Below are 47,659 nucleotides of genomic sequence, written 5' to 3' on the forward strand. Positions count from 1 at the left end.
CGGTACGGCGGGCCAGCTCGGCCCGCAGGATGTCGATCCGCCCCTGGAGGAGCCTGCGCAGATAGCTGAGGTCGGCCTCGTCGCGCTGCGAGTCCCGGCGCAGCGCGCGCAGTTCGGGCAGCCGGAGCACGGTGAAGTCGTACGGCCGGGGCGCGGGCAGGGAGCCCTCTCCGCCGGTGCGCTGCACGGGCGGGCGCAGCCCTCCGGTGGCGCCGGAGCCGGTACCGGCGGCGGTGATCCCGGGCCCGGCTCCGGCTCCGCGGTCCGGATCCGTGCCGCCCGTACCCGTGCCGGTGCCCGTATGCGTGCCCTTACCCGTGGCGGGGACGACGACGGGCCCGCTCCCCGTCCCGCCGCCGGTTCCAGTGCCCGTCCCACTGGTCGTGGAGGTCGTGCAGGCCGTCGGTACGGGACCGGGCGGCTGCCCGGCTCCAGGTGTGGTCATCGCGCGTACTTCCCCTCACTCCGCTGGGGAGAACCCTGGCCCTCGCTCCGCTGGGAACCCCCCAATCCCTGGACCGGCGCGCGAACCGACGCACCGCCTTGGGCATCGTGCCACTCCTGCCAGGACGCATGCGGGCACTCTGCACCCGTTCGGCCCCCGATAGGTTGGCCCGTATGCGTGCGGTGGTGCAGAGAGTCGACGGCGCGAGCGTCGTCGTGGTGACGGGGTCCGGGACCGAGACCGTCGGCGGGTTCACGGGCGAGGGCCTGTGTGTGCTGGTGGGAGTGACCCATGAGGACACGAGGGAACAGGCGGAACGGCTCGCCAGGAAGCTCTGGTCGATACGGCTGCTGGAGGGGGAGAGATCCTGCTCGGAAGCGGACGCTCCGCTGCTGGTCATCTCGCAGTTCACCCTCTATGGGGACGCCCGCAAGGGGCGCCGCCCCACCTGGAACGCCGCGGCGCCCGGCCCGGTCGCCGAACCGCTGGTCGACGCGGTGGTGGCGGGTCTGCGGGCGCTGGGCGCGCACGTGGAGACGGGCCGTTTCGGAGCGGACATGCGGGTCTCGCTGACGAACCACGGCCCGTTCACGGTGGTCCTGGACATATGAGTCCAGCACATGTGTTTTCCGCATATGTGATGGCGCCCGATGTGACACCGGCATATGAATGTGCTAGAGAGCCCGAGCCCGGAAACCATGACATATCCGGCCCGCAGCACGGCCGGCCCACCCGCTCCGATACGCCCCGCCCGCCCGGCGCACACCGCCCGGAGGGTGCCGGGCGGTCCGTCCCGGCCGGGCGGTCCGTCCTGGCCGACCGGTCCGTCCCGGCCGGCCCTCCCCGGCTTCCGCCCGCGCGGCTCAGGCCTCCACGACCGCTTCCTGCGCCGCCGCCGTGTCTCCCGCCATCAGCTCCGCGTCCAGCGGCACATTGCGCTTGACCAGGGCCAGCGCGATCGGCCCCAGTTCGTGGTGGCGCGCCGAGGTGGTGATGAAACCGAGCTGGCGCCCCTCGGCACCGTCGGCCGCGAGCCGCACCGGCGTACCGTGCCCGGGCAGATGCACCTCGCTGCCGTCCAGATGCAGGAAGACCAGCCTGCGCGGCGGCTTCCCGAGGTTCTGGACGCGCGCCACGGTCTCCTGGCCGCGGTAGCAGCCCTTCTGGAGATGGACCGCGCTGCCGATCCAGCCCAGCTCGTGCGGGATGGTCCGGTGGTCGGTCTCGAAGCCCAGCCGCGGCCGGTGGCCCTCGATCCGCAGCGCCTCGTACGCGAGGATCCCGGCCGGCGGCCCGTACGACGCGGCGTACGACTCCAGATCGGCCCTGGGCAGGAAGAGATCCCGGCCGTACGACGTCTCCCGTACGACCACGCCCCCGGGCGGCTCCGCGATGGAGCCGCCCGGGAGATGGACGACCGCGATGTCGTCCGTACGGTCGGCGATCTCGACCCGGTAGAAGAACTTCATCGACTCCAGGTACGCGATCAGCGCTTCCCGCGTACCGGGTTCGACATGCGCCCAGACCGTCTCGCCGTCGTCCACGAGATACAGCGCGTGCTCGACATGGCCGTGCGCCGAGAGGATCAGCGCTTCCGTGGCGCGGCCGGCCGGCAGCTCGCTCACATGCTGGGTGAGCAGCAGATGCAGCCAGCTCAGCCGGTCGTCGCCGGTCACGGTCACGACTCCGCGGTGGGAGAGGTCGACCAGACCGGTGCCGTCGGCGAGGGCACGCTGTTCACGGAACAGATCGCCGTAGTGCGCGGCGACACCTTCGTCCTGTCCTTCGGCGGGGACGGCTCCGGGCAGGAACAGCAGAGGGCTCTTCATGTCTATCAGCGTACGACTCGGGCGGACTTGACCGCGGCGCGCCCGCACATCACGGTGATCCGCACATCACGGTGACCCGCGCATCGCGGTGCGCGCACGCATAGCGGTGCGCCCACGGACCGCCGGCGCCGGGTGCCTACGCGTCGTCGTTCGCCGCGTGCGCGGAGCAGGACCGGCAGCGGCCGAAGATCGCGAAGTGCTTCATGTCGGTCGTGAAGTCGTACGTCTCGCTCAGCTTGGCGGTGAACTCCGCCGCGACCTCGACATCCGCCTCGATCACTTCCGTACAGTCCCGGCAGACCATGTGGATGTGGTGGTGGCGGTCGGCCAGGTGGTACGTCGGAGCGCCGTGCCCGAGATGGGTGTGCGAGACCAGACCCAGCTCCTCCAGCAGCTCCAGGGTCCGGTAGACGGTCGAGATGTTCACCCCGGAGGCGGTTTTGCGCACCTCCGAGAGGATGTCGTCCGGCGTCGCGTGTTCGAGGGTGTCGACGGCTTCGAGAACAAGCTGACGCTGGGGCGTCAGCCGGTAGCCGCGCTGCCGCAGGTCGCTCTTCCAGTCGATGCTCACCACGCACCCAGTGTAGGCAGGGGCACGGGCGATCGACGGCTACTTGCCGATCGCGGGCTACTTGAAGAAGGCGATGCCGTCGTCCGGGAGGTCGCCGAGGTCCTTGGCCCAGGCCGCGACCTGGTCCGGACTCACGACCTTCCGCAGATGCGCCGACATGTACGGGCGCAGCGGGATCTCGGGGGTGGACTTCTCGCCCACCCACATGAGGTCGCCCTTGACATAGCCGTAGAGCCGCTTGCCGCCGCTGTAGGGCCCGGAGGCCGCCGTACGGGCCACCGCGTCGGTGACCAGGTCGATCTGCGGCTTCTGGTGGGCGAGCTCGCCGTACCAGACCTCCACGACGCCCTGGTCGCGCACCATCACGGCCTCGACCTTGCGTTCCTTGTCGATCCGCCAGAAGCCGGCCTCGGACTCGATCGGCCTGATCTTCCTGCCCTCGGCGTCGAGCGCCCAGGTGTGCGAGACGTACTCGATGAAGTCCCTGCCGTCGTGGCTGAAGGTGACTTCCTGGCCGAAGTTGGCCTTCTCGTCGCCGGGGAAGTCGAAGACACCGACGCCCTCCCAGTTCCCGAGGAGGAAGACGAGGGGAACAAGGTCCGGGTGCAGGTCGGACGGGATCTCGATCATGAGCAGCTCAGTCGATCTGTAGAGGCGAGGCGGTGGCGGGGACGATGACGCCGGCGCAGGGGCAGGGGCAGGGCGGAGCCGGGCGGGTGCGGATGCGGCAGATGGCTAGCGCTGGCCCTGGTAGAGCTTCTTCACGGTCAGGCCGGCGAAGGCGAGCGTGCCGACACAGACGAGGATCAGCAGGGAAGTGAAGAAGGCCTCAAGCACGGGGTGCTCCTCGGATGCGCGGTGGTGTGCCGTACGGGCAGGGCTGGGCCGGTGGGGCCGGGCCCCAGCCTAATGGGTGCGGGCCCGGCCCTCTCGGTGAGGTGCCGCCCGCTCAGCCGAGGTGTACTGCGCGGATTACAGTTCGGAACATGCATTCCGCGAAGAGACTCGTGATCAAAGTGACCGCCGGCGCCGATGCCCCGGAGCGCTGTTCCCAGGCCTTCACGGTGGCGGCGGTGGCCGTGGCCAGCGGAGTGGAGGTCTCGCTGTGGCTGACGGGCGAGTCGGCCTGGTTCGCGCTGCCGGGCCGGGCGGCCGAGTTCGAACTGCCGCACTCCGCGCCGCTGCCGGATCTGCTGGAGTCGATCCAGGCCGGGGGTCTGGTCACTCTCTGCACCCAGTGCGCGGCCCGCCGTGACATCACGGAGAAGGATGTGATCGAGGGCGTACGGATCGCCGGGGCGCAGGTCTTCGTCAGCGAGATCATGCCGGACGGCGTCCAGGCGCTCGTCTACTGACGTACCGGCGCGAGCGGTTTCGCCGACGGACCGGCGGGCGGCCCGAGGACCGGAGCCCGCCACCCGGCCCGGAAGACCGGAACCGCACCCGGCGCGCGGGCCGTTTCAGGCCGTACGCCTCCGCCGGGCGGGCGCCGGTTCCTCGCCGCGTCCCCTCGCGCCCCGTTCACCTCACCGCCCGCTCGCCGGGCTACTTTCTGCTGTCCCGCTTCTGCGGGGGCTTCTTGCCGTCCAGCTCGTCCCACCACTCATCGGACTGGGGGTCTCCGGTCGGATCGTCCCACCAGTGGTCGTCCTTGCCGCGTGCGTTGCCCACCATGGCCGCGATCGGGGGAATGACCATGGCGACGACGCACAGGGCGACCGCGGCCGGAACCGACCAGAACCGTACGAAAGTCCAGGCGGAGACGAAGAGGATCAGGCATCCGCCCATCAACAGGAAGTACCGACGACGGCGTCGCGTGTACATGCCTCCAGCCTACGACCGAATCCGCCCCGGGGACCCGTCCGCGAAATAGGCACGCAGGACGCGGGGCCGGAGACCGTACCGCCGCTTGAACGACGCGTTGCGCCGCCCCAGCTCGACCCAGCTGCGGCCCGAGGCCCAGGCCTCGCGCATCACATGGGCGTACGCCACATAGAACGGGCTGTAACCGGGTGTGTCCTTCTGCGCATATCCGACCGCCCAGTAGTGGAGCCGGGTGTCGTCGGTGAGGGTGAGCGCGGAGGCGATCATCCGGTCCCCGGCGCGGAGTTCCACGGCCTGGGCGCAGTCGCCGAGTGCCAGGACGAAATCCTGGAAGAGGCCGGGCCGGTAGTAGTCGGAATTGTCGAATTTGGCGGCGGTGCCACGGGCCAGGCGTACGAACTCGTCCAGGTCCGCGTCGCGCGCGTCGCCCGTACGGACGGTGACTCCCGCGCTCTCCGCCTGGCGCAGGTCGTGCCTGAGGTTGTACCGCGCCTTGCTCTTGAGCGCGTTGCCGACGTAGTCGTCGAATCCCGAGTAGTGGTCCAGGACCAGTCCCCATCCCACGTCGATGTCGACGCCCGCGAATCCGGCGTCCGTCAGCAGCGCGTCCAGCGGGCCGGCGGCGTCCGCGTTGACGATGCCGCACAGCCGCGCCTCCCACTGGGACGCCAGGTCCCGCAGCGCGGTGACGGCGTGGCGGGCGGCGGACGCGCCGCCGGGGCCGGGCCGTACCGGCAGCACGGTGTCGTAGCAGTGCCAGACATGGCTGAGCAGCACGGTCCGGCCCACCGCACGGGGATGGTGATCGGCGATGACCCGCATCGGGTCGACATCGCGTTGCAGATAGGCGGGCAGGGCCGCGTGGACCCGCCCCGACCGGTCCTCGACCAGGAGATACGCGGTGCGCAGGACCGGATGCAGCGGATGCTTCTCGAAGGCGCGCAGGAAGGGACGGCGGTAGAAGACGGGGGCGCGGGCGGCCGTCATCAGGTCGTCCCACCGTCCGTCGACGTCATCGATCGTGGTGTGGACACGCACGGTGTGGTCCATGACGCCTTCCCTCAGTCCCTCGGGATCCAGTCGAGGATCACCTTGCCCGCGCTCCCCTCGGCCGCGGTGGCGAAGGCCTTCTCGTACTCCTCGGCCGGGAAGTGGTCGGTGACGGCGAACGACGGGTCCACCCCCTGGTCCAGCAGGTCGGCCATGGTGTGCCAGGTGTCGAAGACCTTGCGTCCGCTGATCCCCTGGATGGTCAGCATGCGCAGGGTGATGTCCGACCAGTCGGTGGGCATGTCCTCGTCGAGCAGGCCGAGGACACCGATCCGGCCGCCATGTGCCGTGGCGCCGATCAGATCACGCAGGGCGGAGGGGCTGCCCGACATCTCGAAGCCGATGTCGAAGCCGTGCTCCAGGCCGAGCGCGGTGGTGTCGACGGGCCCGTGACCGGCCTTGATGACGAGATGCGCGCCGGCGCGCCGGGCGAGGTCCAGCCGGAAGGGGCTGACATCGCTGACCGCGACCAGGCGCGCCCCCCGGTGCAGGGCGACGGCGGCGGCCATGACACCGATCGGCCCCGCTCCGGTGACCAGGACGGTTCGGTCGCGGACGGGAAAGGCGTCAGCGATGTGGACGGCGTTGCCGAAGGCGTCGAACATGGCGGCGACATCGAGGGAGACACCGGGGCGGTGCACCCAGACGCTCTGCGCGGGCAGCACCACGTACTCGGCGAACACTCCGTCGCGCTGCACCCCGAGGCCCTGGGCCGCGAGACACAGGTGCTTCTTGTCCGCCCGGCAGTTGACACAGGTGCCGCAGGTCAAATGTCCTTCCGCGCTGACCAGTTGGCCGGGCAGCAGACCTCCCACACTCGCCCCGGTCCGCACGATCTCACCGACGAACTCGTGGCCGACGACACGAGGTGTCGTCACCGTACGCGCCGCCCAGGGGCTTCCCTCGAATATGTGCAGGTCCGTGCCGCAGATGCCGGTGCGCAGCACCCGGATGAGAACGTCGTGGCGTCCCGGTACGGGGGCGGGGATGTCCACGCGGTCCAGCCCTTCACCGGGCCCCGACTTGACGAGCGCCTTCACCGGGCACCCGCCGATTCACCACTGCCGGCCGTCGGCCGGCCGGCGAGAGCGTCCAGCGGGACGGCGACGCGCTGGTCCTTCTTGTCCATGAGCCACCGGTCGATGTCCAGCAGCCACCAGCGGTGGACTTCGAGCAGGTAGAAGCGCCGAGGCCCCTCGTCCCGGAACACCTCCAGCGGCAGAAGCCATTCGCGGCGGACGGCCTCGTCCGGGAAGTTCCGCTCGTAGTACCACGCGCTGAGTTCGTGGAGTTCTTCCGGCCCCACCGGCCTCGCGGTGGCGGTGAACTGCGCACCGTCCAGGCCCAGTCCGGGGAGCCCGGTCAGATGGATCGAGCCGGAGATCCGCGGGTCGGCCTCGATGTTGCGTGAGTGCCGGGCCTGGCGCATCGAGTACCACAGCAGTCGCAGCGGCTGCCGCAGCGGTACGTAGTTGACGGTGGAGGCCCATACCCCGTCGGGGCCGTGGGTGGCCAGGGTCATGAAGCGTGCGTTCTCGATGAGGAAACGGCTGCGTTCGGCGAGTTCGGGCAGTGGTGTCATGAGCGGGTGTCTTCCTTCCGGGTGCCGAGGAGCGCGGCGTGAGGTGTGCCGGGGCAGGACCGCCAGAAGTCGGGCGGTCCCGCGGCGGCCGTGGGTGAAGCCGGTGGGAGCCAGGAGGAGCATCGGGCGGGGGCCGAAGCGGTGGCCGTCCCGGTGATTGAAAGCGGGATGAACTGCCGTGGGGCCGGGAACATCTCCTACGGTTGCCCATCTGGCATCCCCTGAGCGTGGCCCGCCGTGATCGATGCGTGCACGCGTTGAACGCCTGTGCCGTCACGCCCTCCGGCGGACGCGGACAAGGCTCGCCGGGCTCATCCCGAGGAGAAGGAACCTTGGCCCGCCACCAGCCCAACCGCCTGCTGGCCGCGCTGCTCAACGAGGCCCGCTGGAGCCCGGCCGAACTGGCGCGGGCCGTCAACGAACTGGGCGCGGCCCAGGGCGTGCACCTGCGCTACGACCGCACCTCGATCGCCCACTGGCTGACCGGCTCCCGCCCCCGGCCTCCCATACCCGACCTGGTCGCCTCGGCCTTCAGCCGCCGCAGCGGCCGTCTGGTCACCACCGAGGAGACCGGCCTCGCGGAAACCGAGCAGGACACCGGCGATTTTCTGGGCGACGGGCCGGAGGCGGGCGGTGTCATGGACCGGCTGGCCGCTCTGGCCCGCGCCGACACCGACCCGACCCGCCGCGCCCTGCTGGCCCGCTCCGCCTACGACCTGGCCGCCGCCGCACCGGCCTGGAGCCGCGTACCGCCGGCCGCCGCACGGCCCGGTGCCCCGGGATCACGCACCACGGGATCCCGGGCCACGCCGGAGGATGTCCAGCGGCTGCGATGGATGACCCAGGTCTTCGCGGATCTCATGGAGCGTCACGGCGGTGCTCACGCGCGCTCCGCGCTGACCGCCTACCTCGCCGAGGACACGAGCCGCCTTCTGGCCGCTCCGGCCCGGCCCGCCCTGCGCCGGGACCTGTTCACCAACGCGGCCCAACTCACCCATGTGCTCGCCCGTATGAGCATGGACGCGGGCCATCCCAGCCTGGCCCAGCACTACTTCGGCACGGCTCTCGGCCTCGCCCGCGAGGCCGACGACCGGCGCCTCTTCGCGGTCACCCTGCGCGCCATGAGCCTCCAGGCGCTGTTCCTGGGATTCCACGAGCAGGCACGGCGGCTCGCCGAGGCCGCCGTGGACACCGCGGGCCCGCGTACCGACCGGGCGACCCGGGCCTTCCTCCTGAGCCAGCGCGCGCTCATGCACGCCCACGCGGAGCTCCGTCGCAGCGCCATGAGCGATCTCGCGGCGGCCGAGACGCAGCATGACCGCGCGACCGGCGTGCCGGGGCCCTTCACCAGCTACCCCCGCGCCGGACTCGACTACCAGCGCGGCAGGACCCTTCTCGTCCTGGGGGATCAGACGCAGGCGGCACGGGCGTTGACCGTCTCGGCCGAGGCACGCGGGGACGACCGGCACAGATCCATCGCCCTCAGCCGCGCACGGCTCGCCGCCACACTTCTGGCACTGGGACATCTGGAGGAGTCGTGCACCCACTGGCACACCTTCCTCGACCACTACCCCAGCCTGCGCTCGACCCCGGCGGACCAGGCGCTGCGGCATCTGCGCCGGTCCCTGCGCGGTTTCCGCCACCAGCCGCACGCCGCCGCCGTGCTCCACCGCGCCCGGCGCGTGACTCTCCTGCCGCCGGACTCCTGATCAACCGGCGTGCGGCAAGCGCCTGTTGGCCGTGCCCTTCCGAGCACCGCCGGGTGCCCGGTCAGCACCGCGCCCCGCCGGACGACTCCGGCGGGGCGGCGGAAGAGCGATGTGCGAATACGGGCTCAGACCGCGATCGCGACCTCCGAGAGGCCTCCGGTCCGCGCGACGACCGTACGGTCCGCCGTGGCGCCCGGGACCAGCGCGCGCACGGTCCAGGTGCCCTCGGCGGCGTAGAAGCGGAACTGTCCGGTCGCCGAGGTCGGGACCTCCGCGGTGAACTCGCCGGTCGAGTCCAGCAGGCGGACATAACCGGTGACGGGCTCGCCGTCACGGGTCACGGAACCCTGGATGGTGGTCTCGCCGGGCTTGATCGTCGAAGCGTCGGGGCCGCCGGCCTGTGCTCCACACATACTGTTCAGTCCTCCAGGTCGGGGCGTGATTACTTGTTGGCGCCGAGCTCGATCGGCACGCCGACGAGCGAGCCGTACTCGGTCCACGAGCCGTCGTAGTTCTTGACGTTCTCGACACCGAGCAGCTCGTGCAGCACGAACCAGGTCAGCGCGGAGCGCTCACCGATGCGGCAGTACGCGATGGTGTCCTTCGCCAGGTCCACCTGCTCGTCGGCGTACAGCTCCTTGAGCTCGTCGTCCGACTTGAAGGTGCCGTCGTCGTTGGCGTTCTTGGACCACGGGATGTTACGGGCGGACGGGATGTGGCCCGGACGCTGCGACTGCTCCTGCGGCAGGTGCGCCGGCGCGAGCAGCTTGCCGCTGAACTCGTCGGGCGACCGCACGTCGACCAGGTTCTGCGTGCCGATCGCGGCGACCGCGTCGTCACGGAAGGCGCGGATCGCGGTGTTCTGCGGCTTCGCCTCGTACGAGGTCTCCGCGCGCTCCGGAACGGCCTCGACCAGGTCGCGGGAGTCCAGCTCCCACTTCTTGCGGCCACCGTCGAGGAGCTTGACGGAGTCGTGGCCGTACAGCTTGAAGTACCAGTACGCGTAGGAGGCGAACCAGTTGTTGTTGCCGCCGTAGAGCACGACCGTGTCGTCGTTGGCGATGCCCTTGGCCGACAGGAGCCGCTCGAAGCCCTCCTGGTCGACGAAGTCACGGCGGACCGGGTCCTGGAGGTCCTTCTTCCAGTCGATCCTGACGGCGTTCTTGATGTGGTTCTTGTCGTAGGCCGAGGTGTCCTCGTCGACCTCGACGATGACCACCTTCGGGTCGTCGATGTGGGCCTCGACCCAGTCGGCGTCTACCAGGACGTCGCTGCGGCTCATGCTGTTCTCCTCCGGGGCAGTGTGCGGCGGGGTCATGCGTGATGCGGGTGGCTTCCGGGCATGGCACGCATGGGACGGAAGCCGGCGTACGGCGCGAGGCCGGCCCTGAGATACTCGAAGGGCCACGGAAACGGGACGCGGAGGTCCCGCTCAGACAGCGCGACAGAGCATGGCGGCGACGCGGCACAGGTCAACTGCCCGCCGCTTCGTGAAGTCCGCCTGCTGCCTCATACCTCCGATCGTAGGGAGGTTCCGGCAGACATGTCACCGGTGGCTCACATCGTGAGACACGATCATCCACGAAGTGAGACAGATGTGCGGGTCGCGCACCTCCCGCCGTCCCGCCCGGCGCTGCGGCCCTTCGGCCATCTGAGGGGCGGACACCGCCGTCTCACCATCCGGCCTCCGGCCCCGCCACCCGGCCGGGCAGGGCCGGAGGACTCAATGCCTTCAGCCCGCGAGCGAGAGGTCCGTGCCCGTGCCGGAGAACCGGAGGCCGCTCTCGGAGGCGGTGACCTGGTCCAGCTTGATGGTGGACGGCAGTCCGTCGATCTTGAGGTCGTAGTCGACCACGTCCCGCACCTGCTCGTCCAGGCCCGGCACCGGCAGCTCGGGCAGGGTCTCGGCGCGCAGCCGGACCGTGTCGCCGCCCTCCAGCGAGACCGTGCTGTACGCCGTGACCGTACGGCCGTCCAGCAGGGCCCGTACCGAGGACGGCATGTCGATGCCCGCGCCGTCCAGCACGTCCGCCAGCCGTCCCGAGAGCTTGACCTGGCCCTTGGCGGCCCGGTCGGCGCCCGCGTAACCGACCGTCGCGCCCTTCGGCGCGGACTTGGCGAGATCCGCGTACGAGATCCGCGCCGAGCCGCTGGCCCGCGAGGCGGTCGCGGAGGAGAAGCTGCTGTCGATCCTGACATCGCTGAGCACGGCGCTGACCTCGGTCACCTGGACCTGGTGGCCGTCGGCGGTGGCGTTGACACCGTCGAGACTGATGTCGACCTCGTCCAGCGAGGAGCCCACGACCTGCGTGAGGAACGGGAAACCCTTGATGGTGACCTGCGGCTGGGAGCTGAGCCCCTGGCTCGACCTGATCTTGTCGGCGACCTGGCCCTCGGCGAAGTACACCGCGGCACGGTCGGCGGCGACGAACAGTCCGCCGAAGACCACGACAAGGATCAGCAGTATTCGCAGTGCGCGCATTCTTCGGTGTCCCCCACCCTGTTAGGTGCGTGGTGCCCAGGTGTCTTGTCCGCGCCGGTCGGGCGCCGACCATTGACCGTCAGACCGTCATGATCCAGACTGCCATGATCATCTTTGATCGATTTCGATCGTTCTGGCTTGCCTGACGACCGTGTGAGCCTAACGGTTCCCGGACACCGGCCCCGATGCGCGGGCGCCGGGCGGTCAGCCCAGCACACGGCCCAGCAGATAGACGGCCGGTGCGGCGGCCGTCAGCGGCAGGGCGACCCCGGCCGTCATATGGACGAAACGGGACGGATAGTCGTAGCTCGCGGCCCGCAGCCCGACCAGTGCGCAGATCCCCGCCCCGAGTCCCAGCAGCGCGCCCGCGCCGCCCAGGTCCGTCATTCCGCCGACCACGACTCCGGCGCCCGTCGCGACCAGCAGGGCCACCACCACGGAGGCCGTCCCGGGCAGCGGCAGCGCGCGCGCCACGGTGGCGACGGCGACCGCCACCGCGCCCACGACCACGGCGTCCGGCAGAGCCGCGAGATGCCCGGTGGCGATGATGGTGAGCGCGGCCGAGGCGACGGTGGCCATCAGGCCCTCCATCCGCTCGTCGGCGCCCGCGCGGCTGCGCAGTTGCAGCACGACGGTGAGCAGCACCCACACACCGAGCGTGCCGACGATCGCGGCCACCGCGTACTCGTCGTCCACGGCGAGCAGCGCGACATCGGCGGTGAGGCCGCCGAGGAAGGCGAGCGCGATGCCCTGTCTGGCCGGCCACATGCCGTTCAGCCGGAACCAGCCCGCCGCGGTGACCGCCTGGAGCAGCACCAGCGGGACGAGCAGCGCGTACGGTCCGATCGCCGCACCTCCGGCCAGCAGCAGGCCCAGTACGGCGGTCAGCCCGGCCGGCTGCATGCCGGGCGGGATGATCGGCGACCGGCCCTCGGCGCGGGCACGCTGGGCGTCGGTGATCCGGGCGTTGCCCATGGTGGTGGGCGCGCTGTAGCCGTCGACGGCGGCCGACGCGGCGGGCGCGGAAGGGGCGGCGGACGCGGGGGCCGGACCGGTCGGCGCGGGTCCCTGGGGCGCGTTCCGGAAGGCGTGCACACCCGGACCGGGCGCGGGACCGCGCGCCGGGCCCGACATCGGTACCTCCGGCGGCAGCGGATAGGCGCCCGGCGCGCCCGGCACACCCTGCACCGGCAGATAGGCGGTCTCGTCGGCGCCGGCGGCCCGGGGCGGCTGCTGATACGGCTGCTGGTGCTGCCCCTGCGGATACGGTCCGGGCTGCTGCGGCTGCTGGTCCTGCTGCCCGTACTGGGACTGCTGCCACTGGAGGCGGGGCTGGTACTGGGTGTCCCAGGTCTGGCCCTCCCAGGTCTGCGCGGCGCCCGGGTCCTGGCCGGGCTCCTGGTACACGGGCTGCTGCTGCGGCTGATGGGACTGCTGCGGCTGCTGCGGGTTGCCGTACTGGTCGTACGGGACATGGCCCTGGCCGCCGTTCCCCTGGCCGTCCTGACCGTGCGCGCCGCCCTCGCCGTACGCGCCGTTCCCCTCGTACCGACCGTACGGATACTGCTGATCGTTGCTCATGTTCTGCGGTTCACCCTCCTGCGAACGGCGGGAGCACCTCGACCGTGCCGCCCTCGGCAAGCCGTACGGTCTCATGGCCCCGATTCCCCACGGGGTCACCGTCGACGAGGAACGAACACCTCTGGAGTACACGCGTCAGCTCACCGGGGTGCCTCGACCGCACGGCGTCGAGCGCCTCGGCCAGGTTCTCGGCCGTATACGATTCCTCGGCGACTCCGGCCGCGGCCTTGGCCGCGGCCCAGTAGCGGATCGTGCCCGCTGCCATAGGCGGCACCCCTTTCGTCGGCCTCCATGATGGCCGACGCCCGAGGCGGTTCCGAGTCCGGGCCTCCGCACGCGTATGCAATCCGGAGCGTCCGGCGAGCCGTCCGGCGGGCCGGACAACCCTTCAACGCAGCCGCCGCATCGGTGCCGTCCCCCGGTGGCACCAGCGCGCGGGAGCGCTCACGGAGGCAACCGCGGCGGTCCGCGCATCCGTGCGCCCCCTGTGCGACGCGGCATACCCCAGCACCCCCGGAACCGCCCATCGACAGCACCACCGTCACCACACGTTCACGGCCGGGAGAGCGTGTCCATGCCATCGCCGCCGCCGGACCGAGCACCTCCCGGCCGCCGGCCGCGGACCGTCCGCCGGAGCCGCCGTGCCCACGGAACGAGAAGGCCACGACCGCCGCACGCTGGGCGAAGACCCGTGCGGCACGCCGTACGGCCGGTCGTCGCGCCGACCCGGTGAAGCCGTGCGCCGGCATGATCGCGGTCCCGCCGGCGCCCCCGGATTCCCCGGCGAAACCCGCCGTACACGGCTCGTACACCGCCTCGACGGGGACCCCGTACACAGTCCTCAGCACCGTGCGCCGGGCCCCGGGTCCAGTAGGCAAATCAGATGATCTGTTGGATTGACCGGATGACGCGGTGCACATGTGGGTTATTCTGCTGCGAAGAGGATCCGGGCAACGTAGCCCCCGGGTCCTTTTGTGTTTCCGGTCCGTTGTTACAGACAGATGACACAGCGGTACCGGGCCGTACCAAGCGGTAGTACTGAGCAGTGCGGTGCGAGCACCGCGCTACGGCACTACCGAGCAGTGCCGCATACGTCCTCGCAGGGACCGAGGAGGAACTGACGTAATGGGCAAGCAAACCCCGTACGACCACAGTCCGACCGAGCCGGCCGGACCGGCAGGGCCGACGACCGCACCGGCCGCCGCTCCGGCCACCGGACCCACCTGGGCGGGTGAGCGGCGATGAGTTCTCTGCTGCTGCTGACCAACGCCCTCCAGCCCTCGACGGAGGTGCTGCCGGCACTCGGACTCCTGCTTCACAACGTGCGGGTCGCTCCGGCCGAGGGGCCCGCTCTTGTCGACACCCCCGGTGCCGACGTCATCCTGATCGACGGCCGGCGCGACCTTCCGCAGGTCAGGTCGCTCTGCCAGCTTCTGCGCTCCACCGGGCCCGGCTGCCCGCTGATCCTCGTCGTGACCGAGGGCGGGCTCGCCGCCGTCACGGCGGACTGGGGCATCGACGACGTACTGCTCGACACGGCGGGTCCGGCCGAGGTCGAAGCACGTCTGCGGCTGGCGATGGGCCGCCAGCAGATCTCGTCGGACGACTCCCCGATGGAGATCCGCAACGGCGACCTGTCGGTGGACGAGGCCACCTACAGCGCGAAACTCAAGGGCCGGGTCCTCGACCTGACCTTCAAGGAGTTCGAGCTGCTCAAGTACCTCGCGCAGCACCCCGGCCGCGTCTTCACCCGGGCCCAGCTCCTCCAGGAAGTCTGGGGCTACGACTACTTCGGCGGTACGCGCACGGTCGACGTACATGTACGGCGACTGCGCGCCAAGCTCGGCCCCGAGCACGAGTCCCTGATCGGGACCGTACGGAACGTGGGCTACCGCTTCGTCACGCCGGAGAAGGTCGAGCGGGCCGCCGAGGAGGCCAAGGCGAGGGCGACAGCTCCCGAATCCTCCCGGGACGAGCCGCGCGACACCTCTCGTGGCGGCCTCCGTCACGACCCCCGCCACGATCGTCGCGCCGAGCCGCGGCACGAGAAGGCGGAGGAGCGCGGGCGTACGGTTTCGGCCACCGAGCCGGTCCCGGTGCAGGAACCTGCCGTACGGCCTGCCAAGCGGTAGGTCACCCCGCGTAGACTGCCGCGCGTGGCCAAGGTGACGCGGGACGATGTGGCACGACTGGCGGGTACGTCGACGGCGGTCGTCAGCTACGTCATCAACAACGGACCCCGGCCGGTCGCCCCGGCCACGCGCGAGCGGGTGGTCGCCGCGATCAAGGAGCTGGGCTACCGCCCCGACCGGGTCGCCCAGGCCATGGCGTCGCGGCGGACCGACTTGATAGGGATGGTCGTGCCGGACGCCCGGCAGCCCTTCTTCGCGGAGATGGCGCACGCGGTGGAACAGGCCGCGGCCGAGCGCGGGAAGATGGTGCTGGTCGGCAATTCCGACTACCGCGACGAACGTGAGGTCCACTATCTGCGGGCCTTCCTCGGGATGCGGGTGTCCGGACTGATCCTGGTCAGCCAGGGCCCGAGCGAGCGCGCCGCCGCCGAGATCGAGGCGTGGGACGCCCGCGTGGTGCTGCTGCACGAGCGGCCCGAGGGCATCGACGACGTGGCGGTGGTCACGGACGACATCGGCGGCGCCCAGCTCGCCACCCGCCATCTGCTGGAGCACGGCTACGACTACGTGGCGTGTCTCGGCGGTGTCGAGTCCACACCGGTCGTCGGCGACCCGGTGACCGACCACGTCGAGGGCTGGCGGCGGGCGATGCTGGAGTCCGGCCGGCCGGTGGAGGGACGCCTCTTCAAGGCTCCGTACAACCGTTACGACGCCTATGTGGTGGCGCTGGAGCTGCTGTCCGGCCCCGACAGACCTCCGGCGATCTTCTGCGCCACGGACGACCAGGCGATCGGTGTGCTGCGGGCCGCGCGCGAGCTGCGGCTCGACGTCCCGGGCGAGCTGGCGGTGGCGGGCTTCGACGACGTGAAGGAGGCCGCGCTCACCGATCCGCCGCTAACGACGGTCTCCTCGGACCGGCCGGCGATGGCACGGGCGGCGGTGGATCTGGTGCTGGACGACGGGCTGCGGGTGGCCGGGTCGCGGCGCGAACGGGTGAAGCAGTTCCCGTCGGCGCTGATCGTGCGGCGTTCCTGCGGCTGCGCGTAGGAACCGCCACCGCGGCTACGGGCAGGTGCCCGGCGGACCCCCCGCGCTTTTTTATATGGGGCATACACGGTTTTGTTGGGCTTCTCAGGACGTCCTCAGCCGGTTCTCATCCGGCGCGCCGACAGTCGTTTCCATGACCGACTACTACCGCAGCAGCGGCGACGCAGACAGCACGCAGCAGCAGCCCTCCGTAGGGTCCTCCGCGGGGTTCCCGGGCCAGGCGTATCCGCCGCCGCCCGCGTACGGTCCCTCCGTACCGCCCGCCCATCACAGGGGCCGGGCCAAGGCGCCGGTGGCACTCCTCGCGGCCGTGGCGATCGCCGCCGCGATCATCGGCGGCGGCACGGCGACCCTGGTCGGGCGGTACTCCGGCGACGGTACGAGCGCCGGTGACACGATCGTGAACGGGACCACCGTCTCGCAGAGCAGCAAGGGCACGGTCGCCGGTGTCGCCCAGGCCGTGTCCCCCACGATCGTCGAGATCACCGCGAGCTCGAACTCCGGAGAGTCCACCGGTTCCGGCGTGATCATCACATCCGACGGCGAGATCATCACCAACAACCATGTCATCGCCGGTGCCGCGACCGTGAAGGTGCGGCTCAGCACCGGCACGACGTACAACGCCCAGGTCGTGGGCACCGACGCCGACAAGGACCTCGCGCTCGTCAAGCTGGACGGCGCGAGCGGCCTCAAGACGGCCACCCTCGGCAACTCCGACCGGGTGGGGGTGGGCGACGAGGTCGTGGCGATCGGCTCGCCCGAGGGCCTGACCGGCACGGTCACCAGCGGCATCATCTCGGCGCTCGACCGCGATGTCACCGTGGCCAAGGACCAGGACCCGACCCAGGAGCAGGGCGGCGGCGGGAACTGGCCGTTCGAGTTCGGCGGCCGGCAGTTCAACGGCGACACCGGGACCTCGAAGACCACTTACAAGGCGCTCCAGACCGACGCCTCGCTCAACCCGGGCAACTCCGGTGGCGCGCTGATCGACATGAACGGCGAGATCATCGGCATCAACTCGGCCATGTACGCGCCGAGTTCGTCCTCGGTCGACGGCGGCTCCGGCGCCGGGAGCGTGGGCCTGGGCTTCGCCATCCCGATCAACACCGTCAAGTCGGACCTCGCCGCGCTGCGCGGCGGGGGCACGAACTGACCGGTTCCACCGGAGGAGGAGTCATCATGGCCACCACGGCTGAGAGCGACGTCACCCGGCCCCCGGCCGTCGGACCGGCCGCTCTGGCCCTTCCGCTCGCCCTCGTCCATGATCTTGTCCGGGCCTCCGCACGGCGTGCGGAGGCGGCCGGGCAGGCGGACACCACTCGCGGTACGGCGCACGGCCCGGCCCGCGGCGAACGCGGTGACCGCAACCGGAAGAGGCGGGCCGCGCGGAGGCGCGGCGCGGCCGTGCGACGCTGATAGGACGGCGAAGCCGCCTGGACCGACCTGACCGGACCGACCGACCCGACTGGACCGGCACGACCGACCCGACCGACCGGACCGACGAGACCCACGAGGTAGAAGCGATATGAGTCCCGCCGAAGGCGATCTCCAGAGAATCCTGATCGTCGACGACGAACCCGCCGTACGCGAGGCCCTCCAGCGGAGCCTCGCGTTCGACGGGTACGGGACCGCGGTCGCCGTCGACGGTGTCGACGCCCTCGCCAAGGCCGCCGCGTACGCGCCGGACCTGATCGTCCTCGACATCCAGATGCCCCGTATGGACGGGCTGACCGCCGCCCGCCGGCTCCGGGCCGGCGGCTCGAAGGTGCCGATCCTGATGCTGACCGCCCGCGACACGGTCGGCGACCGCGTCACGGGACTTGACGCGGGCGCCGACGACTATCTGGTCAAGCCGTTCGAGCTCGACGAGCTGTTCGCCCGTATCCGCGCCCTGCTGCGCCGCAGCTCGTACGCGACGACGGCCGGCGAGCCGCCGGGCAACGACGTGCTCGCCTTCGCCGATCTGCGGATGGACCTGACCACGCGCGAAGTCACCCGCGGCAGCCGCCGGGTGGAGCTGACGCGCACCGAATTCACGCTGATGGAGATGTTCCTGGCGCATCCGCGGCAGGTGCTCACCCGCGAGCAGATCCTCAAGGCCGTCTGGGGCTTCGACTTCGAGCCGAGTTCCAACTCGCTCGACGTGTACGTGATGTATCTGCGCCGCAAGACGGAGAGCGGCGGTGAGCCGAGGCTGGTGCACACGGTGCGTGGCGTGGGATACGCGCTGCGTGCGGACAGTACGAGCGGTACCGGCGGTGCGAGCGGCACGGGCGGTTCAGGCAGCGGTTCGAGCGGCGGCACGGGCGGTACGGGCGGTACGGGCGGTGCGGGGGCCACCGCGGCGCCCGGCGGTCCGCGGGGCGGCGGAGGCGGTGGCGCGCAGTGAGGACCGCGGTCCGCCGGTTCCAGTCGCTGCCGCTGCGCTCCCGGCTCGCGCTGCTGGTCGCCACGGCCGTCGCCGTCGCCGTCGCCGCGGTGGCCGTGACCTGCTGGCTGCTCACCCGCACGCAGTTGCCGAGCGAGCTGGACACCTCGCTGGAGAACACCTCCGCGCCGCCCAGCACCGTGCAGGACGCGCTGAACAACTGCAACAGCGGCGTCCCGCCCGAGACCACGGGCACGTCCGGCTTCGCCTACATCCAGGTGGTCCTGGCCGACGGCACACGGTGCGTGGCCCCTGACTCGCAGGCGGTGAAGGTGCGGCCCGAGGATCTCGCGGTCGCCGACGGCACCGAGCACACCTCCCTGCACGACAGCACCACCGACAGCGGCACCGAGGTCCGCGTCTTCACGCAGCGCCTGCGCTCCGGCTCCGCGATCGGCGCTCCGATCGCCGTCTCCGTGGCGCGGCCCCTCACCGAGATCAACTCCGCGCTGAACCGGCTCGCCCTGCTGCTGACCGCCGTCGCCGGCATCGGTGTCCTCGGCGCGGGCGCGGCCGGCCTCTGGGTCGCCAGGACGGGTCTGCGGCCGGTCGACGGGCTGACCCGCGCGGTGGAGCATGTGGCCCGTACGGAGGACCTGACCGTCCGTATCCCGGTCGAGGGCGAGGACGAGATCGCCCGGCTCTCCCGCTCCTTCAACTCGATGACCGCCGCGCTCGCGTCCTCCCGCGACCGGCAGTCCCAGCTCATCGCCGACGCCGGGCACGAACTGCGCACGCCGCTGACCTCGCTCCGTACGAATGTCGAACTGCTCGCGCGCAGCGAGGAAACCGGCCGAGCGATCCCGCCCGACGACCGCAAGGCGCTGATGGCCTCCGTCAAGGCACAGATGACCGAACTGGCCTCCCTCATCGGCGATCTCCAGGAACTCTCCCGCCCGGACGCGACCGATCCCGGCCCTCTCCAGGTCGTCGCGCTCCACGACATCGTGGAGAGCGCGCTGGAACGGGCCAGGCTGCGCGGCCCGGAGCTGACCATCACCGCGGATCTGCGCTCCTGGTACGTACGGGCCGAACCGGCCGCGCTCGAACGCGCGCTGGTGAACGTCCTCGACAACGCGGTGAAGTTCAGCCCGCCGGGCGGCTCGGTGGAGGTCGCCCTGAGCGAACGCGGCGAACTGACCGTACGCGACCACGGACCGGGCATCCCGGCCGACGAACTCCCCCATGTCTTCGAACGCTTCTGGCGCTCGCCCTCCGCCCGCGCCCTCCCCGGCTCCGGCCTCGGCCTGTCGATCGTCGCCCGTACGATCCACCAGACGGGCGGCGAGGTGGCCCTCCGTCACGCGGCGGGGGGCGGCACGGTGGCCGCCGTCCGTATCCCGGGCGCGCCCACGCCGCCGCCGGAGACCCTGTGAGGCCCTGCTCCGGCGGCCGACGGTCACGGTCGGCCCTGGTCCGGGTCCGGCTTCAGCGGCACAGTGCGGTGATGATGTCCTCGAAATCGGGGAACTCCCGCGCGGCGGCGTCGATCACCGCGGACGCCGACCGGCGAGAACCTGGTGCGAACCGCTCGGCGATGGCCGTCAGCTCCCCATCGGTACGCGGCCTCTGCCCCGGTGACTCGACCGCCTCGCGGGGGCCGAGGCCGTCGGCCAGCAGCCACAGGAAACCGGCCAGATCGGTCGCGACCACACCGGTCTCGCCCTCGGACCCGAGAAAGACCACCGGCTGGTCGGCCAACGGGCGATCCGGACGCGTCAGCCAGATCGCCGCGTAGCCACCCGTACCGTCCTGACCGAACACCCGGAAATCGTCGCCGTCCACCTCACCGTTCCCGGTCCAGGCCCGCAGCCACTCGGTGGTCTCCTCGGCCGACAGGAACTCGGGGAAGGGCTCGAAGTCGGCCGCGTCCTCGGCGTAGTGGAACGGAACGTCGGCCACGGCGGCGAGAGCCGGAAGCAGCTCTCGGTCATCGGTAAATATCACGGAGACAGGCTAATACCGGGCCACGGGCACGAGGCGCCACCCGGCGGCGGTCCAGGCAGTGTGAGGGCGGTTCCCCCACCCGGCACAACCCTTGCACCCGGTCCGTGGTCCAACATCACGACAGCGGGGAACGGGCCCCCGCGGTGCCTCCCGCGACTCCATGCCCGGCCTGACCATGCCGAGATCCCAGGAGCCACGACATGCGCAGTAAGCGTGCCACCACCGGAACCGCCAGGACCACCGCGACCGCCACCGGAAGCACCCGACGCCGCACGAGCCGGATGTCCGCCACGGCCGCCGCGACCGTGCTGCTGACGATCGGCGCCACGATCACCGCGACGGCCTCTCCCCCGGCCGCCGCCCCCAACGCCCTGGCGGCGGCCCACGACGACTTCAACCGCGACGGCTATCCCGACCTCGTCGTCTCCGCTCCCGGCGGCACCGTCAGCGCCCAGAAGGGCGCCGGCTACGTCGCCGTGCTGTACGGGTCCGCGAGCGGCCTCTCCACCTCCCGCCGGGCGACGTTCAGCCTGAGCACCCCCGGCATACCGGGGCTCGCCCAGACCGGCGACGGCTTCGGACGGACCACCGCCTCCGGCGACCTGGACGGCGACGGCTACGCCGATCTCGTCATCGGCATGCCCGGCAGAGACATCGGCACCACCGCCGACGCGGGGGCCGCGGTCGTGCTGTGGGGCTCCGCCAACGGGCTGCGGACCACCGGCCCTCTGTGGCTCCAGGACGACACCCCGACGGCGGGCACCCGCTTCGGGATGGGACTGGCCACCGGCCGGTTCAAGGGCACCGACGTCGAGCTCGCCCTCCTGTCCAGGAGAGCTCTGTCGACCTACGGCTTCGAGGCCACGGCCGACGGCGGGCACACCGCGCAGGGCACCCCCATGGACTGGAAGTGGCGGGAGGAGTTCACCCCCACCGGCCTCACCTCGGGCGACTACGGCAACAGCGGCGCCGACGACGTGGTCCTGCTCGGCACGGTCACCGTCGATGAGGGGATCCATCCCGTCTATACCTTCGGCGGGGCCAGTTACCTTCCCGGTGGCCCCGACGGGCTGACGTACGGCCGTGGACTCAGCGGCGGCCCGGTCGGCGCCTCCGGCGACATCAACAACGACGGCTGGACCGACCTCGTCTTCGGCTCCCCCACCGACACCGACGACCTCAACGAGTCGCTGCTCGACGGCGGCACCATCGATGTCTTCCTCGGCGGATTCAGCGGCCCGAGTGGTCCGGCCGCCACCCAGCACTGGACCCAGACCACCATCGGCGCCTCCGGCGACGACAAGACCGGTGACCGCTTCGGCAGTTCCGTCACCGTGGGGGATGTCAACGGCGACGGCTACGCCGACGCCGCGTTCGGCGCCCCGGCCAACGACATCAACAGCCTCACCGATCCGGGCACCGTGTGGGTGATGCGTGGCACCGCCCAGGGGCTCGCCCCGAGGAATCTGCTGAGCTTCAGCCAGAGCACGCCGTCCGTCCCCGGTGACAACGAGAACCACGACTGGTTCGGCGGGGCCGTCCGGCTCATCGACGCCGACCAGGACGGCAAGGCCGAGCTGGTCGCGTCCGCCCCGGGCAAGAACACCGACGACGGCGCCGCCTGGGTCTTCCCCGGCACGGGCAACGGCCCCACCGGCAAGGGATCATGGTCCTTCGACGGCGCCACGCTCAGCGCCCCCTCCCCCGACGCCCGCTTCGGGGAGACCCTCGCGCCGTAGCGGCGGCTCCATGTCACAGGGGGCCGGGCTGCCCCGTCCCAGAGGGGGGAGCCACGGACGACCTCGGAGGAGCACACCATGGACGCGCGACCGGGCAGGGCCGAGGAGTTCGAGGAGCTGCGGCCACTGCTGTTCTCGATCGCCTACCGGATTCTGGGCAGTGTGGGTGAGGCCGAGGACGCGGTGCAGGAGACCTGGCTGCGCTTTGACGGTTCGTCGACCCGGCCCGCGTCGACCAAAGCCTTTCTGTCGGCCGTGGTGACACGGATCTCGATCGATGTGCTGCGGTCGGCGCGGGTGCGGCGGGAGGAGTACGTGGGCCCGTGGTTCCCCGAGCCGCTGCTCAGCGATCCGTACCAGGATCCGGCGCGGGCGGTGGAGCTGGCCGACTCGGTGTCGATGGCGGCGCTGTTGCTGCTGGAGCGGCTCAGCCCGCTGGAGCGGGCGGTGTTCGTGCTGCGGGAGGTGTTCGCCTTCGGGTTCGACGAGATCGCCACCGCGGTGGGCAGGTCGGAGGCGGCGTGCCGGCAGCTGCTGGTGCGGGCCCGGCGGCACATGGAGGCCGGACGGCCGCGGTTCGCGGCGGACCGTCAGGAGCGGCAGGAGCTGGCGACGCGGTTCCTCGACGCGCTGAAGGACGGCGATGTGGAGGCGCTGCGGAATCTGCTCGCCACCGATGTGCGGCTGGTCGGGGACGGCGGCGGCAAGGCCCCGCAGCTGGCCAGAGCCGTCACGGGCGCGGAGAACGTGGCCAGGGTGCTGGGCGCGTTCTTCCCCCGGCTGACCCGGGTCGACGTGACGTTCGAGCCGCACGAGGTCAACGGCCAGCCCGGCGTGGTCTTCCGCGACCGGGACGGCAGGGTCCTGTACATCCTGGCCCTCGATGTGCTCGGCGGGCGGATCCAGACCATCCGTTCCGTGATCAATCCCGACAAGCTCGGCCACCTCGGGCCGGTCGCCGACGCCTGGGCCGTCCACCACGAGATCAGGCAGGCCCGCCCGCGCCCGAACCGGCGTTGAGGAGTCCGCGCGCGGGGGCCGACAGAGGTCCCCGCAGCGGACCACGTCGGCCCCGGCCGACCCGTACCCGCCCCGGCACCAGCACCAACAATTCATTTGCCCCACTGTCACCGGCGTGGCATACGCTGCACACAGGAGTGGCCGCGCCCCGCACCCCGTTCTCATCACCTCATCAGCCTTCATCAGCCTTCATCAGCAACGGTGTTCGGAAGCCGCGCGGCCCGGCTCAGCACCCGGCCCATCCACCGGGTCTCTTTGTGGGGGGTACGAATCACCGTGCGTACGCGCACCCTGTCGACCGCGCTCGCGGTCCTCATCAGCTCGTCGGCGCTCGCCGTCGGCACCGCGGGCTCGGCCACCGCCGACTCCGCCGCGGCCCTGCCCATCAGCTCGTACGGCGATCTCGCCGTGGACGGTGTCCACAAGCGGGTCTACATCAGCGACCCGAGCGGCAACAAGGTCGTCGTCACCGACTACGCGGGCAAGCTCGTGACGACCGTCACCGGTCTCCCCGGCGTACGGGATCTGGCGATCGCGCCCGACTCCGCCACCGTCTACGCGGCCGTCCCGGGCGACAGCAGCGTCGTGGCCATCGCCACCTCCACCGTGACCGAGGCGGCCCGGTACGCGACCGGCGAGAACACCGGTCCGAAGACGCTCGCCGTGGCCGGCGGCCGGGTGTGGTTCGTGTACGGGGGGCAGGATCCCACGCACCGCCTGGGCTCGTTCGACCCTGCCGCGAGCACCCCCGAGGTCGCTCTCGACCAGCTTCCCAACGGGTGGTGGCAGGAGGCCCCCGAGCTGGAGTCCGCCGGGAACACCCTGGTGCTCGGCACCCACAGCACCTGGTCGAGCCTGGCCGTGTACGACGTGTCCACCGGCGCTCCCGTCCTCCTCAAGGAGGGCATGCCGGCCGAGGCCACGGAGTACATGGACGACTTCGCGCTGAGCGCCGACGGCAAGAAGATCGTCGCGGCGTCGGGCGAGTCCCCGTACGCGGGCACCGCGATCAACACCGAGGACCTCACCCGTACCGGCGCCTACCTCACCGAGGCCGGCAGCCCCACCTCCGCCGCGATCGCTCCGGACGGCACGGTCGCGCTGTCCACGTTCGCCTGGTACGACAAGGACGTCTTCGTCTTCAAGCCGGGTACGACGAAGCCGTACCGCACCTACACCTACGCGCAGACCGCGACCGGCGGCGACACCATCGCCAACCAGGGACTGGCCTGGGCGCCGGACAGCAGCCGGCTGTTCGCCGTCGCCGAGGGTTCCGGCAAGCACTATCTGCGCGTGCTGGAGAACGCCGCCCGCTACCCGTCGGCGGTGAGCGTCGCCGCGCCCTCGAAGGCCACGCGCGCCAAGAAGATCACCGTCACCGGCAAGCTGGCCTCCGCCAAGGCGTTCCCGGCGGGCACGAAGGTCACCGTCGTCCGCACCGACATCGCCTCGCCCAAGGGCCGCTCGCTCGGTACGAAGACGGTCAGCTCCGCCGGCACGTTCTCCTTCACCGACGCCCCGCCCGCGGGCGGCAGTGTCACCTACAGCGCGCAGTACGCGGGCGACGCCACGCACGCGCCCGCGACGGGCAAGGACACGGTCGCCGTCTCGCGCACGGCCACCGCCCTCTCCCTCAACCACAACGGCGCCGTCTACGCCTACGGCGCCGATGTCTCCTTCACCGCCCACCTCGGCAAGACCTTCTCGAACCGCGTCGTCGAGATCTGGGCCGACCCGGCCGGCGGCGACAAGCCCAAGAAGCTGCTGAAGAGGGGCAAGGTCAACTCCAGGGGCGACCTGTCCGCCACCGTGGACATGACCCGGGACACCTCGGTCACCGCCGTCTACACGGGCGACACGCGCTCGGGTCCCAAGACGGTGAAGTCGAGCGCCTTCGCCAACGTCAAGGTCTCCACGGCCGTCTCCAAGCACTACAAGACGGGCAAGATCGGCTCCACGTCGTACTACTGGTTCCACAAGAACACCGACCCGCTCCTGACGACGTCGATGACGTACTACAAGGGCCGTGCGCAGCGCTTCCAGCTCCAGGTCTACTACCAGGGCACCTGGTACGACTCGGGCTCCGAGTACTTCGCCCTGGCCACCAACGGGAAGTCGGCGGTGCAGCTCGGAGCGCCCGGCGAGGCCGGGATCCGCGCCCGTATGCGCTCCTCGTACATCAACGGGTCCTCGGGCGACACCGTGAACTCGACCACGCACGGCGCGTGGAAGTACATGTACTTCACGAAGTAACCGCCGCAGAGGAAGTAACCGCCGCAGAGCGAGTGTCACGGCGTGGGCGTCACGAACGCCGGTGAGGCCGGGTCCCCGTCGCGGGGCCCGGCCTCACCGGCGTCTTCGCCTCACGCGGTCACCGGTCGTACGCGTCGGCCGCGCACCGCCAGAAGTCCCGCATCAGATCGGGCGGCGTCGGGCCGGACATCTCCAGCTGGCTGAGCAGGACGGTGACCGTGCCGGTGGACGGGACGACATGGGCCGTCGTTCCCGTACCGCCGACCCAGCCGTAGCGTCCCGGTACGTTCCAGGGGTCGACCGGCGCAATGTCGACCGAGCCTCCGAAGCCCCAGCCCTGGCCCTCCAGGAACAGCCTGCCCGCGTCGCGCTGGGCCGGGGTGAGATGGTCGGTGGTCATCAGCCTGACGGACTCGGGCGTGAGGATCCGGCGTCCGCCGGCGGTCCCGTCCGCGAGCAGCATCCGGCCGAAGGCGAGCCAGTCGTCGGCGGTGGAGACCAGACCGCCGGCGCCCGACGGGAAGGCCGGCGGGCTGCTCCACCGTCCGTCGGGCGCGTCGACCAGTTCGAGACCGCCCGCGAAGCCGGTGGAGCCGTCGGGGTCGGTGGAGTCGTCGGCGCGTCGGCGGTAGCAGCTCGCGAACCGGCCGAGGTCGGCGCGCGGTACGTGGAATCCCGTGTCGGCCATACCGAGAGGTTCGAAGATCCGCTCGGCCAGGAACTCGGGCAGCGGACGGCCCGAGACCCGTGCGATCAGCACGCCCTGGATGTCGGAAGTGGTGTTGTACAGCCAGGCGTCGCCCGGCTGGCTCAGCAGCGGGATACGGGCCAGCGTCGCCATCCACGCGTCCGGCGGCGCGATCCGATCAGGCTGCGGCGGCCCTTGCCTCAGCTCACTGAACAGCGGCGCGACCGCCGGGAGCGAGAAGTCGGCGGGGAAGCCGTGTCCGGCACGGGCGGTGAGCAGATCGGCGACGGTGATCGGCCTGGTGGCCGGGACCACGTCGTCGACGGGAGACTCCGGCGTCCGGACGACGTACGGCGACGCCAGCTCCGGCAGCCAGGGCGCGACCGGATCGTCCAGCGCCATCCGGCCGTCCTCGACCAGCGTCATGACCGCGGCGGCGGTGACGGGCTTGGTGATCGAGGCGATACGGAAGATCGTGTCCCTGGTGACCGGGGCGGTGCCCTCGATGTCGAGGGAGCCCGCCGTCCTGACCTCGACCCGGTCGCCGCGGGCCACCAGGGCCACCGCTCCGGGCACCGGCCCCTCGCTGATGTGCTTGTCCAGAACGTCGCGCAGTTCACTCATCGGTCCACCTTCTCGGTCCACGGTCTCGGTCCGCCGTCCCACCTGTGCGGTCGGAAGGGAGACCTCGGCCGTGGCCGGAATTCATCGGTCACCGGGTCGGTCACCAAATCGGTCACCAAGAGGGTCACCGAAACGGGTACCGAGAAGCTCGCAGGACCTAGTGCGCGATGCTGTCGATCAGTTCGCGCGCGCCCTGCCGCAGCAGCGAGACGGCCACGGACGTGCCGAGCGTCGCGGGATCGAGCGGGCCCGCCCACTCGTGGGCGTTGAGCACGGTCTTGCCGTCGGGCGTGAAGACACACGCGCGCAGGGCGAGGTCACCGTTGCGCTGGGCCCGGGCGTATCCGGCGATCGGTGAGTTGCAGTGGCCCTGGAGGACATGGAGGAACATGCGTTCCGCCGTCGTCTCACGGTAGGTGTCCGGATCCCCGAGGCCGCTGACGGCGTCTATCAGGACGGTGTCGTCCTCGCGGCACTGGATGGCGAGAACGCCCGCGCCGATCGGCGGGCACATCGTCTCGGGCGAGAGGATCTCGGTGATCACGTCCTCGCGGCCGATGCGTTCGAGGCCCGAGACGGCCAGGAGGATGGCGTCCGCCTCGCCCGCGGCGAGCTTCTCCAGCCGGCGGTTGGCGTTGCCCCGGAACGGGACGCACTCCAGATGCGGGTGGGAGGCGGCGAGCTGGGCGACGCGGCGCACCGAGGAGGTGCCGATCCGGGTGCCGGCCGGGAGTTCGCCGAGAGTGAGGCCGCCCGGGTGGACGAGGGCGTCGCGGATGTCGTCGCGCTTGAGGAAGGCGGCGAAGGTCGTGCCCGCGGGCAGCGGGCGGTCCGCGGGAATGTCCTTGACGCAGTGCACGGCGAGGTCCGCCTCACCGGAGAGCAGGGCGGCGTCGACCTCCTTGGTGAAGGCGCCCTTGCCCTCGACCTGGCTCAGGTCTCCCATCCACTTGTCGCCGGTGGTCCTGACCGGCAGGACCTCGGTCACGACACCCGGGTGGAGCACGGCCAGCTCGGCGCGGACGCGGGCCACCTGGGCGAGGGCCATGGGCGAGTCGCGGGAGACGATACGGATCAGCTCAGGGACCGACATGGCACCCACGATAGACCGTCGCGTCCGCACCCGGGCAGCCCGCCCGTCCCTCCCGCCCGACGGCGGCGGGGACGGGCGGACCGTACGCACGCGGCTCCCGGCGGCCGGCCGGGGTGTCCGATGCCGGTCAGCCGTTGTGCCGGATCAGGGATTCCACCAGGCCGGAGCGGGTCGCGGGGAAGTCCAGCGGTACGATCCCGAGCCCGCGCCAGCCGCTCGCCTCCGCGCCGTCGAGGAACGTGTGTACCTGTGGATTGAGCCGGTCGGAGTTCCACCGGGGCGGCAACAGGGCCGCCGTGCTCACGTAGTTGACGAACAGTTTGCCGGGCTGCTGGACGGCCTTGCGGAAGTGGGCCTCGATCTTGGGGTACTTGGCGAAGGGCTCGGCCTGGTAGTCGTCCTGGATGTCGAACAGGCCGCCGTCGCCGTACCGCACACCGGGCAGCCCGCCGTTGTCCGCGAGCAGCACGACCCGTCCGCGCGCCTCGCCGAGCGTGGGCAGACCGCCGTCGAGCCGGAAGAGGGAGCGCCAGCCCTTGCCGTCGAGATAGGTGTCGAAGATCCGCCGGAACTCGGCGTCGCTCTCCTCGGAGTACTCCTGCTTGAGCCGCATCAGCACGGTCTCGGAGGGGTGGGCGCGCAGGAAGTCCCGGCAGGCGCCGAGCACGTCGTCGAAGTTCAGGTTCTGGTAGAACGCGGCGTGGTGGATGCTGAACGCGTTGTCGAAGGCGCGGCAGCGTACGTCCAGGAAGCGGATGCCGCTGTTCAGCTGCGCGGCGACGGTGGTGTTCTGGCACGCCACCCACAATCCGCCGACCTGCGCGCCGGAGTTGTGCGTACCGGGAATCGTCAGCCGCTGCACGGGCGTGGCGTCACCGAGACCGCCCATCCAGTCCTGCGGGGCGAGCGCCCGCCGCGAGGCGGCGACGGCCGGGGCCGCGCCGACGAGGGCGGTGGCGGAAACAGCGAGCGCACCGGCCAGAAAGCCGCGGCGCGTACCGGTATGGGTGCTCATACGAGGGTGCCTCCGTCTGCTGTGGGGGGTCAGCCCTCGGATTATGTCCGGTACACGTCACACCCGGAACAGGCTCGAATGAACGGCGGCGGAATGAACGGAGCGCAGCACAAAGGGCGGTGAGCCGAAGCCCACCGCCCTCCGTACATCTGTACCGGAACCCGCGGCGCCACCGCCGAGCCGGGAACCGGCGGGAACTGCCGGGAACCAGCTGGAACTAGCGGATGACCGTGATCCGGTCCGCCGCCGGCGGGGTCAGCGGGGACTGGGCCGACGAGTTCGCCGCGAGGTACGCGTTCAGCAGGTCCAGGTCCGAGGGGCCGACCAGCTTGTTCTTGCCCTGGCCGAGCGCCGCGAAGCCGTCGCCGCCGCCGCCGAGGAACTCGTTCATCGCGACACGGTAGGTCTTCGCCGGGTCGATCGCCTCACCGTTCAGCTTCACCGTGTCCACGAGGATGCGGTCCGCGCCCGTCTTCCTCTTGTCCAGGGTGTAGGTGAGGCCCTTCGACACCTGAAGGTACTTCGGAGACGTCAGGTTCAGACCGCTCACCTGCTGCTGGAGAGCGGTGATGACCTGAGCGCCCGTCAGATCGAACACGTTCATCATGTTGGTGAACGGCTGGACCGTGAAGGCCTCGCCGTAGGTCACGACACCGTCGCCCTCGGCCGCCGACGCCTTGTAGACCAGGTCGGCCCTGATGCCGCCCGGGTTCATGAAGGCGAGCTGCGCGCCGCCCTTGTCGGCCGGTGCCGTACCCGCGAGCTGGGCGTCAGCGATCAGGTCACCGAGCGGGGACTCTTCGGTCGTCGCACCGCGGCCGTTGATGTCCGCGGAGATGTAGCCCTGGGGGGTGTTGGAGATCGGCGCGGCCAGCTTGTTCCAGCGCCCGATCAGGTCCGTCATGTCCTGGGCCTTGGGCTGGTCACGGCTGACGACGTGGTTCGCCGACTTCACACTCGCCCGCACGATGTCGTTGGTACGACGGTCGTAGGTGAGCGTGGTGTCCGTGTACAGCCTGCCGAACGACGCGGCCGACGTGACCAGACGCGGGTTGCCGGCCGGGTCCGGGATGGTGCAGGCGTAGGCGTTGTGCGTGTGGCCGGTGACCAGCGCGTCGACCTGCGGCGAGATGCCCTTCGCGATGTCGACGATCGGGCCCGAGATGCCGCCGCCGGGCGCCGGGCTGTCACAGTCGTAGTTGTACGAGGAGGAGGCCGGCGAGCCGCCCTCGTGGATCAGCGCGACGATCGAGTTGACGCCCTGCTCCTCCAGCTCCTTGGCGTACTTGTTGACCGTCTCGATCTCGTCGTGGAACTTGAGTCCCTTGACGCCCTCGGCGGTCACGATGTTCGGCGTGCCCTCCAGGGTGACACCGATGAAGCCGATCTTGATGCCGTGGCTCTTCCAGATCTCGTACGGAGCGAGGATCGGCTTGCCGGTCTTCTCCGACGTCACATTGGCCGCGAGGTACGGGAAGTCGGCGCCCTTGAACTTCTTCCCCTTCTCGTAGCAGCCGTCGACCGGGTGACAGCCGCCCTTCTGGAGACGGGCCAGCTCGACGGCGCCTTCGTCGAACTCGTGGTTGCCGACGCCGGTCACATCGAGGTCGAGCCCGTTGAGCGCCTCGATGGTCGGCTCGTCGTGGAAGAGGCCGGACAGCAGCGGGCTGGCGCCCACCATGTCACCGGCCGCCGCGGTGATGGAGAACTTGTTGCCCTCGCGCGCCTTGCGCAGCGAGGTCGCCAGGTACTCGACACCACCGGCGGGGACCGTCTTGACCGAGCCGTCGGCCTGCTTCTCGTTGACGTTCGCGGACGAGCCCGTGGGAGGCTCCAGGTTTCCGTGCAGGTCGTTGAAGGAAAGGAGCTGGACCTTGACCAAGTCGTCCTTGTGGTGGCCCTTGTTCCCGTCGTCGTCCTGACTCGCCACGGCCGGCATCGCCGCGACGAGCGCTCCGACAGTGGCCAGTCCTGCGGCGGCGGCGAGCAGCCGCCGGGTCGCGCGCTTGTTCTGCGGTCTCGCTGACATCGGTCCCCTTGTGGATCGAACGTATGCCTGAAGAATCTTGAGGGTATTCAGGTTCTTGAGGTGTTGAGAGTCATGAAAAGTCCGGAGTCTTATGAAGACGACGGCAGCCTAGGGTCAACGCGCGTAGCACGACAGGGGGTCCCGGGTTACAAGACGGTTGACTTTGCGGGTGGGGAAGCTGTCGGGGGACGGGCGGATCTGCGATACGGGCCCGCCGTCGCCGTACCCTCGATCCATGACTGACGCAGCAGCCCGCGAGCCCGGCCGGCAGATCCAGACCCTTGACGCGCTGACCACGGAACAGGCCGAGGACGTGTCCGACCTGCTGGCCGACGCGGTCGCCTCGGACGGGGTACAGGCCGTCTCCGAACAGGGCAGGCTCCAGTTGCGCGGCGGACACCGCGAGGGCGTACGGCACTTCCTGCTCGACGTCGAGGGCGAACTCGTCGGTTACGCGCAGCTGGAGGACACCGATCCCGTCGAGGCGCCGGCCGCGGAACTGGTCGTACGGCCCGGCTGCCGCGGCCAGGGCCACGGCCGGGCGCTGGGCACCGCGCTGCTGGGCGCGTCCGGCAAGCGGCTGCGGGTGTGGGCGCACGGCGGCAAGTCGGCGGCCCGGCATCTCGCCCAGGTGCTCGGGCTGACGCTCTTCCGCGAACTGCGCCAGTTGCGGCGCCCGTTGGGCCAACCGGGCGTCACCGAGGCGGCGCTGCCCGCCGGCGTCACCATCCGTACGTTCGTGCCCGGACAGGACGACGCCGGCTGGCTCGCGCTCAACGCCGCGGCTTTCGCGCACCACCCGGAACAGGGCTCGCTGACGCAGCGTGACCTGGACGACCGCATGGCCGAGCCGTGGTTCGACCCGAAGGGCTTCTTCCTGGCGGAGCGCGGCGGGGAGCTGATCGGGTTCCACTGGACCAAGGTGCACGCCGAGGAGCAGATCGGCGAGGTGTACGTCCTCGGCATCCGCCCCGACGCGCAGGGCGGCGGTCTCGGCAAGGCGCTCACCGTCATCGGGCTGCGCCATCTCGCGGCGCAGGGTCTGCCGACCGCGATGCTGTACGTGGACGCGGACAACGCGGCGGCGGTGACGGTGTACGAGCGGCTCGGCTTCCGTACGCACGAGGTGGACCTGATGTACCGCACGGAGTCCTGACCGAGGGTCCCGGAGCGTGGGACGGCGGCCTCGGGGGCCGGCGACGGCGCCAGGGTGCCGGGCGACGGTCCCGGGGCGCCCGGGCGGCGGCCTCAGGGCGACGGGCGGCAGTCCTGGGACGCCGGGGCCCTCGGCCTCGAAGCGCGGGGCGGCAGGCCCGGAGCGCCGGGCGACGACCTCGGAGCGCCGACCGACGGCCCCGGAACGCCAGGCGACGGTCACGGAGCACCGGACGACGACCCCGGAGCACCGGACCGCGGTCCCGGACCCCCAGGCGACGGCCCCGAGCGCCGGCCGACGGTGCCGTAGCGCCGGGGCTACGAACCCGGAACGCCGGTCGACGCCCCTGAAGCACCGGACCGCGGCTTCGGAACACCGGGCCACGGCCCCGAGCGCCGACCGACAGTCCCGGGGCGCCCGGGCGGTGGCCTCGGGACACCGGGCGGCGGCCTCGGAGCGCCCGGCGAGGACCCCGGCCGGTACCCCGGCCGGCCCCGGCCGCCCGCCCCGTTTCAGCCGGCCCGGCAGGCCGGCAGGCCCGGCCGGCAGCCCCGGGCCCGCGCGGGTCAACCGGCAGGCCCGAATCATCACCCCGCGCGCACGACCCGTGACAGCATGTGCTCCGGCGCACCCTCGCCGCCGTCGCGCCGGAGCGCCCCCGATCCGCTCCAGAACACCCCCGGGGAGCCCTGTCCCGCTTTCCTTCACGTCATGTCACCGTTACCGGCCATTCAGACGGTCTTGCGACTCTCTCCCAATGCAGCCCGCTCTGCCCCCCTCATCGAACGGCAGGATCCGCCTCGCCCCTGCCCTCTCCGACGCGCCGGTCGTCCCCTCTGCGCGGAAGAATGGGGACATGAGCCAGCAGCCCGCCGAGGTACCGGTACAGCAGACCCAGCCCTCCGTCGGTTTCATCACCGCCCACCGCCCTCACACGGTCGCCACGGCCTCCTCCGGCCTCGAACCCGATCTGGACTCCGATCTCGACGTGTACGAGGAGGACGGCGACCAGGAGGGCGACGAGCTGCCCCAGGGGCGCTTCCTCGACCGTGAGCGCAGTTGGCTGGCCTTCAACGAGCGCGTCCTGGAGCTCGCCGAGGACCCCGCGACCCCGCTGCTCGAACGGGCCAATTTCCTCGCCATCTTCGCGTCCAACCTGGACGAGTTCTTCATGGTCAGGGTGGCCGGTCTCAAGCGGCGCATCGCGACCGGTGTCGCCACCCGTTCCGCGTCCGGCCTCCAGCCCCGCGAGGTCCTCGATCTGATCTGGACCCGCTCCCGCGAGCTCATGGCCCGGCACGCCGCCTGCTACCAGCAGGACATCGCGCCCGCCCTGGCCGACGAGGGCATCCACATCATCCGCTGGCCCGAGCTGACCGACAAGGAACAGGCGCGTCTGTTCACACTTTTCCGACAGCAGATCTTCCCGGTCCTCACACCGCTGGCCGTCGACCCGGCGCATCCCTTCCCGTACATCTCCGGGCTCTCGCTCAATCTGGCCGTGGTCGTACGCAATCCCGTCAGCGGCCACCGGCACTTCGCGCGCGTCAAGGTGCCGCCGCTGCTCTCCCGCTTCCTGGAGGCCTCGCCGCAGCGGTACGTCCCGCTGGAGGATGTGATCGCCGCCCATCTGGAGGAGCTGTTCCCCGGGATGGAGGTGTTGGCGCACCACATGTTCCGGGTGACCCGTAACGAGGACCTGGAGGTGGAGGAGGACGACGCCGAGAACCTCCTCAAGGCGCTGGAGAAGGAACTGATGCGGCGCCGCTTCGGCCCGCCCGTCCGGCTGGAGGTCGAGGAGTCGATCGACCCGTACATCCTCGATCTGCTGGTCCGCGAGCTGAAGGTGTCCGACGCCGAGGTCTATCCGCTGCCGGGACCGCTGGATCTGACGGCGCTCTTCGGGATCTCGCGGCTGGACCGGCCCGAGCTGAAGTACCCCAAGTTCATAGCGGGCACGCACCGCGATCTCGCCGAGGTGGAGTCGGCCTCCGCGCCGGACATCTTCGCCGCGCTGCGCGAACGCGACGTGCTCCTGCACCACCCGTACGACTCGTTCTCGACCTCCGTCCAGGCCTTCCTGGAGCAGGCCGCGGCCGATCCCGACGTGCTGGCCATCAAGCAGACGCTCTACCGCACCTCCGGCGACTCGCCGATCGTGGACGCGCTGATAGACGCGGCGGAGTCGGGCAAGCAGGTCCTCGTCCTGGTCGAGATCAAGGCGCGCTTCGACGAGCAGGCGAACATCAAGTGGGCGCGGAAGCTGGAGGAGTCCGGCTGCCATGTGGTGTACGGCCTGGTCGGGCTGAAGACGCACTGCAAGCTCTCGCTGGTGGTACGGCAGGAGGGTGACACTCTGCGCCGCTACAGCCATGTCGGCACGGGCAACTACCACCCGAAGACGGCGCGGCTGTACGAGGACCTCGGGCTGCTCACCGCGGACCCGCAGGTCGGCGCCGACCTGTCCGACCTGTTCAACCGGCTGTCGGGCTACTCGCGCCGGGAGACCTACCGCCGGCTGCTGGTCGCTCCGAAGTCGCTGCGTGACGGACTGATCGCCCGGATCAACAAGGAAGTCGCGCACCACCGGGCGGGACGGCCCGCCTATGTCCGCTTCAAGGTCAATTCGATGGTCGACGAAGCGATCATCGACGCCTGCTACCGGGCCTCGCAGGCGGGCGTGCCGGTCGACGTCTGGGTCCGGGGCATCTGTGCCCTGCGTCCCGGGGTCGCCGGGCTCTCCGAGAACATCCGGGTGCGCTCGATCCTGGGCCGCTTCCTGGAGCACTCCCGGGTCTTCGCCTTCGGCAACGGCGGGGAGCCGGAGGTCTGGCTCGGCAGCGCGGACATGATGCACCGCAATCTCGACCGGCGTATCGAAGCACTGGTCCGGGTCACCGATCCGGCCCACCGCGCGGCACTCACCCGGCTGCTGGAGACCGGGATGTCCGACGACACCTCCTCCTGGCACCTCGGCGCGGACGGCAACTGGACCCGGCATGCCACGGACCAGGACGGCCGGCCGCTGCGGAACGTACAGGAAATGCTCATAGACGCCCGGAGGCGCCGGCGTGCAGCACCATGAAGTGGACATCGACCCCTTTGTCGCGGGCGACACCGACCGCCTGACGGCGGGCGAGGTCCTGTCCGGATATCTGCACGCCCGCGCGGGAGACTTCCTGCGCGGGCTGCGGATGTACGGCGAGAGCGGCTCGGACACGGCGGCGGCCGAGGCCGCGGCCCGTACGCTGCGCGGCGCGGCGCGCAGGATCGGCGGCGGACTGCACACGTACCGGCCGCTGCTCGATCCCGCCTGGGCCGACCAGCTCCGTACGGAACTGGGCTGGCTCTCCGGCACCCTCGCCCAGGAACACGCGTGTACGAGCAGGCTGCACCGGCTGCTCGGCGCGCTGGCCCGGCTCTCGGGCGCGACGGCGGCGTCGGCCGCGCCCGTCTCGCGTTCGGAGGACCGGCCCGAGGGCGCGCCGCCCGGCACGCTCACGGTCGGGGCGTCCCGCGCGGGGGCGCTGCTGGACCGTCAGCTCACCCTCGCCAGGACGCGAGCCCATTCGGCGGCGCTCCAGGCGCTCGGCTCGTCGCGCTTCCACGCGGTGGCGGACGCGGTGGCCGTACTGGCCTCGGAGGTACCGCTCGGGCCGCTGGCCGCGGCGCCCGCCGTGGAGGTGATGGCCGAGCCCGGTGAGCTCACGGCCCGGCAGCTGCTGGACGCGGTGGCCGCGCTGCCGCTGGCGCGCGCGGCGCATCCGTACAACGCGGAGGCCCTGGTCCACGGTCTCGCCACCGCCTCGGAGGGCGAGGCGCAGGACGCGCCCTGGCACCAGGTACGGCAGTTGCTGCGGCTGCACCGTTACGGGCAGGAGGTCTGGTGCGCGGGCGGCGCCCCCGACCCGATGCTGCTGGGCGCGGGCCAGGCGCTGGACCGGCACCGGGACGCGGCCGAGGCGGCGGCAGCCGCCGCGAACGCGGCCCGTACCCCGCGGATCGCTCCGGCGACGGCGTACGCCCTGGGCGTCCTGCACGCGGACCAGCGCCTTGAGGTGGAGGCGGCGCGTTTCGCCTTCCAGCAGGTGTGGCAGCAGATGCCGATGGCGGCGAGCGCGCCGTGACCGGCCACGGGCACGAGTACGGCCGGGACCGCGACGGCGCGGGCGGGCCCGACGGCGCGGGCGGGCCCGAGGACGAGATCGGGCCCGACGGCGCGTACACGTACGAGCGCGGGGGCATCGCGGGCGACGGCGAGGACGGCGGCCCCACGGCGGGCGCCGGGCACGACGGTCCGGACGACACCGTGCTCGCGGCCGGCTGTGTCCTCTGGCGCCGCCCGCGCGAGGGAGCCGGCGGACCCGAGATCTGTCTCGTGCACCGGCCGAAGTACGACGACTGGTCGCACCCGAAGGGCAAGCTCAAGCGCGCGGAGGACACCCTGGCCGGCGCCCTGCGCGAGGTGTACGAGGAGACCGGGCACCACTGCGCGCCCGGCGCCCGGCTCGGCACGGTCCGCTATCTCGCCCAGGGCCGTCCCAAGCTGGTCAGTTACTGGGCGGCGGAGGCGACGGACGGCGCCTTCACGCCGAACACCGAGGTCGACCGCATAGTCTGGCTCGCTCCCGCGGCGGCCCGGGAGCGGCTCACCCAGCCCCGCGACCGCGTCCTGGTGGACGCCTTGCTGGACGCGCTGCACGCGACCTGATCCCGTTTCACGGCCGACGGACCGGTGGGTGATTTCGAGCATGATCAGCCGTCAGCAGCAGCAGAAAACGCCCCCAAGATGAACCGGACCCTTCAAAAGAAAGGTCGGCACCGGGCTGTATGCCATGGTTCACTTTCCGTTCACCCTTCCCCGTCGGCGGCTTCATCTGATCTGCCTAATTTCGGGCTTACACGGTGACGGTCACAGCGCCCCACCAACCACCCCGACACACGCCGCCGTCAACTCGTATGCGACAGGCGGCTCTTGGAAGGAACACCCGAAGTGAAGCTTCAGCGCAAGAACGGGCTGCGTGCTACCGCGCTCGGTGCCCTCGCCGTCTCCGGCGCCCTGGTTCTCACGGCGTGTGGATCGGACGACAACAGCAACCCCAGCGACCCTTCGTCGAAGCCCGCCGCCTCGGCGAACGCTGTGTGTGAGGGCGCTAAGGGCCAGCTTCTCGCGTCCGGTTCCAGCGCGCAGAAGAACGCCATGGACCTCTGGATCAAGAACTACATGGCCGCCTGTCCCGGTGTGGAGGTCAACTACAACAGCTCCTCCTCCGGTGAGGGCATCATCGCCTTCAACCAGGGCACCGTCGGCTTCGCCGGCTCCGACTCGGCGCTCAAGCCCGAAGAGGTCGCCGACTCGAAGAAGATCTGCTCGGGCGGCCAGGGCATCAACCTGCCCATGGTCGGCGGACCGATCGCCATCGGTTACCACCTGGAGGGTGTGGACAGCCTCGTCCTCGACGCCCCCACCCTCGCCAAGATCTTCGACAGCAAGATCAAGAGCTGGGACGACGCGGCCATCGCCAAGCTGAACCCCGACGCCAAGCTCCCGAAGAAGCCCATCCAGGCCTTCCACCGCTCCGAGGACTCCGGCACCACGCAGAACCTCGGCAAGTACCTGAGCGCCACCGCCGCGTCCGACTGGAAGTACGAGGCCGAGAAGAAGTGGCCCGCCCCCGGCGGCCAGTCGGCGTCCGGCTCCTCCGGTGTCGCCACCCAGGTGAAGCAGGTCGACGGCGCGATCGGTTACTTCGAGCTCTCCTACGCCACCTCGCAGCAGATCTCCACGGTCAAGATCGACACGGGTGCCAGCGCCCCCGTGGAGGCCTCGTCCGACAACGCCTCCAAGGCCATCGCCGCCGCCACGGTCAAGGGCACCGGCAAGGACCTGGCCCTGGAGCTGGACTACGCCACCAAGGCCGAGGGTGCCTACCCGATCGTCCTGGTGACCTACGAGATCGCCTGTGACACGGGCAACAAGGCCGAGACGCTTCCCACCGTCAAGTCTTTCCTGACCTACACCGCCAGCGACGAGGGCCAGAAGGTGCTCTCCGAGGCCGGCTACGCCCCGATCCCCGCCGAGATCAACGCCAAGGTCCGCGAGACGGTCGCCGCCCTCTCGTAGTACCCGGCACAGCAGGTGACGGCAGCCGGCCCGGCGCAGCGCAACGCTCCGGGCCGGCGGCCGTCCACCCATCCGGTGCACCGCCGCCAGGGGAGCCATCCCTCCCCCACACAGACCGGAAAGATCATGGCTTCCACCACACCCACAGACACCCCACCGGCTCCGCCGCTCAGCCCCAGGTCGGGCACCTCCACAGGGCGCGCGGGCGACAAGATCTTCTCGGGCCTCTCCAAGGGCTCGGGCATTCTGCTGCTCGTCATCATGGCGTCGATCGCGGGGTTCCTGACCTACCGCGCCGCCATCGCCATCTCCAAGGACGAGGGCAACTTCCTCACCACGTTCGACTGGAACGCGTCCGCCGACCCGCCGGTCTTCGGAATCGCGGTCCTCCTCGTCGGTACGGTCATCAGCTCGATCGTCGCGATGGTCATCGCCGTCCCGATCGCCGTCGGCATCGCGCTGTTCATCTCGCACTACGCGCCGCGCCGGCTGGCCGCGCCCATCGCGTACATCGTGGATCTGCTCGCCGCCGTGCCGAGCATCATCTACGGCATCTGGGGCGCCATCGTCCTCGTGCCGTACCTCGCGGGTCTCAACCTCTGGCTCGACCAGTACTTCGCGTGGACGTACATCTTCGACCAGACCCAGCCCGGTGTCGCCCGCAACATGCTCACCGTCGGCATCCTGCTGGCGATCATGATCCTGCCGATCGTGACCAGCGTCAGCCGGGAGGTCTTCCTCCAGGTCCCGCGGATGAACGAGGAGGCGGCACTCGCCCTCGGCGCCACCCGCTGGGAGGTCATCCGGCTCTCCGTCCTGCCGTTCGGGCGCTCCGGTGTCATCTCCGCCTCGATGCTGGGCCTCGGCCGCGCGCTCGGCGAGACGATGGCCGTCGCCACGGTCCTGTCCCCCAGCTATCTGATGTCGCTCCATCTGCTCGACCCGGGCGGCGGTACGTTCGCCCAGAACATCGCGGCGAAGTTCGGCGAGGCCAACGGGGTCGGGCGTGACGCCCTGATCGCCTCCGGTCTCGTGCTCTTCGTCCTGACTCTGCTGGTGAACGGTGCGGCCCGGCTGATCATCGCGCGCCGCAAGGAGTACTCGGGGGCCAACGCATGAGCCACGCAGCCATACAGGACACACCGACCCCGCTGCCGCCCTCGGCGGGCGGGAAGAGCCTCAGCAGCCGTGGCCTCCCCCGCTGGGCACCGGCCGGATTCGCCGTCGTCGGCATCCTCGTCGGTGTGGGCATCGGTGCCGCGGCCGGTCTCGACAGCAAGGTCCAGTGGGGCCTGATCGCCGTCGTCGCCTTCCTCGTCACCTCGTACGTCACCACGACGGTGGTCGAGAACCAGCGCCAGGCCAGGGACCGTCTCGCCACCAGCATCGTCTGGGTGTGCTTCATCCTCGCCGTCATCCCGCTGTTCTCGCTGCTCTGGACCACCATCAGCCGCGGCGTGAAGTCGCTCGACCCGTACTTCCTGACCCACTCGATGTCCGGTGTGCTCAGCTCCCAGGCCGGCGGCGGCGTCTACCACGCGCTGGTCGGCACGCTGGAGCAGGTCGCCATCGCCACCGTGATCGCGACGCCGATCGGTCTGCTGACCGCCGTCTACCTGGTGGAGTACGGCAAGGGCGCGCTGGCCAGGGCCGTGACGTTCTTCGTGGACGTCATGACGGGCATCCCGTCCATCGTGGCCGGTCTCTTCATCCTCTCGATCATGCTGATGGCCGACATCCAGCAGTCCGGCCTCATGGGCTCGCTCGCCCTGACGATCCTGATGATCCCCGTGGTGGTCCGCTCCACCGAGGAGATGCTCAAGCTCGTACCGAACGAGCTGCGCGAGGCCGCGCTCGCCCTCGGCGTACCGAAGTGGCGCGTGATCCTCAAGGTGGTGCTGCCGACCGCGATCGGCGGTATCACCACCGGTGTGATGCTCGCCGTCGCGCGTATCTCCGGTGAGACCGCGCCGATCATCCTGCTCGTCTTCGGCAGCCAGCTCATCAACACGAACCCGTTCGACGGTCCGCAGTCGTCGCTGCCCTTCTACATCTTCGAGCAGTACAAGGTGGGTGAGGTCGCTGCGATCGACCGCGCCTGGGCCGCGGCCCTGGTGCTGATCGCCTTCGTCATGATCCTCAACCTGGTGGCGCGCGGTATCGCCCGCTGGAAGGCCCCGAAGACCGGCCGCTGAGGCCCGACATCCGGCTCCGCCGCGCGGGGCCACGAAAGAAGCAGTGATTGACATGGCCAAGCGAATCGACGTCAGCGGACTCTCCGCCTACTACGGCTCCCACCGGGCGATCGACGACATCTCGATGACCGTCGAGCCCCGCTCCGTGACGGCCTTCATCGGCCCGTCCGGCTGCGGCAAGTCCACCTTCCTGCGCACGCTGAACCGGATGCACGAGGTCACTCCCGGTGGCCGCGTCGAGGGCAAGGTGCTCCTGGACGACGAGAACCTGTACGGCCCGAACGTCGACCCGGTCGCCGTGCGCCGTACGGTCGGCATGGTCTTCCAGCGCCCCAACCCGTTCCCGACGATGTCGATCTTCGACAATGTCGCGGCCGGTCTGCGGCTGAACGGCACGGTGCGCAAGAGCGAGCTGGCCGACGTCGTGGAGCGCTCCCTCAAGGGCGCCAACCTCTGGAACGAGGTCAAGGACCGGCTGAACAAGCCCGGCTCCGGTCTCTCCGGCGGTCAGCAGCAGCGTCTGTGCATCGCCCGCGCGATCGCGGTCGAGCCGGACGTCCTGCTGATGGACGAGCCGTGCTCGGCGCTCGACCCGATATCGACGCTGGCCATCGAGGATCTGATCGGTGAGCTGAAGGAGCGCTTCACGATCGTCATCGTGACGCACAACATGCAGCAGGCGGCGCGCGTCTCGGACCGTACGGCGTTCTTCAACCTGGCCGCCGTCGGCCAGCCCGGCAAGCTCATCGAGATCGACGAGACCGAGCGCATCTTCTCCAACCCGTCCGTGCAGGCCACCGAGGACTACATCTCCGGCCGCTTCGGCTAGGGCAAGAGCCGTCCTGCGGTGCTGCATGGCGGTGCCACCGCACGGCGAAGGGCCCGCCTCCTCTCCCAGGGGGGCGGGCCCACTTCTTTGTGTCTTGAGGCTCTTCGTGCCTCTGCGGCTCGTCGCGTCCTTACGGCTCTTCGTGTCTTCACGGCTCTTCGCGTCTTCACGGCCCGGCTCAGCCGAACGTCAGCTGCACAATCCAGAAGCTCAGCGCGGCCACCAGTGCGGCGGCCGGCATGGTGACGAACCAGCCGAGAACGATGTTCTTCGCGACGCCCCAGCGCACCGCGTTCACCCGCTTCGTCGCGCCGGCGCCCATGATCGCCGAGGTGATGACATGCGTCGTCGAGATCGGCGCCTGAAACAGGAACGCCGAGCCGAACATGATCGACGCGCCGGTCGTCTCCGCCGCGAACCCCTGCGGCGGGTCCAGCTCGATGATCTTCCGGCCCAGCGTTCGCATGATGCGCCAGCCACCCGCGTACGTACCCAGCGAGAGCATCAGCGCGCACGCGATCTTCACCCAGATCGGGATCGAGTCCCCCGAGTCCTCCACATCGGCGATGACCAGGGCCATCACCACTATGCCCATCGTCTTCTGCGCGTCCTGCAAACCGTGCCCGAGCGCCATCCCGGCCGCGGACACGGTCTGGGCTATCCGGAAGCCACGCTTGGCCTTGTGCGGGTTGGAGCTGCGGAAGATCCACAGGATGCCGACCATCACCAGATAACCGACGAGCAGGCCGACGACCGGCGACACGAACATCGGGACGACGACCTTCTCCAGCACTCCGGACCAGATCACATCGCTGCCGCCGGCCAGCGCCGCGCCGACGATGCCGCCGAAGAGCGCGTGGGAGGACGAGGACGGAAGCCCGTAGTACCAGGTGATCAGATTCCAGACGATCGCACCGACCAGCGCGGCGAAGAGGATGCCCATCCCCTTCGATCCATGCGGTGTCTCGATCAGCCCCTCGCTGACGGTCTTGGCGACTCCCTGGCCGAGGAACGCGCCCGCGAGATTCATCACCGCGGCCATCGCCAGAGCGGCGCGCGGGGTCAGGGCCCGGGTGGACACCGAGGTCGCGATGGCGTTCGCGGAGTCGTGGAAACCGTTGGTGTAGGTGAAGCCGAGCGCGACACCAATGGTCACGATCAGTGCGAAGGTGTCCACGTGGTTCAGGACTCCTTGACCGCGATGGTCTCCACCGTGTTCGCGACGTGCTCGAACGCGTCGGCGGCCTCTTCCAGCACATCGACGACCTGCTTGAGCTTGAGCACCTCCATCGCGTCGTACTTGCCGTTGAAGAGATGGGCCAGCAGTTTGCGGTGGATCTGGTCGGCCTGGTTCTCCAGCCGGTTGACCTCGATCCAGTACTCGGTGAGGTTGTTCATCGTCCGCAGGTGCGGCATGGCCTCCGCGGTCAGTTCGGCGGCCCTGGCCAGTACCTCGATCTGCTGCTCCACGCCCTTGGGCAGCTCCTCGATGTTGTAGAGGACGACCAGGTCGACGGCCTCCTCCATGAAGTCCATGATGTCGTCGAGCGAGGACGCGAGGTTGTAGATGTCCTCGCGGTCGAAGGGCGTGATGAAGGAGGAGTTGAGCTGATGGAAGATCGCGTGAGTCGCGTCGTCGCCCGCGTGCTCCGCCGCCCGCATCCGCTCCGCGATCTCGGCCCGGGCGGAGGAATCCGCCCCGAGGAGTTCCATCAGGAGTTTCGAGCCCGTGACGATGTTGTCCGCGGACGCGGCGAACATGTCATAGAAGCTCGTCTCCCTGGGGGTCAGACGAAAGCGCACCTGGGGTCCTCGGGTTACATGGAATTCGGTCAGGGTGATGCTAGGCGCATCATCCGGCCACTGCTAAGCGGCCGGTCCCAAGTGTCGCCCATCAGACAAGGTGATAAGCACAGGGCCCTGCCCCAAGGCCCACAGACAGGTACCATATACCCACGAGGGGTATATCCACCTTTTCGGACAGACTGCGGCGGACCGCCGGCAGCGCACCGACAAACCGCTGTAACACGGCGGACACACAGGAGGACGCGATGACGACCACCGAGGCGGCCGGCGCGGCGACGAGCGACGCGCCCTCCGCCATCACCGACCACGACCGCGGTGTGCACGGATATCACCAGCAGAAGGACGAGCACCTCAAGCGGCTGCGCAGGATCGAAGGGCAGATCCGGGGCCTTCAGCGGCTGGTCGACGAGGACGTCTACTGCATCGACATACTGACCCAGGTCTCCGCCTCGACCAAGGCGCTCCAGTCCTTCGCGCTCCAGCTCCTGGAGGAGCATCTGCGCCACTGCGTCGCCGATGCCGCCGTCAAGGGCGGGGAGGAAATCGACGCGAAGGTGGAGGAAGCAACCAAGGCGATCGCGCGGCTGCTGCGCACCTGAGGCCCACTCACCCCATCCGCCGTGCTGCCCGGCGGCCGTCCCCCGCACTGTCCGGCGCCCCCGCCTGTGCCCGACATCACTTTCGCGCGTGACATCACCTTCGCACCCGACGTCGCATTCGCGCGTGACATCACCCTTGCGCCCGACATCGCCTTTGTGCCCGATGTCACAGGTGGTGCGGAGACGGCGAGGAGGACGGGGAGGGCGAGGAGGACGGGCGGTGTCACGGACGTACCGGCCGGGGCGCGGCGGGACCGCGCCCCGTCGCGGGCCTCACTCCCAGGGAGAACTCCAGAACAGCGCCCGCTCGGACTCCTCCAGGAGGGCCCGCTCGGCCGCCACGTTCAGCACCTCGTCGATACGGTCCGGGCTGAGCCGGTCCTCGTCCGCGGCGGACGCCGCGATCATCAACTCACCGCACAACTCGATCTCGGCGAGGGCCACGCGGTCCTGGACGGTCGGCGTACGTAACAGAGCCACGTGCTATCACCTCTTCCTGCCGGTGTCGACTTCCTAGCGTAGGGAGGGTGATACAGCCCGCGCATGGCACGTCCGGACCATTTCCGGCTTGGTCCTCCATGGTTACGGCCGGATCCGATCTTGCCGATCCATGATCGGGCCACCCGGCCCGCCTTCCACCGGGAGCCGAAGGGCGGCAGTGGGAAATCCACGCCGAACCGGCGGCGGACCGCGGCGGATCCGCCGCAGATCCGGGAGAAATCCGTACGGGCCCGCGCTCAGGCTTTGATCTCCCCGGCGAAGATGTCGCCGGACGGAGGCAGCGCGACCGAGACCGTGACCCCGAACGCGTACAGCAGTGTGGTCGACGCGACATCGACCGTATGCCCCTGATTGACATAGCTGAACTGATGCCGGACCTTGCGCAGCCGTCCGTCCTCGTCCAGATACGCGTCGAACGGCACCGCGTCCTCGCCGAACCCCTTGGCCGCGGCGGCCAGCGCGCCGCGCGCGTACGGCGCCGCCGACCGCGCGGCCCCGCCGATGTAGGTGGTGCCCCGGTAGTGCCAGACCCGGGTGCCCGCGAGATCCTTCTCACCGACAAAGGCCACATTACGGGCGGCGCGCAGCAGTTCGGCCGCGGTCAGCGGATCGGTCGCACCGCCGGTGACCAGATTCCCGTCCTCCAGCGTGGTCGAATCCACCCTGACCCACTTGTCGGCGGGCACACCGGCCCCGCGGTTCTTCATGTAGAGGGCGGCGGGCGAGAGCAGTTCGGTGATGGGCCGGTGCCGGTTCACACCCGCGGGGTCCTTCGGCAGCACGACCCTGAGCCGCCCCATCCGGCGCGCAAAGTCGTATCCACCCTCGCCCCGGATGGTCACGCGCGTCCCGCCGGCCGCCATCTCCATGGACGTACGGGCCTTCGAACTGCCCGCCGCGAGCAGGACGTCCGCCGCCCTGAGCACCGCCCCCGGATCCTGGGCCGGCCGGTCGTCGGCCATGGCCCCGCCGCCTCCCGAGCAGCCGGCGGTCGTGGCGACGACGCCTGCCACGGCCACGACGGCGAACGCCACGTTCCTGCGTCTGTGCTGCTGCACCACCATCGCCTGCCAACCCCCAACGCCTGGCCGTCGCTTGTCCTAAGCCCACCCGCTCCGGATAACGACGCCCCGCGTTCCCCGTCACGCCGGGCCGTGCGCCCGGCCCTGTGCCCGGCCCCGCTCCGGGCCCTGGGCCCGCCTCTGCACCCGGCCGCCTGCCCGGCTCTGCACCCGGCCGTGCCGGGCACTGTGCCGGACCCCGCCACAAGGCACCAGCGCCTCGGTACGGTGGAGTTCGTGCCCGAGCAAGACACCTCAGGTCCCGCCACCGCCACTTCGACCCCCACCACTTCGGCCCCCGCTCCATCCCCCACCGCACCCTCCGGTTCCTTATTTCAGCCCATATCGCCGCACATCACCTCGACCGTGGAACGCGGTTCGTTCTGTCTGGCCCGCTGCTCGTGCGGCTGGTCCGGCCCCGCCCGCAGATCCCGTGACCGCGCCCGCACCGACGCGGCCTCCCACACGCCGCAGAGCTGAAGCGGAACCTTACGATCCGGAATCTCCCATTCCGGAACCGTCGGTCCCTGAGGCACACTTCCCTCCTCAGGAGGTCGTCACATGGAACGGCGCACAGTGCTCACCGCGGCGGCGGTCGCCCTCACGGCGGCTGCCGCGTCCGCGTGTTCCGGCGGCGGCCACGACCGGCCCGGCGGCACGGGCACCGGCGGTGACAAGGGCGGACCGCCCGGCACCACGGGCCCCGCCCGCGGCGCTACGGCGAAGCCCCCGGCCGGCGCCCCTGACTGGGCCGCGCTGGCGGAAGGGCTCGACGGAGATCTCGTACGGCCCGACGACTCGGCGTACCCGACGGCCCGCCAGCTCTACAACACCCGGTTCGACTCCCTGAAGCCCGCGGCCGTCGCGTACGCCGCCGGCGAGGACGACATCCAGGAGTGCCTCGCCTTCGCCAGGGCCCATGGCACTCCCGTCTCGATCCGCGGCGGCGGACACTCCTACGCGGGCTGGTCCAGCGGCAACGGCCGTCTCGTCATCGACACGTCGAAGCTCGACTCGCTCGACCACGCGGCCACGGACGGGATCGTCGGCGCGGGCGCACGGCTCGGCGACGTCTACCGCACCCTCGCCGAACAGGGCCTCACCATCCCCGCGGGCTCCTGTCCCACCGTCGGGGTCTCCGGGCTCACTCTCGGCGGCGGACACGGCGTGGCCGCCCGCGCCTACGGTCTGACCTGCGACAGCCTCACCTCCGCCACCCTCATCACCGCCGACGGCCGACGGCTGACCGCCGACGCCGAACAGAACAAGGACCTCTTCTGGGCGCTGCGCGGCGCGGGCAACGGCAACTTCGGCGTCGTCACCGAGCTGCGCTTCCGCACGCATCCCGCGCCCGCGAGCGTCTCCGCCTTTCTGAGCTGGCCCTGGTCGAAGGCCGAGACACTGCTCGCCGCGTGGCAGCGCTGGGGCCCCGACCAGCCCGACGAGATCTGGTCCTCGCTCCATCTCTCGGCGGGCCCCGGCGGCGCCGCGCCCACCATCTCCCTGTCGGCCTTCTCCCTCGGCGACGAGGACGACCTGAAGAACGCCCTCGACCGGCTCGCCGACGGCCCGGGAGGCCCCGGCCCGGCAAGCTCCGTATCCCTGCGTCAGCGCGGGTACGGAGACGCGATGCTGGTGTACGGGGGCTGCTCCGGGCTCGACGAGGAGCAGTGCCATCTGCCCGGCACGACACCCGGCCGCAGTGCGCGAGGCGCGCTCCAGCGCGAGACGTACGCCGCCGCCTCGGACTTCTACGACCGCTCCCTCTCGCCCGCCGGGCTGCGCGCCCTCGTCTCGGCCGCCGAGGCATTCACCCGGCTGCCGCCGGACAGGAGCGGGGACGGGAGCGGCAGCGGGGGCAGCGGCGGCTCCCTCGCGCTCACCGCGCTCGGCGGCGCGGTCAACCGGGTGGATCCGCTCGCCACGGCCTTCGTCCACCGGCGCTCGCGGTTCCTGGCCCAGTACATAGCCGCCTGGCAGCCCGGAACCTCCGGATCCGCACAGCGCGCATGGCTGAAAACCACCCATGAGTCGCTGCGCCGGTACGCGTCGGGAGCGGCGTACCAGAACTACACGGACCCGACGCTGACGGACTGGCGTTCGGCCTACTACGGTCCCGCCGCGGACCGGCTGGCACGGCTGAAGACGCGGTACGACCCGGACCGGCTCTTCGACTTCCCGCAGGCGCTCTGACCGGCCTGCCGCGCGGCGTTCCGGCCGCCCGGCACGGACCACTGCCGCCGTCCGGTACCGGCCGGCCGCTGTCGCCCGTACGGCCCACCGAGGTGGCCGTACGGGCG

The 47,659-nt window shown here is 70.7% G+C and carries 43 protein-coding genes and 2 pseudogenes; 22 read left to right on the plus strand and 23 right to left on the minus strand.

The genetic code is table 11. The annotated features are described in order from the left end of the window. A partial coding sequence (locus BFF77_RS36710) for an RsiG family protein (RefSeq protein WP_483855207.1) occupies positions 1-445 on the minus strand: 445 nt, incomplete at its 3' end. Positions 446-618: 173 nt separating this feature from the next. Here BFF77_RS36710 and dtd point away from each other — a divergent pair. Next, a complete protein-coding gene (dtd, locus tag BFF77_RS09210; RefSeq protein WP_066946161.1) occupies positions 619-1,056 on the plus strand; it encodes a D-aminoacyl-tRNA deacylase in 438 nt (145 codons plus the stop codon). 252 nt (positions 1,057-1,308) lie between these two features. Here dtd and ygfZ read toward each other — a convergent pair whose 3' ends face one another. From ygfZ to BFF77_RS09225, 3 genes are all read right to left on the minus strand, one after another. After that, positions 1,309-2,274 carry a CAF17-like 4Fe-4S cluster assembly/insertion protein YgfZ gene (ygfZ, locus tag BFF77_RS09215; RefSeq protein WP_066946164.1) on the minus strand — a complete coding sequence of 322 codons (966 nt, stop codon included), beginning with the start codon at positions 2,272-2,274 and terminating at the stop codon, positions 1,309-1,311. A gap of 136 nt (positions 2,275-2,410) precedes the next feature. Continuing rightward, positions 2,411-2,848 (minus strand): Fur family transcriptional regulator, encoded by a 438-nt coding sequence (locus tag BFF77_RS09220; RefSeq protein ID WP_066946167.1) that lies wholly within the window; start codon positions 2,846-2,848, stop codon positions 2,411-2,413. Between the two features lie 54 nt (positions 2,849-2,902). Continuing rightward, complete coding sequence (locus tag BFF77_RS09225) at positions 2,903-3,475, minus strand: heme-binding beta-barrel domain-containing protein (RefSeq protein WP_066946170.1); 573 nt, start codon at positions 3,473-3,475, stop codon at positions 2,903-2,905. 356 nt (positions 3,476-3,831) lie between these two features. Between BFF77_RS09225 and BFF77_RS09230 the strand changes: the two genes are divergently transcribed. Continuing rightward, positions 3,832-4,200, plus strand: a complete 369-nt coding sequence (locus tag BFF77_RS09230) for a DsrE family protein (RefSeq protein WP_066946173.1) — start codon at positions 3,832-3,834, stop codon at positions 4,198-4,200. A 190-nt stretch (positions 4,201-4,390) separates the two neighbouring features. On the opposite strand, the gene BFF77_RS09235 is transcribed toward BFF77_RS09230, so the two are convergent. From BFF77_RS09235 to BFF77_RS09250, 4 genes are read right to left on the minus strand one after another with little or no spacing between them, the layout of a single operon-like run. After that, the gene (locus BFF77_RS09235; RefSeq protein ID WP_066946176.1) at positions 4,391-4,669 is read right to left on the minus strand and encodes a DUF3099 domain-containing protein; all 279 of its coding nucleotides are present in this window, start codon (positions 4,667-4,669) and stop codon (positions 4,391-4,393) included. Between the two features lie 9 nt (positions 4,670-4,678). Next, positions 4,679-5,719 (minus strand): GNAT family N-acetyltransferase, encoded by a 1,041-nt coding sequence (locus BFF77_RS09240; protein WP_066946179.1) that lies wholly within the window; start codon positions 5,717-5,719, stop codon positions 4,679-4,681. Between the two features lie 11 nt (positions 5,720-5,730). Further along, complete coding sequence (gene tdh, locus BFF77_RS09245) at positions 5,731-6,759, minus strand: L-threonine 3-dehydrogenase (protein WP_066946182.1); 1,029 nt, start codon at positions 6,757-6,759, stop codon at positions 5,731-5,733. Beyond that, positions 6,756-7,301 carry a pyridoxamine 5'-phosphate oxidase family protein gene (locus tag BFF77_RS09250; RefSeq protein ID WP_066946185.1) on the minus strand — a complete coding sequence of 182 codons (546 nt, stop codon included), beginning with the start codon at positions 7,299-7,301 and terminating at the stop codon, positions 6,756-6,758. The genes tdh and BFF77_RS09250 overlap by 4 nt, the downstream gene beginning before the upstream one ends. A gap of 332 nt (positions 7,302-7,633) precedes the next feature. On the opposite strand from BFF77_RS09250, the gene BFF77_RS09255 reads away from it, so the two are divergent. Next, positions 7,634-9,010, plus strand: a complete 1,377-nt coding sequence (locus tag BFF77_RS09255; RefSeq protein WP_066946188.1) for an NsdA family TPR-like regulatory protein — start codon at positions 7,634-7,636, stop codon at positions 9,008-9,010. A 125-nt stretch (positions 9,011-9,135) separates the two neighbouring features. Here BFF77_RS09255 and BFF77_RS09260 read toward each other — a convergent pair whose 3' ends face one another. From BFF77_RS09260 to BFF77_RS36715, 6 genes and pseudogenes are all read right to left on the minus strand, one after another. Then, positions 9,136-9,423 carry a DUF1416 domain-containing protein gene (locus tag BFF77_RS09260; RefSeq protein WP_066946191.1) on the minus strand — a complete coding sequence of 96 codons (288 nt, stop codon included), beginning with the start codon at positions 9,421-9,423 and terminating at the stop codon, positions 9,136-9,138. A 29-nt stretch (positions 9,424-9,452) separates the two neighbouring features. Then, complete coding sequence (locus tag BFF77_RS09265; RefSeq protein WP_066946194.1) at positions 9,453-10,292, minus strand: sulfurtransferase; 840 nt, start codon at positions 10,290-10,292, stop codon at positions 9,453-9,455. Positions 10,293-10,742: 450 nt separating this feature from the next. Next, positions 10,743-11,492, minus strand: a complete 750-nt coding sequence (locus BFF77_RS09270; protein WP_066946197.1) for an LmeA family phospholipid-binding protein — start codon at positions 11,490-11,492, stop codon at positions 10,743-10,745. A 204-nt stretch (positions 11,493-11,696) separates the two neighbouring features. Then, positions 11,697-13,073 (minus strand): hypothetical protein, encoded by a 1,377-nt coding sequence (locus BFF77_RS09275; protein WP_066946200.1) that lies wholly within the window; start codon positions 13,071-13,073, stop codon positions 11,697-11,699. A 10-nt stretch (positions 13,074-13,083) separates the two neighbouring features. Then, positions 13,084-13,338, minus strand: coding sequence for a MoaD/ThiS family protein (locus tag BFF77_RS09280; RefSeq protein ID WP_066946203.1), 255 nt, complete (start codon positions 13,336-13,338; stop codon positions 13,084-13,086). Between the two features lie 126 nt (positions 13,339-13,464). Then, positions 13,465-13,993: pseudogene (locus tag BFF77_RS36715) on the minus strand (alpha/beta hydrolase); the annotation flags it as partial. 321 nt (positions 13,994-14,314) lie between these two features. Here BFF77_RS36715 and BFF77_RS09285 point away from each other — a divergent pair. The 6 genes and pseudogenes from BFF77_RS09285 (at position 14,315) to BFF77_RS09310 (ending at position 20,056) form a co-directional block, all read left to right on the plus strand. Continuing rightward, entirely contained in the window at positions 14,315-15,205 is an 891-nt protein-coding gene (locus BFF77_RS09285; RefSeq protein ID WP_245703328.1) for a response regulator transcription factor, read from the plus strand. 24 nt (positions 15,206-15,229) lie between these two features. Further along, positions 15,230-16,252 (plus strand): LacI family DNA-binding transcriptional regulator, encoded by a 1,023-nt coding sequence (locus BFF77_RS09290; protein ID WP_066946206.1) that lies wholly within the window; start codon positions 15,230-15,232, stop codon positions 16,250-16,252. A gap of 133 nt (positions 16,253-16,385) precedes the next feature. Then, positions 16,386-17,405 carry a S1C family serine protease gene (locus tag BFF77_RS09295; RefSeq protein ID WP_066946209.1) on the plus strand — a complete coding sequence of 340 codons (1,020 nt, stop codon included), beginning with the start codon at positions 16,386-16,388 and terminating at the stop codon, positions 17,403-17,405. Between the two features lie 26 nt (positions 17,406-17,431). Continuing rightward, complete coding sequence (locus tag BFF77_RS35530) at positions 17,432-17,668, plus strand: hypothetical protein (RefSeq protein WP_066946212.1); 237 nt, start codon at positions 17,432-17,434, stop codon at positions 17,666-17,668. 109 nt (positions 17,669-17,777) lie between these two features. After that, positions 17,778-18,503, plus strand: a pseudogene (locus BFF77_RS09305) (response regulator transcription factor); the annotation flags it as partial. A gap of 134 nt (positions 18,504-18,637) precedes the next feature. Then, positions 18,638-20,056, plus strand: coding sequence for a sensor histidine kinase (locus BFF77_RS09310; protein WP_066946214.1), 1,419 nt, complete (start codon positions 18,638-18,640; stop codon positions 20,054-20,056). A 52-nt stretch (positions 20,057-20,108) separates the two neighbouring features. Here BFF77_RS09310 and BFF77_RS09315 read toward each other — a convergent pair whose 3' ends face one another. Next, complete coding sequence (locus tag BFF77_RS09315) at positions 20,109-20,627, minus strand: hypothetical protein (protein WP_066946216.1); 519 nt, start codon at positions 20,625-20,627, stop codon at positions 20,109-20,111. Between the two features lie 200 nt (positions 20,628-20,827). On the opposite strand from BFF77_RS09315, the gene BFF77_RS09320 reads away from it, so the two are divergent. From BFF77_RS09320 to BFF77_RS09330, 3 genes are all read left to right on the plus strand, one after another. Next, positions 20,828-22,366: an FG-GAP-like repeat-containing protein gene (locus BFF77_RS09320; protein WP_079124968.1), complete on the plus strand. Its 1,539-nt coding sequence runs from the start codon at positions 20,828-20,830 to the stop codon at positions 22,364-22,366. 78 nt (positions 22,367-22,444) lie between these two features. Further along, on the plus strand, positions 22,445-23,386 hold the full coding sequence (locus BFF77_RS09325) for an RNA polymerase sigma-70 factor (protein ID WP_066946219.1): 942 nt from the start codon (positions 22,445-22,447) through the stop codon (positions 23,384-23,386). 276 nt (positions 23,387-23,662) lie between these two features. After that, positions 23,663-25,639 (plus strand): WD40 repeat domain-containing protein, encoded by a 1,977-nt coding sequence (locus tag BFF77_RS09330; protein ID WP_066946222.1) that lies wholly within the window; start codon positions 23,663-23,665, stop codon positions 25,637-25,639. A 118-nt stretch (positions 25,640-25,757) separates the two neighbouring features. Here the strand turns inward: BFF77_RS09330 and BFF77_RS09335 are convergent, their stop codons facing one another. The 4 genes from BFF77_RS09335 to BFF77_RS09350 form a co-directional block, all read right to left on the minus strand. Further along, complete coding sequence (locus BFF77_RS09335; RefSeq protein WP_066946225.1) at positions 25,758-26,951, minus strand: serine hydrolase domain-containing protein; 1,194 nt, start codon at positions 26,949-26,951, stop codon at positions 25,758-25,760. Between the two features lie 157 nt (positions 26,952-27,108). Then, complete coding sequence (gene hemC / locus BFF77_RS09340; RefSeq protein WP_066946228.1) at positions 27,109-28,044, minus strand: hydroxymethylbilane synthase; 936 nt, start codon at positions 28,042-28,044, stop codon at positions 27,109-27,111. Between the two features lie 127 nt (positions 28,045-28,171). Continuing rightward, the gene (locus tag BFF77_RS09345) at positions 28,172-29,059 is read right to left on the minus strand and encodes a phosphatidylinositol-specific phospholipase C (protein ID WP_066946231.1); all 888 of its coding nucleotides are present in this window, start codon (positions 29,057-29,059) and stop codon (positions 28,172-28,174) included. Positions 29,060-29,276: 217 nt separating this feature from the next. Then, positions 29,277-31,088, minus strand: coding sequence for a bifunctional metallophosphatase/5'-nucleotidase (locus BFF77_RS09350; protein ID WP_066946234.1), 1,812 nt, complete (start codon positions 31,086-31,088; stop codon positions 29,277-29,279). 235 nt (positions 31,089-31,323) lie between these two features. Here BFF77_RS09350 and mshD point away from each other — a divergent pair, with 235 nt between their 5' ends. The 8 genes from mshD (at position 31,324) to pstB (ending at position 41,392) form a co-directional block, all read left to right on the plus strand. Further along, on the plus strand, positions 31,324-32,244 hold the full coding sequence (mshD, locus tag BFF77_RS09355) for a mycothiol synthase (protein WP_066946237.1): 921 nt from the start codon (positions 31,324-31,326) through the stop codon (positions 32,242-32,244). 856 nt (positions 32,245-33,100) lie between these two features. After that, a complete protein-coding gene (locus tag BFF77_RS09360; RefSeq protein WP_066946238.1) occupies positions 33,101-35,329 on the plus strand; it encodes an RNA degradosome polyphosphate kinase in 2,229 nt (742 codons plus the stop codon). Next, a complete protein-coding gene (locus BFF77_RS09365) occupies positions 35,316-36,371 on the plus strand; it encodes a CHAD domain-containing protein (RefSeq protein WP_425424360.1) in 1,056 nt (351 codons plus the stop codon). The genes BFF77_RS09360 and BFF77_RS09365 overlap by 14 nt, the downstream gene beginning before the upstream one ends. Positions 36,372-36,487: 116 nt before the next feature. Then, positions 36,488-36,955 (plus strand): NUDIX hydrolase, encoded by a 468-nt coding sequence (locus tag BFF77_RS09370; protein WP_079124971.1) that lies wholly within the window; start codon positions 36,488-36,490, stop codon positions 36,953-36,955. A gap of 282 nt (positions 36,956-37,237) precedes the next feature. Then, the gene (gene pstS, locus BFF77_RS09375; RefSeq protein ID WP_066946244.1) at positions 37,238-38,368 is read left to right on the plus strand and encodes a phosphate ABC transporter substrate-binding protein PstS; all 1,131 of its coding nucleotides are present in this window, start codon (positions 37,238-37,240) and stop codon (positions 38,366-38,368) included. 126 nt (positions 38,369-38,494) lie between these two features. Next, positions 38,495-39,487: a phosphate ABC transporter permease subunit PstC gene (pstC, locus tag BFF77_RS09380; RefSeq protein WP_066946247.1), complete on the plus strand. Its 993-nt coding sequence runs from the start codon at positions 38,495-38,497 to the stop codon at positions 39,485-39,487. After that, entirely contained in the window at positions 39,484-40,563 is a 1,080-nt protein-coding gene (pstA, locus tag BFF77_RS09385; RefSeq protein ID WP_066946254.1) for a phosphate ABC transporter permease PstA, read from the plus strand. Before pstC ends, pstA begins: the two co-directional genes overlap by 4 nt. A gap of 52 nt (positions 40,564-40,615) precedes the next feature. Continuing rightward, positions 40,616-41,392: a phosphate ABC transporter ATP-binding protein PstB gene (gene pstB / locus BFF77_RS09390; RefSeq protein WP_066946257.1), complete on the plus strand. Its 777-nt coding sequence runs from the start codon at positions 40,616-40,618 to the stop codon at positions 41,390-41,392. 178 nt (positions 41,393-41,570) lie between these two features. Here the strand turns inward: pstB and BFF77_RS09395 are convergent, their stop codons facing one another. Both BFF77_RS09395 and BFF77_RS09400 read right to left on the minus strand, forming a co-directional pair. After that, positions 41,571-42,569, minus strand: coding sequence for an inorganic phosphate transporter (locus BFF77_RS09395; protein WP_066946260.1), 999 nt, complete (start codon positions 42,567-42,569; stop codon positions 41,571-41,573). A 5-nt stretch (positions 42,570-42,574) separates the two neighbouring features. After that, positions 42,575-43,195 (minus strand): DUF47 domain-containing protein, encoded by a 621-nt coding sequence (locus BFF77_RS09400; RefSeq protein WP_066946263.1) that lies wholly within the window; start codon positions 43,193-43,195, stop codon positions 42,575-42,577. 248 nt (positions 43,196-43,443) lie between these two features. Here BFF77_RS09400 and BFF77_RS09405 point away from each other — a divergent pair, with 248 nt between their 5' ends. After that, the gene (locus BFF77_RS09405; RefSeq protein ID WP_066946266.1) at positions 43,444-43,797 is read left to right on the plus strand and encodes a metal-sensitive transcriptional regulator; all 354 of its coding nucleotides are present in this window, start codon (positions 43,444-43,446) and stop codon (positions 43,795-43,797) included. A 273-nt stretch (positions 43,798-44,070) separates the two neighbouring features. On the opposite strand, the gene BFF77_RS09410 is transcribed toward BFF77_RS09405, so the two are convergent. Then, the gene (locus BFF77_RS09410; RefSeq protein ID WP_066946269.1) at positions 44,071-44,277 is read right to left on the minus strand and encodes a hypothetical protein; all 207 of its coding nucleotides are present in this window, start codon (positions 44,275-44,277) and stop codon (positions 44,071-44,073) included. A gap of 257 nt (positions 44,278-44,534) precedes the next feature. Then, positions 44,535-45,362: an SCO4651 family lipoprotein gene (locus BFF77_RS09415; protein ID WP_066946272.1), complete on the minus strand. Its 828-nt coding sequence runs from the start codon at positions 45,360-45,362 to the stop codon at positions 44,535-44,537. A 558-nt stretch (positions 45,363-45,920) separates the two neighbouring features. On the opposite strand from BFF77_RS09415, the gene BFF77_RS09420 reads away from it, so the two are divergent. Further along, positions 45,921-47,552, plus strand: a complete 1,632-nt coding sequence (locus tag BFF77_RS09420) for an FAD-binding oxidoreductase (protein WP_066946275.1) — start codon at positions 45,921-45,923, stop codon at positions 47,550-47,552. The last annotated feature ends 107 nt before the right edge of the window (positions 47,553-47,659 follow it).

Source organism: Streptomyces lushanensis (genome assembly GCF_001700515.1).
In the GTDB taxonomy this organism is placed as follows: Bacteria; Actinomycetota; Actinomycetes; order Streptomycetales; family Streptomycetaceae; genus Streptomyces; species Streptomyces lushanensis.

Coding starts and splice junctions, on each gene's coding strand:
- pstA (WP_066946254.1), top strand. CDS start 39,484: ATGAGCCACGCAGCCATACAGGACACACCGACCCCGCTGCCGCCCTCG.
- BFF77_RS09320 (WP_079124968.1), top strand. CDS start 20,828: ATGCGCAGTAAGCGTGCCACCACCGGAACCGCCAGGACCACCGCGACC.
- BFF77_RS09275 (WP_066946200.1), bottom strand. CDS start 13,073: ATGAGCAACGATCAGCAGTATCCGTACGGTCGGTACGAGGGGAACGGC.
- BFF77_RS09280 (WP_066946203.1), bottom strand. CDS start 13,338: ATGGCAGCGGGCACGATCCGCTACTGGGCCGCGGCCAAGGCCGCGGCC.
- BFF77_RS09265 (WP_066946194.1), bottom strand. CDS start 10,292: ATGAGCCGCAGCGACGTCCTGGTAGACGCCGACTGGGTCGAGGCCCAC.
- BFF77_RS09270 (WP_066946197.1), bottom strand. CDS start 11,492: ATGCGCGCACTGCGAATACTGCTGATCCTTGTCGTGGTCTTCGGCGGA.
- BFF77_RS09360 (WP_066946238.1), top strand. CDS start 33,101: ATGAGCCAGCAGCCCGCCGAGGTACCGGTACAGCAGACCCAGCCCTCC.
- BFF77_RS09240 (WP_066946179.1), bottom strand. CDS start 5,719: ATGGACCACACCGTGCGTGTCCACACCACGATCGATGACGTCGACGGA.
- mshD (WP_066946237.1), top strand. CDS start 31,324: ATGACTGACGCAGCAGCCCGCGAGCCCGGCCGGCAGATCCAGACCCTT.
- BFF77_RS09295 (WP_066946209.1), top strand. CDS start 16,386: ATGACCGACTACTACCGCAGCAGCGGCGACGCAGACAGCACGCAGCAG.
- BFF77_RS09250 (WP_066946185.1), bottom strand. CDS start 7,301: ATGACACCACTGCCCGAACTCGCCGAACGCAGCCGTTTCCTCATCGAG.
- BFF77_RS09225 (WP_066946170.1), bottom strand. CDS start 3,475: ATGATCGAGATCCCGTCCGACCTGCACCCGGACCTTGTTCCCCTCGTC.
- BFF77_RS09350 (WP_066946234.1), bottom strand. CDS start 31,088: ATGTCAGCGAGACCGCAGAACAAGCGCGCGACCCGGCGGCTGCTCGCC.
- dtd (WP_066946161.1), top strand. CDS start 619: ATGCGTGCGGTGGTGCAGAGAGTCGACGGCGCGAGCGTCGTCGTGGTG.
- BFF77_RS09230 (WP_066946173.1), top strand. CDS start 3,832: ATGCATTCCGCGAAGAGACTCGTGATCAAAGTGACCGCCGGCGCCGAT.
- hemC (WP_066946228.1), bottom strand. CDS start 28,044: ATGTCGGTCCCTGAGCTGATCCGTATCGTCTCCCGCGACTCGCCCATG.
- BFF77_RS09325 (WP_066946219.1), top strand. CDS start 22,445: ATGGACGCGCGACCGGGCAGGGCCGAGGAGTTCGAGGAGCTGCGGCCA.
- BFF77_RS09405 (WP_066946266.1), top strand. CDS start 43,444: ATGACGACCACCGAGGCGGCCGGCGCGGCGACGAGCGACGCGCCCTCC.
- BFF77_RS09415 (WP_066946272.1), bottom strand. CDS start 45,362: ATGGTGGTGCAGCAGCACAGACGCAGGAACGTGGCGTTCGCCGTCGTG.
- BFF77_RS09335 (WP_066946225.1), bottom strand. CDS start 26,951: ATGAGTGAACTGCGCGACGTTCTGGACAAGCACATCAGCGAGGGGCCG.
- pstB (WP_066946257.1), top strand. CDS start 40,616: ATGGCCAAGCGAATCGACGTCAGCGGACTCTCCGCCTACTACGGCTCC.
- BFF77_RS09345 (WP_066946231.1), bottom strand. CDS start 29,059: ATGAGCACCCATACCGGTACGCGCCGCGGCTTTCTGGCCGGTGCGCTC.
- BFF77_RS09235 (WP_066946176.1), bottom strand. CDS start 4,669: ATGTACACGCGACGCCGTCGTCGGTACTTCCTGTTGATGGGCGGATGC.
- pstC (WP_066946247.1), top strand. CDS start 38,495: ATGGCTTCCACCACACCCACAGACACCCCACCGGCTCCGCCGCTCAGC.
- BFF77_RS09260 (WP_066946191.1), bottom strand. CDS start 9,423: ATGTGTGGAGCACAGGCCGGCGGCCCCGACGCTTCGACGATCAAGCCC.
- BFF77_RS35530 (WP_066946212.1), top strand. CDS start 17,432: ATGGCCACCACGGCTGAGAGCGACGTCACCCGGCCCCCGGCCGTCGGA.
- ygfZ (WP_066946164.1), bottom strand. CDS start 2,274: ATGAAGAGCCCTCTGCTGTTCCTGCCCGGAGCCGTCCCCGCCGAAGGA.
- BFF77_RS09420 (WP_066946275.1), top strand. CDS start 45,921: ATGGAACGGCGCACAGTGCTCACCGCGGCGGCGGTCGCCCTCACGGCG.
- BFF77_RS09285 (WP_245703328.1), top strand. CDS start 14,315: ATGAGTTCTCTGCTGCTGCTGACCAACGCCCTCCAGCCCTCGACGGAG.